42 protein-coding genes and 1 tRNA gene (2 of these 43 cut by a window edge) are annotated in these 57,671 nt (G+C 36.4%); 18 read left to right on the top strand and 25 right to left on the bottom strand.

Going from position 1 to position 57,671, the window contains the following annotated elements; all coding sequences use genetic code 11:
- A protein-coding gene (locus Q4597_RS15870) for a ribulokinase (RefSeq protein ID WP_303407090.1) crosses the window boundary here: on the bottom strand, positions 1-27 show its 5' portion. Its footprint begins 1,668 nt before the window's first position; the window shows 27 of its 1,695 coding nt (coding positions 1-27); it begins with the start codon at positions 25-27; the stop codon falls past the left edge of the window.
- A 100-nt stretch (positions 28-127) separates the two neighbouring features.
- On the bottom strand, positions 128-805 hold the full coding sequence (locus Q4597_RS15865; RefSeq protein WP_215436129.1) for an NrtR DNA-binding winged helix domain-containing protein: 678 nt from the start codon (positions 803-805) through the stop codon (positions 128-130).
- A gap of 390 nt (positions 806-1,195) precedes the next feature.
- Between Q4597_RS15865 and Q4597_RS15860 the strand changes: the two genes are divergently transcribed.
- The 5 genes from Q4597_RS15860 to Q4597_RS15840 all read left to right on the top strand — a co-directional run bounded on the left by Q4597_RS15860 (position 1,196) and on the right by Q4597_RS15840 (position 7,043).
- Complete coding sequence (locus tag Q4597_RS15860) at positions 1,196-2,194, top strand: NAD(P)-dependent oxidoreductase (protein ID WP_303407089.1); 999 nt, start codon at positions 1,196-1,198, stop codon at positions 2,192-2,194.
- A 5-nt stretch (positions 2,195-2,199) separates the two neighbouring features.
- Complete coding sequence (locus tag Q4597_RS15855; protein WP_303407088.1) at positions 2,200-3,534, top strand: NAD(P)/FAD-dependent oxidoreductase; 1,335 nt, start codon at positions 2,200-2,202, stop codon at positions 3,532-3,534.
- Position 3,535: 1 nt separating this feature from the next.
- Complete coding sequence (locus tag Q4597_RS15850) at positions 3,536-4,501, top strand: polysaccharide deacetylase family protein (RefSeq protein WP_303407087.1); 966 nt, start codon at positions 3,536-3,538, stop codon at positions 4,499-4,501.
- A gap of 195 nt (positions 4,502-4,696) precedes the next feature.
- The gene (locus Q4597_RS15845) at positions 4,697-5,761 is read left to right on the top strand and encodes a glycosyltransferase family 2 protein (protein WP_303407086.1); all 1,065 of its coding nucleotides are present in this window, start codon (positions 4,697-4,699) and stop codon (positions 5,759-5,761) included.
- A gap of 16 nt (positions 5,762-5,777) precedes the next feature.
- Positions 5,778-7,043 (top strand): glycosyltransferase family 39 protein, encoded by a 1,266-nt coding sequence (locus tag Q4597_RS15840; RefSeq protein WP_303407084.1) that lies wholly within the window; start codon positions 5,778-5,780, stop codon positions 7,041-7,043.
- A 14-nt stretch (positions 7,044-7,057) separates the two neighbouring features.
- Here Q4597_RS15840 and Q4597_RS15835 read toward each other — a convergent pair whose 3' ends face one another.
- The 6 genes from Q4597_RS15835 to Q4597_RS15810 form a co-directional block, all read right to left on the bottom strand.
- Positions 7,058-10,777, bottom strand: a complete 3,720-nt coding sequence (locus tag Q4597_RS15835; protein WP_303407083.1) for a PKD domain-containing protein — start codon at positions 10,775-10,777, stop codon at positions 7,058-7,060.
- Between the two features lie 127 nt (positions 10,778-10,904).
- Positions 10,905-11,681 carry a hypothetical protein gene (locus tag Q4597_RS15830; RefSeq protein WP_303407081.1) on the bottom strand — a complete coding sequence of 259 codons (777 nt, stop codon included), beginning with the start codon at positions 11,679-11,681 and terminating at the stop codon, positions 10,905-10,907.
- Positions 11,682-11,722: 41 nt separating this feature from the next.
- On the bottom strand, positions 11,723-13,042 hold the full coding sequence (locus Q4597_RS15825; RefSeq protein WP_368506687.1) for an MBOAT family protein: 1,320 nt from the start codon (positions 13,040-13,042) through the stop codon (positions 11,723-11,725).
- A gap of 310 nt (positions 13,043-13,352) precedes the next feature.
- Positions 13,353-14,357, bottom strand: coding sequence for a heparin lyase I family protein (locus Q4597_RS15820; protein ID WP_303407077.1), 1,005 nt, complete (start codon positions 14,355-14,357; stop codon positions 13,353-13,355).
- Between the two features lie 280 nt (positions 14,358-14,637).
- The gene (locus Q4597_RS15815; protein WP_303407074.1) at positions 14,638-15,666 is read right to left on the bottom strand and encodes a heparin lyase I family protein; all 1,029 of its coding nucleotides are present in this window, start codon (positions 15,664-15,666) and stop codon (positions 14,638-14,640) included.
- A gap of 135 nt (positions 15,667-15,801) precedes the next feature.
- The gene (locus Q4597_RS15810; protein ID WP_303407072.1) at positions 15,802-16,917 is read right to left on the bottom strand and encodes a glycosyltransferase; all 1,116 of its coding nucleotides are present in this window, start codon (positions 16,915-16,917) and stop codon (positions 15,802-15,804) included.
- 306 nt (positions 16,918-17,223) lie between these two features.
- On the opposite strand from Q4597_RS15810, the gene Q4597_RS15805 reads away from it, so the two are divergent.
- Entirely contained in the window at positions 17,224-18,330 is a 1,107-nt protein-coding gene (locus Q4597_RS15805; RefSeq protein WP_303407070.1) for a glycosyltransferase, read from the top strand.
- Between the two features lie 83 nt (positions 18,331-18,413).
- Here Q4597_RS15805 and Q4597_RS15800 read toward each other — a convergent pair whose 3' ends face one another.
- The 9 genes from Q4597_RS15800 to Q4597_RS15760 form a co-directional block, all read right to left on the bottom strand.
- Entirely contained in the window at positions 18,414-19,952 is a 1,539-nt protein-coding gene (locus Q4597_RS15800; RefSeq protein ID WP_303407068.1) for a hypothetical protein, read from the bottom strand.
- An 85-nt stretch (positions 19,953-20,037) separates the two neighbouring features.
- Entirely contained in the window at positions 20,038-21,138 is a 1,101-nt protein-coding gene (locus Q4597_RS15795; RefSeq protein ID WP_303407066.1) for a glycosyltransferase family 4 protein, read from the bottom strand.
- 9 nt (positions 21,139-21,147) lie between these two features.
- Positions 21,148-22,452, bottom strand: a complete 1,305-nt coding sequence (locus tag Q4597_RS15790; RefSeq protein ID WP_303407064.1) for a nucleotide sugar dehydrogenase — start codon at positions 22,450-22,452, stop codon at positions 21,148-21,150.
- 24 nt (positions 22,453-22,476) lie between these two features.
- Positions 22,477-23,484: a DUF354 domain-containing protein gene (locus tag Q4597_RS15785; protein WP_303407061.1), complete on the bottom strand. Its 1,008-nt coding sequence runs from the start codon at positions 23,482-23,484 to the stop codon at positions 22,477-22,479.
- A 99-nt stretch (positions 23,485-23,583) separates the two neighbouring features.
- Entirely contained in the window at positions 23,584-24,939 is a 1,356-nt protein-coding gene (locus Q4597_RS15780) for a lipopolysaccharide biosynthesis protein (RefSeq protein WP_303407059.1), read from the bottom strand.
- Complete coding sequence (locus Q4597_RS15775; RefSeq protein ID WP_303407057.1) at positions 24,939-26,213, bottom strand: O-antigen ligase; 1,275 nt, start codon at positions 26,211-26,213, stop codon at positions 24,939-24,941. The genes Q4597_RS15780 and Q4597_RS15775 overlap by 1 nt, the downstream gene beginning before the upstream one ends.
- 168 nt (positions 26,214-26,381) lie before the next feature.
- The gene (locus tag Q4597_RS15770) at positions 26,382-28,898 is read right to left on the bottom strand and encodes a polysaccharide biosynthesis tyrosine autokinase (protein ID WP_303407055.1); all 2,517 of its coding nucleotides are present in this window, start codon (positions 28,896-28,898) and stop codon (positions 26,382-26,384) included.
- A gap of 96 nt (positions 28,899-28,994) precedes the next feature.
- Entirely contained in the window at positions 28,995-29,816 is an 822-nt protein-coding gene (locus Q4597_RS15765; protein ID WP_303407053.1) for a polysaccharide biosynthesis/export family protein, read from the bottom strand.
- 87 nt (positions 29,817-29,903) lie between these two features.
- Positions 29,904-31,295 carry an exopolysaccharide biosynthesis polyprenyl glycosylphosphotransferase gene (locus tag Q4597_RS15760; protein ID WP_303407052.1) on the bottom strand — a complete coding sequence of 464 codons (1,392 nt, stop codon included), beginning with the start codon at positions 31,293-31,295 and terminating at the stop codon, positions 29,904-29,906.
- A gap of 1,155 nt (positions 31,296-32,450) precedes the next feature.
- Between Q4597_RS15760 and Q4597_RS15755 the strand changes: the two genes are divergently transcribed.
- Genes Q4597_RS15755 through Q4597_RS15745 form a run of 3 tightly spaced genes read left to right on the top strand, consistent with a single transcriptional unit; the run spans position 32,451 to position 38,843 of the window.
- Positions 32,451-35,495 (top strand): TonB-dependent receptor, encoded by a 3,045-nt coding sequence (locus Q4597_RS15755; protein ID WP_303407051.1) that lies wholly within the window; start codon positions 32,451-32,453, stop codon positions 35,493-35,495.
- 19 nt (positions 35,496-35,514) lie between these two features.
- The gene (locus Q4597_RS15750) at positions 35,515-37,233 is read left to right on the top strand and encodes a RagB/SusD family nutrient uptake outer membrane protein (RefSeq protein WP_289038223.1); all 1,719 of its coding nucleotides are present in this window, start codon (positions 35,515-35,517) and stop codon (positions 37,231-37,233) included.
- 11 nt (positions 37,234-37,244) lie between these two features.
- Positions 37,245-38,843, top strand: coding sequence for a hypothetical protein (locus Q4597_RS15745; RefSeq protein ID WP_215913247.1), 1,599 nt, complete (start codon positions 37,245-37,247; stop codon positions 38,841-38,843).
- A gap of 140 nt (positions 38,844-38,983) precedes the next feature.
- Here the strand turns inward: Q4597_RS15745 and Q4597_RS15740 are convergent, their stop codons facing one another.
- Entirely contained in the window at positions 38,984-40,567 is a 1,584-nt protein-coding gene (locus tag Q4597_RS15740) for a tetratricopeptide repeat protein (RefSeq protein WP_303407050.1), read from the bottom strand.
- A 489-nt stretch (positions 40,568-41,056) separates the two neighbouring features.
- Here Q4597_RS15740 and Q4597_RS15735 point away from each other — a divergent pair, with 489 nt between their 5' ends.
- Positions 41,057-42,274 (top strand): family 43 glycosylhydrolase, encoded by a 1,218-nt coding sequence (locus Q4597_RS15735; protein ID WP_303407049.1) that lies wholly within the window; start codon positions 41,057-41,059, stop codon positions 42,272-42,274.
- Positions 42,275-42,441: 167 nt separating this feature from the next.
- On the top strand, positions 42,442-43,686 hold the full coding sequence (locus tag Q4597_RS15730) for a family 43 glycosylhydrolase (RefSeq protein WP_303407048.1): 1,245 nt from the start codon (positions 42,442-42,444) through the stop codon (positions 43,684-43,686).
- A 293-nt stretch (positions 43,687-43,979) separates the two neighbouring features.
- Here Q4597_RS15730 and Q4597_RS15725 read toward each other — a convergent pair whose 3' ends face one another.
- Together Q4597_RS15725 and Q4597_RS15720 are read right to left on the bottom strand one after the other, a co-directional pair.
- Positions 43,980-44,978, bottom strand: coding sequence for a family 16 glycosylhydrolase (locus tag Q4597_RS15725; RefSeq protein WP_303407047.1), 999 nt, complete (start codon positions 44,976-44,978; stop codon positions 43,980-43,982).
- A gap of 29 nt (positions 44,979-45,007) precedes the next feature.
- Positions 45,008-45,907: a DUF1080 domain-containing protein gene (locus Q4597_RS15720; RefSeq protein ID WP_303407046.1), complete on the bottom strand. Its 900-nt coding sequence runs from the start codon at positions 45,905-45,907 to the stop codon at positions 45,008-45,010.
- Positions 45,908-46,214: 307 nt separating this feature from the next.
- Here Q4597_RS15720 and Q4597_RS15715 point away from each other — a divergent pair, with 307 nt between their 5' ends.
- Positions 46,215-46,781 carry a VOC family protein gene (locus Q4597_RS15715; RefSeq protein ID WP_303407045.1) on the top strand — a complete coding sequence of 189 codons (567 nt, stop codon included), beginning with the start codon at positions 46,215-46,217 and terminating at the stop codon, positions 46,779-46,781.
- Positions 46,782-46,992: 211 nt separating this feature from the next.
- On the opposite strand, the gene Q4597_RS15710 is transcribed toward Q4597_RS15715, so the two are convergent.
- Both Q4597_RS15710 and rseP read right to left on the bottom strand, forming a co-directional pair.
- Positions 46,993-47,066: transfer RNA gene (locus Q4597_RS15710), tRNA-Asn, on the bottom strand.
- Positions 47,067-47,142: 76 nt separating this feature from the next.
- Positions 47,143-48,501, bottom strand: coding sequence for an RIP metalloprotease RseP (rseP, locus tag Q4597_RS15705; RefSeq protein ID WP_303407044.1), 1,359 nt, complete (start codon positions 48,499-48,501; stop codon positions 47,143-47,145).
- A 178-nt stretch (positions 48,502-48,679) separates the two neighbouring features.
- Here rseP and Q4597_RS15700 point away from each other — a divergent pair, with 178 nt between their 5' ends.
- The 5 genes from Q4597_RS15700 to Q4597_RS15680 all read left to right on the top strand — a co-directional run bounded on the left by Q4597_RS15700 (position 48,680) and on the right by Q4597_RS15680 (position 53,854).
- Positions 48,680-49,357, top strand: a complete 678-nt coding sequence (locus tag Q4597_RS15700; protein ID WP_215913255.1) for an SCO family protein — start codon at positions 48,680-48,682, stop codon at positions 49,355-49,357.
- A 187-nt stretch (positions 49,358-49,544) separates the two neighbouring features.
- Positions 49,545-49,790: a FeoA family protein gene (locus tag Q4597_RS15695; protein WP_215436224.1), complete on the top strand. Its 246-nt coding sequence runs from the start codon at positions 49,545-49,547 to the stop codon at positions 49,788-49,790.
- Positions 49,787-52,024, top strand: coding sequence for a ferrous iron transport protein B (feoB, locus tag Q4597_RS15690; protein ID WP_303407043.1), 2,238 nt, complete (start codon positions 49,787-49,789; stop codon positions 52,022-52,024). Before Q4597_RS15695 ends, feoB begins: the two co-directional genes overlap by 4 nt.
- A 1-nt stretch (position 52,025) precedes the next feature.
- Complete coding sequence (locus tag Q4597_RS15685) at positions 52,026-52,175, top strand: hypothetical protein (RefSeq protein WP_215436227.1); 150 nt, start codon at positions 52,026-52,028, stop codon at positions 52,173-52,175.
- Positions 52,176-52,384: 209 nt separating this feature from the next.
- Positions 52,385-53,854 carry a carboxypeptidase-like regulatory domain-containing protein gene (locus Q4597_RS15680; RefSeq protein WP_303407042.1) on the top strand — a complete coding sequence of 490 codons (1,470 nt, stop codon included), beginning with the start codon at positions 52,385-52,387 and terminating at the stop codon, positions 53,852-53,854.
- Here the strand turns inward: Q4597_RS15680 and Q4597_RS15675 are convergent.
- The 3 genes from Q4597_RS15675 to Q4597_RS15665 form a co-directional block, all read right to left on the bottom strand.
- Entirely contained in the window at positions 53,851-54,237 is a 387-nt protein-coding gene (locus tag Q4597_RS15675) for a DUF423 domain-containing protein (RefSeq protein WP_215913260.1), read from the bottom strand. The two genes, Q4597_RS15680 and Q4597_RS15675, sit on opposite strands and share 4 nt — an antisense overlap.
- 97 nt (positions 54,238-54,334) lie before the next feature.
- Positions 54,335-54,703, bottom strand: a complete 369-nt coding sequence (locus Q4597_RS15670) for a nuclear transport factor 2 family protein (RefSeq protein ID WP_038237264.1) — start codon at positions 54,701-54,703, stop codon at positions 54,335-54,337.
- Between the two features lie 115 nt (positions 54,704-54,818).
- Complete coding sequence (locus Q4597_RS15665; RefSeq protein WP_289038194.1) at positions 54,819-55,250, bottom strand: hypothetical protein; 432 nt, start codon at positions 55,248-55,250, stop codon at positions 54,819-54,821.
- 229 nt (positions 55,251-55,479) lie between these two features.
- On the opposite strand from Q4597_RS15665, the gene Q4597_RS15660 reads away from it, so the two are divergent.
- On the top strand, positions 55,480-57,671 hold the 5' portion of the coding sequence (locus Q4597_RS15660) for an MGH1-like glycoside hydrolase domain-containing protein (protein WP_303407041.1). The gene runs 442 nt beyond the window's last position; the window shows 2,192 of its 2,634 coding nt (coding positions 1-2,192); it begins with the start codon at positions 55,480-55,482; its stop codon lies beyond the right edge, outside the window.

Here is a 57,671-nt window from a genome sequence, read left to right as displayed (position 1 = left end):
TAAGCTATAGGCGTATTGTGACCTCATGTGTATTAACTTTAAAATTTAGATAGCGTTTTAGAGTAGGCCACCTTGTAAAAGAGACTAATATAGAACTTTTTACAAGTGTTTCAAAAACACTTAATACCTAAATTGTAAAGTTTTTTGTTTTATTGTACTTTTTTTCGTCAAAACGATATAAAAAAGCCCCCTTTTTAGATTCCGACATGTCCTTTTCGTTCAATTTCACTAAAAAGTCCATTGTAGCAAGTTTCTTTCTAAAGTTGCGCTTATCCATTTCCACTTGAAAAATACCTTCATATAGCTTCTGCAGCTGTGGTAAGGTAAATTTCTCCGGGAGTAGATTAAACACTATCGGGAATGTACGTACCCTTCTTTGAAGACGCCTAATGGCCGATTCTACCATATCCTTATGGTCAAAAATCAAATCCGGCAACTCATCTATAGGAAACCATTCCGCACGGTACTCCTCTATCAACTCCTGGTTATATTTTTCTTTAAGGATCAATGCACTATAAGTAGTAGAAACCACACGCTCATAGGGGTCGCGGTTGGCTTTGCCAAAAGTACGCACTTGCTCCATGTACACATCCTCTAAACCGGACAGGTCTTTTAACACCCTATGTGCTGCATCATCCAAATCTTCATGGTTTCCAACAAAACCACCCATAAGAGACCACCTGTCCTTTTCAGGTTCAAAACCTCTGTGCACCAAAAGTACCTCCAGCCTATTGTCATTAAAACCGAATATGATACAATCTACGGCCAATGTAATTTGTTGTATATCTTTATATGTTCTATCCATCTTATTCTAAACTATTGTTAATGGTTCCTTCAAAAATACGCAAAGAATCCTTGTACAAGTGTATGTATGACATTTTCAAATATCCTCGGTGAGAAAATCTTCTTGAAAAACTTCAATATATCGTCAAATATGTACTAAAAAAGAAAAATTATCAAGTTCTGAAAATCAATATTTTAGCAATTTTCTGCAATTCCTTCAAAAATGACAAAATATCCTCTAATCCATCAATTTATTCCTAAAACAGCCTTTTAGAAATTAGCTATCTGTGAATTTTCGACATGGACCCAGTTTTTCTCTACCAAACACCTAGTTCCCATTTTATAAAACTGTTTTATTACGGTATCTTGCGCCCCCAAAACAACTATATAGTACAAAATCAAACCTAACCATATGATTACTGAGAGCAAAAAAATTCTTATTACCGGCGTTGCCGGCTTTTTGGGCTCAAATTTTTTAGTTAAGTCGTTAAACGAAGGACACCGTGTTGTAGGGATAGATAATCTCTCTATGGGTTCTCTAAAAAATATTGAAGCTAGCCTTGACCACAAAAATTTTGACTTTATCAAGGGCGATGTTTTAGACACCACACTAATAAACCGATTGGACGATGACTTTGACGTTATCGTTCACTTAGCGGCATTTAAAATACCTAGATACGGTAACGCTGTTGACACATTGAAAATCAACTCCAAGGGTAGTGAAAACATGTTGGAATTTGCCCGAAAACTGAAATGCAAATTTGTTCTTGCCTCCACTTCAGACGTGTACGGCATGAGTCCGGATATTCCGTTTAAAGAAGACGGTAACTGTCTTATAGGCGATTCAAAAGTGCCCCGTTGGGCCTATGCTGTTTCAAAGCTTTTTGATGAACACTTAGCCTTGGCTTATATGGAAGATTACGATTTTCCTGTAGTTATCCTTAGATTCTTTGGTTCATACGGACCAAATCAAAATCTATCATGGTGGGGAGGCCCACAATCTGTTTTTATAGATTGTATTTTGAACAATAAAGAAATCCCTATTCATGGGGATGGGCTGCAAACCCGGACATTCACTTTTGTAAACGATACCGTTGAAGGCATATACGCCGCAACCATTAAACCCGAAGCAAACGGTGAAATTTTCAACATTGGTGCAAACGAAGAAATTACCATTCTAGACCTTGCAAAATTGTTAAAAGAAATTTCTGATGAACCAACAACTTCTGAGGTAAAGTTGATTCCGTATAACGAAATATCTGCAGGCAGAAAATATCAAGACGTAATGAGACGTGTACCCGACAATTCCAAAGCAGAAAGGATTCTTGGCATAAAAGCGAAGACTTCGTTAGAAGAAGGGCTCCGAATTACGTTTAATTGGCAGAAAAATGTTTCTTTGCAAAAAGCTTAAGTTTTATGAAAATAGCAATAGTTGGAGGAGGGTTAATGGGACTAGTATTGGCCCAGAAAATATCTTCCTCAACCAAAGCAACCGTTAAAGTACTAGAACAGGATAATTTACCAGGTGGGCTCTCTACATATCACAATTATGGAGATTTTACTTGGGATAAGTTTTATCACGCCATTACACCAACGGACACAGATTTAATTGACTTTCTAAACGAGATAGGTTTAGAGGACCAAATACAATGGCGCCGTTCACTTACTGGATTTTACGAAAACAAAAAGTTTCATTCCGTAAGTAGTTCGTTTGAATTTCTACTGTTTCCCCTTCTTGGCCCTATTGATAAAATGAGGTTAGGGTATACGATTCTTAAAGGTTCCAGAACTGATGATTGGAAAGCACTTGAAAAAATTCACGTAACCGATTGGCTAATTAAATTGGGTGGCAAAAAGACTTATGACAAGTTTTGGGCGCCCATGTTGCACGCCAAATTAGGAGAAAACCACAAGAAAGTTTCAGCCGTTTTTATCTGGACTTACATTAAAAGATTGTTCAAAGCCAGAAGCTCTGCAGCCAAAAAAGAGCACATGGCCTATGTTAACGGTGGATACAAGACTATTTTTGACCGTCTTGAAGAAAATTTAAAGCAAAAAGGTTCTAACCTGCTTTTAGACAGCAAAGTTGAAAACATCTCTCCAGATCCAGACGGAGGAATGAATATAAGCTATAACGGCACTACTGAACATTTTGATAAAGTAGTTTTTACTTCCCCACTTAATGTGATGGAAAAGGTAACCGCTCCTGAGCTCTATAACATCTCAAAAAGCACGAAACCTATAGATTATCTTGGTGTAGTTTGTCTTATTTTAGTTACCAAAAAACCCATTACACCATTTTACGTGCTGAATATTGGAGATAATGACACTCCTTTTACGGGCGTAATCGGTATGAGTTCTTTGGTAGATTTAGAAGAGACCGCAAATCAACATATTACGTATTTTCCAAAATATGTGGGCCAAGATAACGCACTTTGGTCAAAATCAGATGAAGAAATTACAGCTGACTTCCTAGATGGGGTTAAATATCTTTATCCGGATTTTGATGAAGCTGATATGATTTCCTCCCATGTACACAGAGCTTTTAAGGTGCAGCCCATGCAGGTGCTTAATTACTCTGAAATTGTTCCCAAGGTGAATACACCTCATCCAGATTTTTATGTTCTAAACACCTCACAGTTTGTAAGTGAGTCCGTAAACAACAATTCGGTAGTTACACACGTGGATAAATTCATGAAGAATTTCAAAAGTGACATAGAATCGTATTCAGAAAAAAGTATAGTCCAATAAAATGAGTAAACCTTTTGCGAGTCTTTCTTTGGACATGGATAACCAATGGTCCTATATGAAGATACATGGTGAAGAGGGTTGGGAAAGCTATCCTTCATACTTGGATATCTTTGTACCACACGTTTTAAAAGTTTTAGATGAATTAAATCTGAAGATTACCTTTTTTATCGTGGGTCAAGATGCTGCTTTTGAAAAGAATCATAAGTACTTAAGAGATATTGCAGATGCGGGTCATGACATAGGCAACCATTCTTTTGTACACGAAACGTGGCTTCATCTCTACTCTAGAGAAGAAATGACCACCGAAATAGATACGGCCCATGATATTATTGAAAAAGTAACAGGAAAAGCCCCAACGGGTTTTAGAGGGCCTGGATTTAGTTGGAGCCCTACTTTGCTGGAAGTTCTCGCAGATAAAGGTTATGTATACGATGCATCCACATTACCAACAGTCATAGGCCCTTTGGCCAGACTGTACTATTTTAGCACATCTAATCTTTCTAAGGAGGAAAAAGAGGATAGGAAAGAAATTTTTGGTAAGTTTTCCGATGGATTCAAAAAGCTGAAGCCTTATTACTGGAAGACCAAAAAAAACCAACGGTTGTTGGAATTACCGGTAACGACCATGCCTATATTTAGAATTCCCTTTCACCTCAGCTATCTTATTTACATAAGCAATATCTCAATCCATTTGATGTCGCTTTACCTGAATATAGCTATTTTCCTTTGTAAGATAACCAAGACTCAACCTAGCTTTTTATTGCACCCGTTAGATTTAATAGGAGGTGATCAAATAACCAGTTTGGCTTTTTTCCCCGGAATGAATGTTTCTAGCGAAAGAAAGGTATTCTTATTTAAGAAAGTAATGAAAAAATTGGGCAAACACTTTACCCTGACAGATATGAACGGGCATGTAAATAGCATACTTGATAAAAAGGGGTTGAAAACAGAGCAAGTACCTGGTTAACAAGTAAAAAAAAAAACAAAATTATCATAACTCTTTCTAAGCAATAATGGGAATTTACCGTGTTGAGACCCCTCTTTGTCGGTGTCCGTACACTTTCCCTAGTAATTTTTCATAATTTTGAACTTGTTACCATTATCACATACGTAAAACCTATACTATTGTGTGCCTGTACCTACCTGAAAACAAGATACCAATATGCCTACCACCATCAATAAAATCGATTTAAAACAATCTCTTGTTTCTATCATATTACCTGCTTTTAACGAAGAAGCAATACTTGAAAATAACGTATCCCTCCTTTATGACTATTTAGAAACTCTAAAGGATTTATACGCATGGGAAATTATTATCGTAAACGATGGTAGTACGGACAACACGCGATTCATAGCAGATGCTTTAGCGGAAGCAAAATCCAATTTAAGCGCCTATCACCATATCGTAAATAGAAATTTAGGAACTGCGTTGAGAACCGGTTTCAAGCATAGCAACGGTGACTATGTTATTGTTCTGGATATTGACCTAAGTTATTCCCCAGACCATATAGAAAAATTATTATCTGAAATAAAGACCACTCAGGCTGATATGGTTATTGCCTCTCCTTATATGAAAGGGGGCAAGAACACCGCGGTTCCAAAACTGAGACTATTGTTAAGCAAGACGGTAAACTTTATGATGCGAAAAGCTTCAAGGCTTAACATCTACACTTTTACGGGTATGGTAAGAGCCTATAATGGCGATTTTATACGTTCGTTAAACACAAAATCTAGTACTTTTGATATAAATACTGAGATTTTATTGAAAGCATATATTTTAAGAGCCAGAGTTATAGAAATACCTGCACATCTAGATTGGTCCGAACAACAAAAGCTTGGTAAGATACGTACCTCAAGTTTACGTATTGTTATGGGCATATTTAATGGTTTGGCTAACAGTTTTATGTTCAGGCCCTATATGTTCTTTTGGATATTGGGGCTACTTATCTTTCTCCCTTCCTTTTACATGATTTTATGGATTGTTATTGATGCAATTCAACTTTATCCAATGACGGCCGAGCTAACCAAAGGTTTCGGTCATAGATTTGCCGCTGCTATTTCTGAAGTGTTTCGCCAAAGGCCATACTCATTTATTGTAGGTGGTACCGCAATGATAATTTCTATTCAACTATTTGGACTTGGGTTTATATCGCTCCAAAAGAAAAGGTATTTTGATGAATTGTTTCATCTAAACTCTGAAATCCTTAAAAAAACAAAAAAATTATAATCAAAATTAGTACTAAATGAAAAAAATAATTTTCTCAAGAGAACAGTTTTTCTTTTTTCCGCTTTTAGGAATTTATTTGATTATAATAACCGTTTTTTCATCAAACGAGTTGGTTGGTGACGAAATGCGACATATGCATTATGCCAACAATTTAGTTCAGGGTTACTATACAAGTGCAGAGAACCCAGAAATAGGTAACGGACCTGGTTATCCTATTTTTATAACTCCATTTGTCCTTCTAGATTTTCCTTTAATATTAATTAAACTATTAAATTCATTACTTCTGCTAGGTGCTGTCTTGTTTTTTTTTAAAACGCTTAGACTCTATATTTCTCTTCAAAAATCTCTTATTCTTGCATATATATTGGGACTGTACCCCCCATTCATAAAGTACTCTGTTTTACTTTTGTCAGAGCCTTTAGTTTTATTCTTAATATGTGGGTTCATCTACAATGTCATCAAATTGTACAAGTCAAAACACATAAACTATACTAATTTATTTTTGGCTATTATATTCCTAGGATTGGCAACATTAACCAAAGTTATTTTTGGGTATGTCCTTTTATTTTGCCTGATTGTTTATTTAATTCATTTCATTTGGACAAAATCAAAAGAATCAAAATTAGCAGTATTAACATTGACTGGAGCCCTAGTCATTTGTTCACCTTTCCTATTTTACACTTACTCCTTAACAGGTAAACTCTTCTATTGGGGAACACAAGGCGGAAGCATATTGTACCATAGATCTACACCATTTCCAAATGAGGTAGGAAACTGGATGGATAAAACATTAATTTATAATACTGAAGATACTGAACATTTTGGGTTAAATACATTTGGAAAGAACCACAAAGCTTTTCTTGACAGTATTTCCCTATTAACTCCAGTAAAACAAGATAGTCTTTACAAACAAAAAGCTATAGCGAATATTAAAAAACACCCTCTTAAATATTTAGAAAACACAATTTCAAGTGGAGCTAGACTTTTTTTTAATTACCCTTACTCCTATACGCCACAAAAAACTACATCTTTAGTATACATTATACCTAATACACTTTTATTGACTTTACTCTTACTTACCCTTTATTTGATATATCACAATTTAAAATCAGTTCCTTTTGAGATTTATTTCCTTGGACTTTTATCAATTATATTTATGGGTGGATTGACCTTATTAGATGGAAGAGTTCGCCATCTATCACCAGCAATTCCCATTTTACTGTTTATAATTATTGTTATAATTAATAAATTTATTTCGTTAAAAATAAAGAAATCGGACTAGCTCAATCTTACTGTTTAATTTGGAGCCACCAAGGAATATGCGTCTTTTTTATAATCCTTATCACCTGGTTTCCTTGTAACTATTCTTAAGGAGCCCATATAAGTTTCCATAGAATTAATTCCTTGTTGCTTAGATTTGGCCACAGCATTCGCTTTGGCCCAAGGCCATTTGTAAATGCCCCATTTGGCATTTCCTCCCCATGGATATCCCGCTATTAATGTAGAAACCTGTTTATCATAAACGAGATTTCCATCTATCCAGACTTGTAAAAGACCCTTTGAATTATCCTCCCAAATAGCGTGAACTACAACATCTATAGTTTGGCCCGCTCTTGGGACAACTCCTGTAGGAGTATAATTTAAAGATCCTCCTGCATTAGTAACATATATTTCACCAGCTTCATGATCCCTAAACTGATTCTCATGAGTAATTTCCAATCCTATCTGAGGTGGCAGTCCAGTAACTCCAGGATGAACCTGAAAAAACTTCCATTGGTTGTTTTTATCAATTTCATAGTTGTTTCCAAAAGTATAACTCCACCCGAACCATTCTTCAGTACCTTTTGGAAGCCTAATATCCCAAGGTGCAGTTCTTATTTCAGCTCTCATATTATAATCTCTTCTACACCAACTTCCTGTAGAAACATTATTTGTCGGGTCCAAGCGAAACCTTAATCTACTACCACTCTTGGTTATTTGATTTTCATTACATTCCGAATCTATGTACAGTTCCTCATTGGCCAATGGAATACCTTGACGACCAGAATAACTAGGTATATCAATATTTTGCCAACACCATACTTTTTCACCTGTTTCCCCAGCAGTTTTACCCCCAACGCTACAATCAATAGGGCCTTCTACTTTGGGCTGAGTTACATCTACACTTAATGATGTAATACTAGTAAGCCCTTCTTCATCAGTTACAGTTAGTGAAACATCATAAAACCCAGGAGCAGTAAAGACATGTGATGGGTTTACTTCATTAGAATAATTTCCTGAAATATTCCAATCATAACGAGTAACTCCTTTATCATCTGACGAGTCGCTACCTGTAAAACTTACAGCCAACGGTGCTTCACCTGAAAGGGTGTTTGCATGTGCTACAGCAACCGGAGGGTTATTGACTGGCGCCTGAACATTAACAGTTATTGTTTCCTTATTTTGAAGTCCGTCAACATCAGCAACTGTTAGTTCCACTTCGTATGTACCGGCTGAATCAAACGTATGTGACGGATTGGATTTATTAGATGTTGAACCATCCTTAAAATCCCACATATATGCTGTAACCCCTATATCATCGCTTGAGTTACTTCCAGTAAAATTAATTGTTAAAGGTGCCTGACCCGATTGCGTACTTGCTCCAACTTTTGCTATAGGCGGTTGATTTGCAGGAGCATCAACCCTAATAGAAACAGTTTTCGTGTCCTTAAGGCCTTCTGCATCCGTAACCGTTAGCTCTACTTCATATGAGCCAGCAGAGTCAAAAGTGTGCAAAGGGTCGGACTTATCCGAACTATTCCCATCCTTGAAATCCCAAGAATAAGCGGTAACGCCAGTATCATCGGTTGACCCGCTTCCCGTAAAGTTCACCGTCAAAGGAAGTGTTCCAGAGGTTTTACTTGCACTTAGCTTGGCTACTGGAGCTCCATTTTCCTTTGATTCTACAATAATGGAAACAGTTTCCTTATTCTTAAGGCCCTCTTCATCCGTAACCGTAAGCTCTACTTCATATGAGCCAGCAGATTCAAAAGTATGTGAAGGATCGGGCTTATCCGAACTATTCCCGTCCTTGAAATCCCAGGAATAAGCGGTAACGCCAGTATCATCGGTTGATCCGCTTCCCGTAAAGTTCACCGTCAAAGGAAGTGTTCCTGAGGTTTTACTTGCACTTAGCTTAGCTACAGGAGCTCCATTTTCCTTTGATTCTACAGTAATGGAAACAGTTTCCTTATTCTTAAGGCCTTCTGCATCCGTAACCGTAAGCTCTACTTCATATGAGCCAGCAGAGTCAAAAGTGTGCGAAGGATCGGGCTTATCCGAACTATTCCCATCCTTGAAATCCCAAGAATAAGCAGTGACGCCAGTATCATCGGTTGATCCACTTCCCGTAAAGTTCACCGTCAAAGGAAGTGTTCCAGAGGTTTTGCTTGCACTTGGCTTGGCTACAGGAGCTCCATTTTCCTTTGATTCTACAGTAATGGAAACAGTTTCCTTATTCTTAAGGCCTCCTGCATCCGTAACCGTTAGCTCTACTTCATAAGAGCCAGCAGATTCAAAAGTGTGTGAAGGATCGGACTTATCCGAACTATTCCCGTCCTTGAAATCCCAAGAATAAGCCGTGACGCCAGTATCATCGGTTGATCCGCTTCCCGTAAACTTCACCGCCAAGGGAAGAGTTCCAGAGGTTTTGCTTGCACTTAGCTTAGCTACAGGAGCTGTATTCCCCTTTGATTCTTCTACGGTTATCATTATTACATCTGAAGCAGAGATTCCCTCTTCATCCTTTGTTACCAAAGTAACCTCATAAGAGCCGGCTTTATCAAAAGTGTGTTCAATTTCCGCTGTATTACCTGTCTGGCCATCCTCAAAATTCCATTTGTAAGAAACAATAGCTTTATCATCTGAAGAATCAATACCTGAAAAAGAAACTTTTAAAGGAGCTTGCCCATTTACCGGAGAAGCGTTAGCTATTGCCACAGGAGGTTCATTTTTTGGAAATGGAGTGTTTGGAAGCGCATCAATATTAGAATCTGTATTGTCCTCTCCCTTATTGTCTGTCGTCGTATCTTGGTCCGGCTCGTTTTCAGAGGCATCGGTAGGAACCTCCTGTGGAGTTTCCTCGTCAACATCTACTTCCTCCTCCTCTTCTGTTGTAGGCTCATTTTGCTCTGAACTATCTTCCTCCTCTTCGGCAGGAACCTCTTTTGGGGCCTCTTCTACAGTAGTATTATCTTCTTCTATGTTATTCGGATTTTGAGTCTCATCGTCAACTTCCTTCGGAGACGTTACAAATAATGCAATATCATCTGCACCAATTGGCACTTCATATTCAACTACTAAACTACTTCCTGCTTGACTTTCATGTTCTTTTGAAGCAAATGCCAAATCATCACCGTCCTTATGATCTAATATAAAAGTAACAGGCTCCAACTGAAGTTCCCCAACTTCCAAATCAATTGAAACTTCCGTTCCTATTCTATATTCTTGCTTGGCAACCCCTAACAAACCTCCTGTCTCGGGAGCAGATTTTTCACTAAGATCAGTTTCCGACCAATTACTCGACTCACCCCTATAAACATCTACTTCGCCATTTCCATCATCCGTATTAATCGTGAACATCAAGGTTGCCGCATTAATAGTACCCCCAATAGAATCTATTGGGCTAAAATCAAACATTAGATAGCTTGTTCTTCGCTCCTCTTCGAGCCTAACAATTGGCTCATTATACCCCTTACCATTCTGTAGATATGCATCGTTTATTGGATAAAAAACAAATGTCCTAATTTCGGTTTCAACTATAACCGAGTCCTTAACCTGTGGTTCTTCAACTTCTACCTCAAGACTATCTTGCTGACTACCGGAAGGTGTTTCTTGATCTACAACAGGACTGATATCTTTGCTAATTACAGCTTCTCTTAAAGTTTCTACGTCTTTACTACAGGCAAGGTTTAACAAAAAAGTAAGGCCTGCACAAAAAGAAATATAAGCGAACGTTCGTTTGGGGCTAATGTTCATAAGTAATCTGGGGAAATTTATTTTTCATAGATAGGTTCGAGCCTATATACGAAACAAGTAGTCATTTTGGTCGACCAAACGTATGAAAAAATCGTTTAACCGCACAAAAACTATAGAATCTCCTAATTTACCTATGAAAGCTAACTAGTGTATCTAATTCCTCTTTATTATCGGCTATGTATTTCTCTGGTTCTTTATGATGCAAACCATCTTTACTCTCCTTATCATCATAGAATACTACTGAACTGAAATAATCGGTCAAAAGATTTTCAGGATTATTTTGTTTCATATTAGCCATAAAGCCTTCGTTTGAAGCGGGAAGTGGTGGAGAAACCATTTTGTATTTAATCTGCTCACTTTTACAGACCGAATCAATCTTTTTAAGATATTTTAAATTTACCTCTGATATTTTATAAGGTGTGCTCATTGTATCATTCATAATATCAAAGGCATCCTTTAGCTCAAAGTTGGAAAACTTATATTTCAAAACATCTTCCGATGGAAAGGTATTTTCAATATAGGTTAACTCATTAAATTCCAATCTATCAAGTTCTGACTCAAAAGGCTTGACAAAATAATTATATGTATATGGCTGATTAAGTGACGATACTAATGTTCTTGGATTTATCACTAAGATTAAATTCTTAAACGTGGATTTATTCTCTATCAGATTTAATAGAAGAAGGTAATTACCAACAACTTCATAGCTTTGATTTTCACATAAACAATAAACATCATCGCTTTTTTTACTACCAAAAAATTGACGGCAAACAGAATCTCCCAACAGAACCGTTGTTGAGTTAACCGTATTGTTTTTTACCTTCTCAACAAGATCATACACCTCTTTGGACTCATTTAATTGTAAAGCCAATTTTGTATTAAAAAAAGCAATTACCAGACCCATTGGCACAATAAAAAATATGACGATATGCTTGAAAAAATTCCTCAAAATTGAAAGTATATAAATGATTTTTGCCCTCCAAATTTGGCCGTTATGAAAATTAATAATACTACTGATAACCCAAACCAAAAAGCTTTGTTCACATGAGATAGGCGTTCATCCTTTCTAAAAACCCATTCCAATAGCACTAAAGGCAATATATAATAGAACAGATAATACTTATAGGACACGTGAACAGAAAATTCAGAAAAAATACGTTTAATGTAATCAAATGCCTGCAAAGCGTTTTCACTTCTAAAGAAAACCCATGCAATTACCACAAAGAAAAAGTTAACCCCCATCTGCCAAATTTCCTTAAATGACGGCAACAGACTATCTTCTGCCACTACTTCACTCAGATACTTTCTATTAGTTTTTAGTACAAACGATGGAACGTAGAGAAACGCATGAATAAAACCCCATATTACGAACGTCCAATTTGCACCGTGCCAAAAACCACTAACTAAAAATATGATAAAGATATTTCTAAGGGAGAACCATTTCCCAACTCTAGAGCCCCCTAGTGGTATATACAGATAGTCTCTAAACCATGTTGATAAAGAAATATGCCATCTACGCCAAAATTCGCCGATATTACGTGAGAAGTATGGAAATTTGAAATTGGACATTAGCTCAAAGCCAAACAACTTAGATATACCTATAGCAATATCTGAATAACCGCTAAAATCACAATAGATCTGGAACGCAAAATAAATGGCCCCCAATAAAAGTGTACCTCCGTCAAACGCTGTGTAATCCGAAAAAATATTGTCAACTACTGGTGCTAAAGAATCTGCTATTACTACCTTTTTGAACATGCCCCACACTATTAAACGCACACCCTGTTCAGCAATTTTAGAATTAAACACCCTTTTATTGAGTATTTGAGGCAGTAAATTAGTTGCGCGCTCTATTGGACCTGCAACCAGTTGAGGAAAAAAAGAAACAAAAGAAGCAAAAGAAATGAAATCTTTGGTAGGCTTTAAGTTTCCTCTGTAAACATCTATCGTATAAGACATTGTCTGAAACGTGTAAAACGATATCCCTACTGGAAGAATAATGTTCAGCGTCCAGCTATTCTTCATTTCATACCCAAACCAATGGAACATTTCAACCCATGATTGGACAAAAAAGTTATAATACTTGAACACTCCCAAGACCCCAAGATTAAACAACATACTCGCCCATAGGAGGTATTTTTTCTTACTTAAGTCCGATTGCCTTTGAACCTCTATACCTACAAAATAATCAACAATAGTAGAGAGGATAATAAGAAGAAGAAACCGATAATCCCACCAACCATAAAAAACATATGAACTAACCAAAATCAAAAGATTTTGATACTTCAATTTTTTACTGAAAATAAACCAATAGAGAAAAAAAACTATTGGTAAAAAAATAAGAAATTCAATTGAATTAAATAACACTTCTTAATTGTTAGGCCCTTTGTTTAAGCCATTTTAAACAGATAAAGTTTAAATTTAAACCTACAAATCGGGGAATTTGTTACAAGCGTCAAAACTAAGGTTAATTTTTCAGTTTTTCAGATAAGAAGAACCGTTTTCACTATTCAAATTTAGTAGGGCAACTTTGTTTGACTTTAAGAAGTCATAGTTTTATAATTTTTAACCAACATTAGTTAGGTCTGACTATTTCATATGCATCTTTTTTATAGTTGGAATCACCAGGTTTTCTAGTAACTATTCGCAAAGACCCCATATAAGTTTCTAAAGATTCAATACCCTGTTCCTTAGATTTAACAACAGCATCGGCCTTGGCCCATGGCCATTTATAAATACCCCATTTGGCATTACCACCCCAAGGGTAATCTGCCAAAACCGTTGACACCTGCTTATCATAAACCTTTTTATCGTCCATCCATACTTGCAACAAACCATTCGTATCATCTCCCCATACAACATGAACGACTATATTGACTGTCTGCCCCGCTTTAGGAACAACCCCTGTTGGCGAATAATTTAAGGATCCTCCTGCATTGGTTACATATATTTCGCCCCCTGGGTGATCCCAGAATTGGGTCTCGTGGGTAATTTCAAGGCCTATCTGAGGTGGCTGTCCGGTAATTCCAGGATGTACCTGAAAAAACTTCCATTGATTATTTTTGTCTATTTTATAATTTTCTCCAAAGGTATAGCTCCAACCAAACCATTCTTCAGTGCCTTTTGAGTGTCGAATATTCCAAGGAGCAGTTCTAATTTCCGCCCTCATATTAAAATCTCTACCACACCAACTTTGAGTAGCGGGATTCGTAGGGTCAAGTCTAAACTTCAACATATCTCCACTAGATAATATCTGCTTTTCATAACATTCGGAATCTATAAATAAATCACCACCGGCCAACTCCACACCTTTTTTATTGGAATAATTTGGTATATTTAAATCGTTCCAACACCATATTTTCGCCCCCGTTTTATTGGCTTTGCCTCCTCCTTGCCCACATTGAATTTTGTTAAAACCTGTTTTTGAAGAAATAGAATCATTTGATTTTTCTGTAAATCCATCTTGAATTTCTAAATTTCTTGCATCATTATTATTGTCTAACGTTTTATTGATTCCTAAATCATCCTTGCCACAAGAAAGGAATATTAACAAAAGGACTACAATTTGCAAGGACTTCATAAGGCAGCAGTTTTAAATTATAAAGTGAAAACCGTACTACCAATGCACTAACACAAGGGCAATAAGCTCAAAATTTCCCACAACCAATCCACAATTAAAATTGCTTAAAAGTATCCCTAATTAAAAACGGGATCATGGTTGAATAGGTGATATAAAACGAGTGCAAATATTATTTAGTGCTGCTGAGAAGTGCTATACATCGAAAAGTAGTGTGCCGTTAATCGAAAAATATCTTAATGTGAAGTAGATAATTAAATCTAATATGAAGTAGAGACTTCTTTTAATCTGGGACCACCAAGAAGTAAGAATTTGCCCCATAGCCTTTGTCATCTGGTTGTCTGGTAATGACACGAAGAGGCCCCATATAGGTTTCCAGTTTTTTAATTCCTTGACTCAGAGACTGTTTTACACGGGTTTTATGCTTCCACGGCCATTTGTAGATACCCCATTTGGCATTACCTCCAAAAGGATGAAATGAGAATACGGTTCTTCCCTTTTCTGAACAAACCTTCTTGTTATCTATCCACACCTCCAAAAGCCCCTTTTCACTATCTCCCCAAATAACATGCACCACAATATTTAAGCGCTGATTAGCCTTTGGAAAAAATCCAGTAGGAATGTAAATATTAGGTCCTGGATTATTTGCGGCATTTACAACATAAATTTCCCCAGGCAAGGCGCCTTTAAAATTCTGAGCATTTATCTGTAAAGAAATCAGTGGGTTTTCCCCAACTATACCACCGTGAACTTGAAAAAACATCCATTGATTGTACTTATCAATTTGATAATCCTTTCCAAACGTATAACTCCAGCCAAACCATTCTTCAGTACCTACTGGGTGCTGAACATTCCAAGGAGCAGTACGAACCTCTGCCCTAAAATTAAAATTATTGGAACACCAATTACCCACATATGGTTCCTTATGTCTAATACTAAACTTCAATTGACCGTTTTCTTCAGTCACTTGCTTTTCATAGCATTCAGAATCGATAAAAAGCTGTCCGTTGGCCAATTCAACACCAGTCTTTGAAGAATATTCAGGTATCTCAATGTTTGACCAACACCATACTTTTTCACCACTTTCCCAAGATTTTTTACCCCCTACCTCACAAGGGATATTTGCAGTAACAGTGTCATTTTGATTACTAACATGAATATTTCTTGCTTTCGTTATATCACTTTTCCTTCCCCTTTGAACCTTTATGGGAAACTGCACTTTATTTGAATAAAAAACTGAATTTAATCCACTTCTATCACCCTGTGTACTGTTAAAAGAAAACACCAAATAAAGTAAAATATATAGTTGCATTAAAAGTAATATTAATCAAACAGCTAAATCTCAGACAAAAAATGTGTTCCTCTGATTATTTTCTAGCCAAAATACTATAAAAAACCATCCCGCTCCTTAAACGGACAAAGAACAAAAATTGATTTGAATGACCTTTTATTTTAGATTATACTTACTATCAAAAAAATCCAACAATCTGCTGCCATGTATTTTATAATCAAAATTTCTCAACCCTAACTCTTTTCCATTATGACCAATACTCTTGGCTTTCTCAGGAAAATTCAGCACATATTCCATTTTTTCCGTAAAATCAGAGACCTTGTATTCACTTGCCACCAAAGCGGTTTCGTTATCCTTAAAGTATGTTTTTATCTCTCCCACATTTGTTGTTATCACCGGATTTCCTGAAGCCAGATATTCCCCTATTTTATGTGGAAAGCGAGAAGTATCTTGTAATGTGGGTCTCAATGGTATTAACAAAGCTATAGCATGTGTATATAAATGTACTAACTGACTGTAGGGTATACGGGTAAATAAAGTTACTGGTGCCCCCACAAATTCATTGTTTATTTTATCTTGAATTTCCTGAATTTTTTCTTTAGAATCTCCACTCACCACCATATACAATTTTGCCTTTCCCTCTTCTAAGTTCTTATAACATTTTAGTATAAAATTAATCACCTCCAAATAATTAATGCTACCACAATACAAGAAATATGGAGCTTTATTTTCCCTAGGTATCTCAAATTTTTCATAATCACACAGAATAGGCAATTTTAAACTAGGTTTGGATGGGATTATACTCCTATAATAATGATTGAGTTTATCACTTATGGGTAGTGCTCCACTAAATAGCTTCAAAGTCCATTTATCGAGGACATAATTATTTATTCGTTTTAGAAATGAAATTTTATTTTGAAATGATGAAGCCATCTCTACCAAGTTATTTACAATAGGAAAGCCAAAAATAAGAGAGTACATATAGTACCGTAAAATGTGAATATTATTTCTTTCACTTACAATCGCCAAACTAAGTTCCTTATTTTTTTTTAATTTTTTAATAAATTGATACTCGCCATAAATCCCCTTAAGTTTCGTTAAATTTCGCTTTAAAAAACCATTTGGTTTTACAGTTGTTTTTGAAGAATATAGATAGTTAATTCCTTCATAATTCCCTTTATAGTTTATATCCGGATGCTCGTTCTCCCTCCAAACACCTTTCCTACAAATAACCGTAACGTTCGCCCCTGCACTAATTAACGCCTTACTCATTAAAATTGTTCTTTGAACGGAAGCTAAACCATAAGGAAATCTAGTTTCTCCTAGAAAAATTATGTGCTTCTTACCTTCGGTCATATCTTAGATTAAAGTTAAACGCGAATTTAATCTAAATTAAACCGCAACCATAAAACTATACATAGATTTTTCTCCATAAAGTAATAATCTAATAAACGTATTTAACGCAGCACTCCTTCAAATAATCAATACCTCTTTCTCTTCATTTACAAATCTATAATTCGTAATTTTCACCCTTTTTTGCAAAGGATATTTTCCAAATCATTGGCTTAACACGATTTCATGACCAAAATGAAAGTTTTACTACTTAATGACAACCTTAAAAAAGGCGGGCGAGAGAGAAGAATGATAGAATTAATAAAAGGCTTATTAAAGTTTCCTTCTATTATTCTTGAAGTAGTACTATTTAAAGATGAAATTGAATACCCCGAAATACATAACTTAAATATTCATATTCACGTAATCAAGCGAAAAAATAAAATACTTGCACTGAACGACCTTTATAAGGTTACGAAAGAATTCCAACCCGACATTGTTCACGCATGGTCATTAATGACCAATATTTTGTCTCTCCCCACTATAATATTACAGGGGTGTAAACTCATAAATAGTAAAGTTGCAAGCGCACCCAACCATTTAAAATGGTATCATAAAGAATATTTACTCTCACAAATTTCGTTTTTATTATCAGATGTTATTATTAGCAATTCTATGGCAGGACTTGAATCTTTTAATGCTCCGAAACACAAAAGCATCACCATATATAATGGTTTTGATTTTAATACCCGCGTGAAGAACTTAACTTCTCCAGAAATCATCAAAAAAAAATACGGAATAGAATCTGAAAAAATTGTAGGTAAGGTAGCTGCTTTTGCAGACCGAAAAGACTATCTAACTTTCATTCAAGCTGCCATACAGGTGCTCGAAAAAAACAATGGTGTTATATTTTTTGCTATTGGAGAAGGTTCCAATCTAGAACAGATTAAAAATCTAGTACCAAAAAAATATATCAATAAGATTATCTTTACAGGTCGATTAGACCATGTTGAATCCGTAATTAATATTTTCGACATTGGGGTTTTGTGCACTAACAATGTAATACATGGTGAAGGCATTTCAAATACCATATTGGAATACATGGCCTTAGGCAAACCAGTCATCGCTACGGAAGGCGGCGGCACCAATGAAATTGTAGTTAATAAAGAAAATGGTTTTCTCGTTCCAGCAAGGTCACCTCAAATCGTTTCTAACAGAATACTTTATCTCCTAATGAATAAAGATCAAGCAGCTGACATGGGTAAGACCGGGCAAAAAAATATTCAAAATAAGTTTAGTCTTACTGGTATGACCAAAAAATACTTGGATGTTTACACAAAACTTTTAAACTAAGTATAACCATTTTTTTCACTATAGAGCCGATTTTTAAGAAGGACTAATAATACAAAACAATTATTTAGAGATAAAGACGTATACTAATCTTTCATTTCGCGCCATTCAACATCTTTAAGTTCGTCATCATAGCTTTGTGACCCCTTTATAATCCCTAACTTACTTAAAGTTTTATTCCCTAACATCACTGGTCTATTTACAAATGCGGGCCATAATGGGGAATACCCTGAATAGGTCTTTATTGACAAAGACTTAGGGAGACATTTGAAAACCGCTTTAACTTTAGCCCAGTTCAACATTTCTTTAGCGGACTGTTGAAACAAGTAATCGAACATACCTTTGTTCTGAAAGAAAGGCTGAACAACAGTATAAAATTGCGAAGCCATAATCGTACCTCCATTTACTATATAGCGAGCACCCCTACCATAGAGCATTTCAAACAATAAAAATTTATGAGTATCTGGAATTGCTAGGTTCTGAATAACATCAAGTGAATTATACTGATGTAATAACAAAGAGAACTCTTCTGAACTTAGTTGAGCGTATCTTTGTTTCAACACCTTTTCCGGGGTGAAATTTTTATATATACTGGACACAAAAATCTTTTGAAAGTTACCCTTGAATGAGGTGTGATTGAAATAGGTACCCCGTAAAAGCACATCACCAAGATAACCATCATAGAAAAAATCCGCCTCAGGAAAACAATTCTTAAGCTTTCTATATACAACCAATAGTTCTGCGAATGGCTTTTGACTTATACCATCAAATATAATACTAGAATAATCCTTTACTTTTTGCTCATAAGTCAACTCCTTAAAGGAAAATTCGTCATAATAATCAAAGTATTCCCTGAAATTCCTGGCTACAGGTCTATCTCCCGTATCTCTGGGGCCAAAGGTATAGCCGTAGCTAAATTCATGAACACCCAAAATAAACCTTGAATCAAGACCTCCGCTAATGGGTAAAATGGACCTCTCCTTATTATTCCCAAAACCGTAATTGGCAGAAAATGCATCCATAGCATCTTCTAAAGAGTTCTTCGTATTATTAGCATAGTTAAAATAACAACTTTTTTTTTCTTTGTCAATTTCATAAACAAATCCAGGACTTAAACGAAGGATTTCGTTGTATAAGGTCAAGTCCCCAAACAAATGATTTTTTTTATTTAAAATACTTTCGCACAACTTATTTACAGATGCCCCTTCTTTTATAAAAGCTGGAGATGGCGCAATTTGATCAATTTTTTTGTTGTCAAACCTAGCGTAGTGTGCGGCAAAACCCCAAGGATCTGTCACTATATATTCCGTTTCTTTTATTAAAAGGTATATTATAAAGTTACCTGAGTCAAATTTAAGTTTACCAAAAGGTTCTTCATTCTTTAAGATTTCCCTAAAATCATTTAATATTTCCTCTAAGGGGTTCATTTTATTATTATACGTAACCCAACCATAAACGACTAGAGTATCACCATTTTCATCAACTAATTGACTAGACTGTCTATTGGCCGATACAATTAAGTTTACTTTTCCTTCAGATACGATTTCGGCATCTCTATTTACGCAAAACTTAAACTCATCACATATATCAGTAATTTTAGCAACGTTATAGTAAAGACCTTTCATGTACAGTTAATATTTTAAACGATAATAGAACCTTTAAAAATTCAGCAACTCCAAATTGCCTTATTCTTTTATGGAAATTAGTTTTTTAAGTAGATTTCATGCTTTCTGTATAAATACTCTCCAATCTTTTACGGACTTGCTCTGGAGCAAAATGTTCCTTTGCATATTTCATATTATATTCTCCCATAATTTCTCTCAAGTTTGGCTCTAAGAACAATTTCTCAACCTTTTTCTCTATATCCTTAGCATCTTTCACCTTAACTTTAAGCCCCATTGCTCCATCCTCAAAAAAGTCTTTAATAGCCCCTACATCTGTTGTAATAACAGGCTTCCCCACTGCCATTGCTTCAAGAACACAAATAGGCATTCCTTCCGTGTAGGATGCTAGAACAAAAATATCTGATTGAACTAAAGCTTTAAGTTTTTCTTCTCCAGAGATCCACCCCAGGAATTCAACATTTTCTAGTTTGTTATCTTTAACATACTCTTTTACGTTTTCGAGCTCACTTCCTGTTCCAGCAATTGTTAATGATATTTTTGGGTATCTTGCCTGAAGGTTTCTAATACTATCAATAGTTTCAAATATACCTTTAGGTCTTTCCACGCGTGACAAAAACAGAACATTGACAGCTTCTTTACCCTCACCTACAGTATGCCGTCTTGGCTGAGGTTGACTGTTGATTATGTAATCTTCCACCACTGTAGACTCTGTATAGATAGGCTTTCTATACCTATAATCTATAAGCTTATTAGAAAACTCCTTTGCCAAACATATCATTGCATCAGCTTTTCCAAAGGTTAAACGGAAGAAGGGTACAATTTTGTCTGCATACTTTTTTTGAAACTCTACATTCCAACCATGCCAATACACAATAGTTTTTGTTTTGGACAACGCACTGATTAAAGTAAAAATACTATCGCGAAAATAGGACTTCAGATTAAACGAAGTATTGATATGAACAACATCATATCTTTCCTTTCTCAGCTGCCGATAAAATCTGAAGTAATCTCCAAAATAGCGTTTTAGAAAATCAAATTTAGACTCTTTAACAGGTTCTAAGGTCCCGTAATAAAAGTAAGATATCTCGTTAGTAAAATACTTGTCAAGCCCTAAAAGATAGGATTGTTTGCCACCCGGTATGTTTAAACTACGTGTATGTATTAAAACTTTGATTTTCCTATTCATGTTATGTGTTTACCAACAAATACCTTCATAATTCGCACTCGGTACAATATCTTTTACCTTAACAAGATCTATAAAGTGCTTATTGGAAAACCTCAAATTAACGTCTTTAAACTCAGGAACGTTATGAGAAATAATAATTGTTTCCGAATCTTCAATTACTTTTTTCAAATCATCTGAGATAAGTTCTGACAAATGAGGAATATGCTTATCTATATAAGCTTTATTGGTTCCAGAAATTTTTGAAATATTTACATTTCTGTCATAAATTGATACTGAAAACCCTTTTCCAAGTAAAGACTCCGCCAATTCTACCACTGGACTATAGCGCAAATCATCCGTGCCCTTTTTAAAACTTAAACCTAAGATACCCACCTTCTTAGATTTTTTGTTTAAAATTAAATTAAGTGCTTGATTTTTTTGACTTTCATTGGAATCCAATATTGAGTTTAAAACTGGGCTTTCTAAATAAAAATCATGAGCCATAGTCTTAAACGCTTTAAGGTCTTTTGGCAAGCAAGAACCTCCAAACGCAAAACCTGGTTTTAAGTAGTAAGGAGATAAGTTTAATTGCGTATCCATACAAAAAAGATCCATAAGCTCATGGGAGTCGATATTCATTTTTTTACAAATATTACCCACCTCATTAGCAAAAGATACTTTTAGCGCATGAAACGAATTATTCACGTACTTGATCAATTCTGCTATTTCTATATTAGTCTTTTTTATTGGCGCATTGATTCCTTCGTACATTTCGGATATCTTTTGAGACGCAAAATCACTATCAGTACCAATGACTGTAACTGGCGGATTGTAATAATCTTTTACCGCAGACCCTTCTCTCAAAAATTCCGGATTAGAAACTACCGCAAACCCTTCATTCCTTTTTTTACCGCTATGCTCCGCTATAATATTTCCTATTTTTTCATTTGTTCCCGGCAGAACAGTACTACGAATAATGGCGATGTGAAATCCATCTTTTTCTTTTAAAGCCGCACCTATCTGCTCTGCTGTTTGATATATTGCATTAAGGTTCAAATGTCCGTTTACGTCAGAGGGAGTTCCTACGCAAATAATTGATATTTCAGTATTAAGTACAGCTTCCTTATAGTTTGAAGTAGCAGAAATGTTCCCTTTTTCCCAATTGGCCAAAAGTATCTCATCTATATCCTTTTCGATTATAGTTGCCTTTCCCTTATTGATCAGGTCAATCTTATGGGGCACTACATCAACCCCGGTCACATTATGACCATTTTCCGCTAAACAGGCCAAACTAACACAACCTACATATCCTAATCCAAATATTGATATCTTCATTTTCAAATTAATTTTCAATAATTACTATTTTTTTAATTTATTCAATAAAAGCGTGGTAACATCATCCCACTCTTTTAGAAGCTTCTGCCTAAAAACATCTTGCAACGGAAAACAAATTTCCCCATTACGGATTTTTGAAACCGTCTCAACAATCTCAGATGGATTTAATTTAAAAAGCATATCTTTTTTTATCATTATAACATTTGCCGGCATATCACGAATACCGGCATAAATTGCTGGCACACCTAACATAGCCCCTTCCCTAGCCACACTATCTCCAGAAGAAATGACAACCTCACTGAAATACATTAACGAATGAATATCTTCTACGGGCTCTTTTAAAATAATCCAACTTTTGGGAAACTGATTTACCAATTCCTTATTTTCCAAAGAAAGTACCACCTTTAAATTTTCGGGAAACTTATCCGCTACGGATAAAATGGCCCCTAGATTTTGAGATAGATAATTAGAGGTCTCCGTAGACACTTCTCTTATAAAAATGTAATTTTTAGCTTTCAGACCATACTCATCCAAAACAGAAACCGTTGGTTTGAAATATTTAGGGGATAAATAAGACCATTCTTTTAATGCGTTAAAATACTTAACCCCTTCAAATTTTTGATCAAAAGGAGGTAAGTACACATCATCTGCTGAAAACTTTAAAAGAGGAAAAACAAACCTTCTAGGGTCATCTATAAAGGCAACATTGGGAATCCCGCGAAGTTTGGCCACAAAGTTTGCTTGATAATGGGCCGTGATTACATATCTATACTTCGAAGCTTTGATTAATTTAAACAAAGTAAAAATCCTAGGAATAATAATCTTAAAGATCATTGTAAACATTCCTTTGTTATGTTTATAATCTCCTATGCTGATAATATTGTATTCAGGCAATTCATATTTCATTATAGGCAACAGCTTACCCCTGTTAACACAACATATATCCACTTCAGAAGGGTCAAAACTTCTAATGGTATTTCTGAATAAATTGTATTGCGGCAAGTGATAAATATCAATTAAAATTTTTTTCATTTTTTACTTTTCTTTTTCAATAACCTAATCATAGTGTTTCTCTAAAACCTACTTGATCTCAATCAATAATTCATTAAAAAAAATACCAGCTATAAGGTGTTATTTGGCCCATATACCAGTATCTTTTTTTGATAATATTCTACTTACTTGAATTGGTGAAATTATAACTAACGGAACAAGACTTGCCACAGTCCCTAAAACAATTCCCACCACACCCAAATCAAGAACTTTTACAAAAAAAACAGAGGCTGGAATATTAATCAACGCCGCAAAGAGCCAAGCGTACATCTGCAACGCAATTTTACCGGTTCCGTTCAATACAATGTTAAACATATTGACCCATGTAGTAAGACATATTGAAACAGCTACCACAATTGAAATTTCCATAGGCACCTCCAGTCCTTGCTGCAACCAAAAACTATATACAAAGGGCGAAACCAAGACCATGACCGTAGCCAAAGCCACGGTACCCAACCATACCTTCATTACAGTCCTAATTGACTTTTTCATCCAATCAAACTCTCCTTTCGCATAAGCTTCTATATTTGAGGGCCAAAGTTGATTGTTCATTATAACGAACAAGAGCATAAAAATAGACAGGTATTTATAAGCCGCTTCATATTGGGGAACTCCCTCAAGAGAAACCAAACCAGCAATAAGCATATTATTGGTTTGATGAATAATGAGCATAGCTATTTTTATAAGAAAAAACTTAGATCCCAAAGAAAAGAGATCTTTAAAATAATCCCTGCGAACTTCCTTTAAATGTGGTTTAAATTTTTGGAACTTTCTGTTAAAGTAGAAAAGCCCAACACCAAGAGGAACTAAAGCAAATGTTAAGGCCTTAGCAGTACCAAACAACAAAAGTGAATCTTTGACAACATAAGGTATAACCAAGATTAAAACAAGAAAGGAAATTTTAGTTATAAAAGTAAAAAACTCTACGTAAGCCATTTGCTGTGTAGCAAAGAAAATTTCATAAACGTTACGGGCCACAAACCTGATCCCAAAAGCCACAATTATTATGGCTCCTAGTATTACTACCTCTTCTTTAAGGTTTGGGGAAATATTGATCCAATCCGTCCAGGGTAATGCAAAATTCAACACAAGAAGTACCAAGGTTACGATTGAAATAATAATTCCTAAAACAAAATAGGCGGTACTTACGTAGCGCACAGCTTTAATATCATCTCCCACCGCTACGGACTCTCCAAATTTATTCCTAAGCCCCGCCCCAATACCAACATCAAAATTCAGAAACCAATCAACAATTGAAAGAAGAGTAAGGTAAATCCCAAACTTCTCAGTCCCAAGGTAATCTAAGGACAAAGGGAAATAAAGAAAACCTATTAAAACCCCAAGACCCTTGACTATAATAGTTTGAAGAATATTTTTCTTAGCTCGAGCAGATCTAGCACCACCGCCTTTTATGAGCGTTTTTACTTTTTCTAACATTATAAGGATTCGTTGGGTCTAGCTGACAACACTTCGGTTTTACTTTTTGTATAAATGAGAGACTGTTCGTCAATTTCTTTGGTACCCATTCCTATACCTATATGAATCGCGTATAAAACGGAAAGGTAGGAGATAAAAAGAAAGCTATTTGTCATATTTCCAATCATGAAAATAACACTTACAGCAAAAGGAATCATATAGTATAAGTTTTTACCAAAGAATGTGGAATAATATTTAACGGATAGAGTTGTAAACAATGTAAAGCATAGCAAAGCCGGTATACCATATCTAAACAAACTCGAAAAATATCCACTATGAAGACTACCACTTGCTGCTGTTGCCCTATCCCTATCCTTGGTAATTAGAAGCAAATTCTCATAATACACCTCGTTCTTTAAATCTCCAAAACCTAAAAAAGGCCGTTTATGTATATTGTCCAACACCATAGTATAGTACCCTTTTCTATAGTCTACAGAATCATTCAACCGATCCTGAACAAGTGAACTTTTCATAATATCATTAGAGTAAATAGTAAAAATGACAAGAATTACTGCAATACACGTTCCTGCTGCAAACAAAAGTTTTTCAATTGCCGTTCTATTGACTACTATAAAGTATACTAACAATATTAAGATAAGGAGTAACCAACTCATACGCATAAAGGACGTGGCAACTCCAACGGAGAACAAAACAACCAACCCTATTCTTAACATTTTATTCTTTATTGTTGTCAACACCCATACAATTGCAATTATAAGGTAATAAGAGTTTAAATATTCTGCGCTAAAAATACCATTGGACCTAATTAAACTACCAAATGCTCTGCGATTATCCCCTATTCGCATAAAATATGGGTTATTCACTAACTGGATCAGGCTGATAATGCTCGTGAACACCCCCGTTATTATCATAGATTTCCCGATAATATTGTACGAAGGCTGATCTTCTATTTTTCGTAATCCAAACATTATAATTATGAAAGCAACTGCATCAAGTATTGTCTTTAGGGCCTCATTAACTGCAATATTTACCAAAGCTGATAATGAAAGAAAGAATACATAACCAAAAAGTGCAATTTCAAACCAAGCTACTTTACGGTCAAAAGATGCTTTTGACTTACCGATAGAATACCAAGTTTTCCTAATTATCAAAAACAGAAGCATCAAATAAATAAAACGGACCGGCTGTATCTCAAAAAAACTTACACCTGGTATTTTAAAAATCAGCAGTGTATTCAAATTACCGGACAAAAGGTAGAACGATAAAAAAAACATTTCAACCTTATATTTTGACTGACTTTTAAGCACCAAAAAACCAGCTACTAGCGCAGAAATTATTAAATACAAATAAAAATGCTGGAAATTTACCCGGCTTAACTCAAAATTAAAATAAGATTCGTACTTACTCATATTTTAAGAACCAAAATGTTACAGTATTCATTTTTAAACTTTTAAGGAGTCGCTAACCAGTTGCTCTTCTTCATTTACACCATACTTTGACCTATAACCATATTTATGGTTGTCTGTTAACGCATCATTAAAAATTATATAACTTTTCTTTCTTTTTTCTCTTGGAATCAAATTTTCTAAATCTCTCAAAAAGCTAATCTTAGAAACGTTACGACGCACAACAAACAAATTAATGTCCATCACATCCAAAAGCAGTAAAAAGTCCGAAACTAAACCAACCGCCGGAGTGTCAAGAATTACATAATCATATTGTTCTTTAAGATTTTCTATTAACGTAATTATTCTATCTCCCGAAAGTAGTTCGTGTACATTACCTTCTATTACCGAAGTAGGAATAAATTTTAAATTATCAATGGTCTTATGAGAATAGATAATCTTTTTAACCTCATCTATTTCTCCTTTTAAATAATTTGATAAGCCCTGACCTTTTACCTCACTAATTTCACCTACCAAACTAGGGTTTCTTAAATCCGCATCTACTATGATGGTTTTTTTACCCGTTTCAGCAAGTGTTATACCCAAATTGATAGCGCTGTAAGTCTTACCTTCTTCAGGCATAATTGAGGTTATTCCAATGACTCCTTTATTACTAGGGTTCACCAGCTTAAGATTTGTACTTAAATCACGAAAAGATTCTTTAAGTTTCCAAAGCGATACCTCAAAATAAGAATCAGTAGGTTTAAACCTTTCATTAACATAGTCTAATAACGTATTCGCCCCCTTAAATTTCCTTATCCATTTCTCCGCATTAAAATTAACATAAGGTACGGTATATGATTTTTTAGAAGGCCCATTATCATAATGTACTATGCTCGCAATAATGGGCATCTCACTATTAGCGACAATTTGATGTGCATTTTCAATAACTTCTTCCTCAGGAAAAAACACTAATTTTCCCAAGGGTACCAAAGCCCCCATAGTGACTGCCAATGCCATTAGCAATGATTTTTGAGGCGCAATGGGACCATTACCTTCCATTCTAGCCTCATCAAGAACTCTAGTATCAGATGTGCTTTCTGCCCTTGCAATACCCGTTTTAGCCAATTCCTGACTCAAATACTTGTATAGATTTTCGTAAAGTGTGTTCTGACGTTGAATATTTAATAGTTGTATCTCTCTTGTAGGCAGAGAACTTATTTCTTCATCTATACTCGATAGTTGGGAAGTTATCCCCCCTAAAGCCGCCTGTGAAGACCTTACCGCACTCTTTAAATTGCTAAGTAAAATTTCGGTAGATTCTTGAATTTGACCGTTCAGAATGGTCATTTCTTGATTATTACTCGTAACAAAAAACTTTTTTCTTGATCTTTCTGCATAAAGCTCTTTTAACTCAAGAATATTTTGATTGATAGATGCGTCTTCAATACCAATACCCGATGGCATAATAAATTCATCCCTATTTTTATTGTTCCTAACACTACGGATAATGGAGTTATAATAATTGATATTCATTTTAATCTTGGCCGCCTCAACTTGTAAATTATTGGTTTGGTCCAAAGCATTGGAAGCTGTTGCCCCTAGGTCTACCGCCTTTTTATCAATTTTAAAAGCTTCTAACTTTACTTCAAACTTTGTTAAAGAGTCAGAAATAACCATTAATTGATTTCTAATAAATGCTTCTTTACCCGCCGCTATCTCATTTCTGGAAAAAAGTTCGTTCTGCACATAGTTTTCGGTCAATTTTTTCAAAAAATCAACTTCTTTACTAACAATTGGACCTACAGATACTATTTTAAATATACTAGCTTCTAAATCTATATTATTTGCTTCAATTTTACCCATGTAGCTTTTGGCTACATCTTCAACGTCACCAATTACAAAACTTAGGTCATCTCCATCAAAATCCTCCAAATTTACTGAATACTCGGGCTTGCTTAAGCTAAAGGAAAAAAACTCATGCTCTACAGACTCTCCAAACTTAAACTCCCCTGAAAACTTGAACCTCCTTTTCACATCTCTTGTCGTACCATTATTAGGGTTCGACACAGAAAAATCATCGGCATCAATTTTAAGTTCATAAGTAGAATCAGTAAGCAACTCTATTTCAAAAGGCACTCCAAAAAGCTGAGGTTTAGCCCTATTTAGTTCTACTTCAAACGGAAAATATCCGTACTCTTCACTTTCGGAAAAAAAACTTTTCTTGTGATAGGTAACGTCGAAATTTAAATCCTCAATAGTCTGCTTAATCAAACTAAAAGATTTTAAAATCCCAATTTCATTATATAGATTTTTTTCAATCTCAATTAAACTAACCCCCCCCTCAACATATTTACTATTCCCTAAGGCTCTATTCCTGCCCTTGGAGTCTACCAACACAGATGTAGAAACCTCGTAAACAGGCGTGGACAGTACAATATAAATTAATGCCAAGATTACAAAAAAACCAATACTTGCCATGAAGAACATTCTGTTCTTATATATTTTTCGGAAAAATAATTTTAGGTTAATCTCTTGTTGAGTATTAACCATATTATTCTTTTGCTCTTTCATTTTTATAAAATTATTTTTTCCTGAGGTTCAATTACCGTAATGAGCTACCGCCTTCTTACGCAAAATTATAACCTCAAGCAATAAGACTTTTAAAAATTAATTTGAATTAAAACTAAGAACCAATATAGTAGTTGATATTGCAGATAAAACAAGACTGAACACACCTAAATTTTTCTGGAATAGATTCTCCTTAGAAGTTTCTACGTACAGTACGTCATTAGGATGCAAGAAGTAGTAGGGTGATCGTATAATTTCAGGGCTTGTTAAATCCAAATCAACCACAATTGATTTATCTCCTTTCTGACGGATTAATTTTACGTTCTTTCTCTTAGCTGAAATGTTTAAATCTCCCGCAGCACTTAACGCTTCAAATATGGTAGCCTGATTATTATAAATATAGTTGGTGCCGGGATTCTTAACATCACCTAAGACCGAAACTTTAAAACTAGTTAGTTTAACCGAGACAATAGCATTTAGCAGATATTTGTCTATTTCCTTCTGTACGATATCCCTAATTTCCTCTACTCTTAAATTACGAACTTCAAGCTCCCCTACTATTGCTAAATTAATTTTACCTTCTTTGTCAACAGTATATCCATTTAAAAATAGTGACGCTGGGTTTGCCTGTAAATTTCTATTTTCAACTGTACTAATATTAAAAAATGCCGCCTGATCCGGATCTCTACTTTGAACCTTTATATCTAACACATCATTTGGCTGAACACCATATTCGGTTGGGCGCAATTTTATGGTCATTTCACTATCCGGGCTTTGAAGGTAATTTACACCTTTAGTTGTATAGCAAGATGTCATTACCAACGCCACTAGAACTACACTAATTCGCTTGAAGGATAAAGCCCCATATACACTTTTCAAAAAGAAATGCCCTGAGTTTTTTATACTTGATTTAATTACCATATTGCAAAGTTTACTTTTGTCTATTTTTTTAATTGGAACTAACATGTTTGTCAATCTTGGTTCAACATCACATGGAAAAGACTATAACTAAAAAGCTTTTTTATGATGACTTCCAAAAAGTGTTAAGAAGATAATTTTCACATCTAACCAAGGGCTCCAGTTTTCTATATACCATAAATCATGGTTTACCCGTTGATTTTTCTGCTCGTCGGTTACAGTAGGCCCTCGCCAACCATTAACTTGTGCCCAGCCTGTAATACCTGGCTTAATATAACTCCGCACCATATAATAGTTTACACTTTTCCTAAAGTCGTTTTGTAAATTAATTCTATGGGGCCGTGGACCAATCACACTCATTTCACCTATCAGCACATTGTAAAACTGTGGCAATTCGTCCAAATCTCCCTTTCTTAAATATTTACCTATACGCGTAATTCTTGGGTCGTTCACAACTGTGGACTTCGCTCCATGTAAGGGGTCCTCGGTCACGGACATAGTCCTGAACTTGTAACATTTAAAAGTCTTACCTGCCTCACCCTTCCTATACGGAGTATAAAAGATTGGGCCCTTTGAATCAATTTTAATTAAAGCTGCTATAATCAAGAAAATTGGAGACAACAACACCAACACTATGAAAGCAAAACAAAAATCAAATAAACGTTTTAGAATTGTTGTGCTAAAATGATCTAAAGGCGACTCCCTTAGCTTAAAAACAGCAAGGTCACCCATGGTAACTGCTTTATAATTCTTTGATTTAAGCAATGGATTTTTAGGGATCAATTTTACCCGAACCCCAAAACTGTCCGCTATTTGAATTGTTTCCATGATTTTCTCATGTTTCATTCCGGCCATCGCTATGAAAATATCGTCCACACGGTTGTTTGTTAATACTTCAGATAAATCATCAACATTGCCAAAAACACTAAAATCAAGAATATTATTTGCTTTCTTCTGTTTATTCTCCAAGTACCCCATGATGTTATAACCAAACTGGGTCATAGCATTGGTAAAGCTCTGAATATTGTTTTCATCATAACCTGAACCTATAAGCAAAGTGTCCGAGAACAGATGAGAAGCTCTTTTTTTCAAATATTTCAGTAAGTATTTATGGCTAACCAGATTAAGGTATGAAAAAATAAAAATTGGAATAATAAACGTAGACCTAGCAAAGTATCTGATTTTCAATAATATAACCACACTCATAACAAAACCTACGAAGAAAAATAAGGAAGTTACAATGCTCTTAAAGTACCCAAAATCCGGATTAAAATAGAACTCACTATTACGTATGTACATAATGATTACCAACCATGTAACGTTGTAAATAACCATTAAACGAACCATATTCCAAAGAATAGCTGTATCGCTAAATGAAAAATCTGGTAGTTTGAACATAAAGCATATGGTCAAAACCACATTGAGCAGAACAAACTCAAAGGCAAGTAAATTTATTAGAATAAATCTATTTTTTGAATTCATGGGGGGATTATGTCGGTTTTAATAGTTTATAAAATCAATCCTATAACTAGCATCTTGTCCAACAGCGGCCAAATATATGAATCAAATAATTAACATTTCACGAATATCACATCTTCTGCGGCAATTGACCTAAATATTAGTCAATCGACATTTTATTAGACAAAACTTTAATGGATATTTAGTGTATTGAATTCGAACATGACAAATATCTCGCTACAGTTTCCTTAAATTCCAGAACGGGTACTACGCAAAATTCCAACCGAAACAAGATAGCATATTTAACACACTTATTTAACTATTAGTCAAACTATTAGACCAAAAATAAATTCACTAATGAAAAATCAGGATGTTCCTACAGTATTATTCTACAGTATTATTCTACAGTATGCTATTTATAAGACGCAAATATTCAAGGTTCACTTTCTTTCTTGAATCTTATTTTCATCTTTAGAAATGTCCAGAATCACAAGAACCCGCTAGTTCTATCTAATACTATAAGCCTCTTAAAAATGACTATAACTTTCCAATAAAGATAACTGGCTACTACTCCACTGTTTGTAATAGACCGAGCATTATGGAAAGGACAATCCAAAAGTTTTAGCCATTATTTACTTTAATTGTCATGATTAACATTTCCCCAATAGATATCTACATACTTTTTCTATGAATTATGCTATAATCATTCATTACCTGTACAGCAATATCTGAACGGTAAAAATATCTTGTTCATTTAAGTTTAAGAGCTGAACAAAACCTGAACAAACTGGTTATCTCAGCAAATACCCTTAAGCTCCTTTGGTTCTTAACACCCCTTGAAATCAACCTAGAATACAGGAATAAGGTAATTTACCCTAGAACTTTTCCATAATGAAAATGTAGACTTCATAAAAATTGCTCACCCCTACAAAACACGTTCTGAAACTCTCCCAATATCCTCAGAGTTCAGTTAAAACCAATAAATAATTTGAAAATAGAAAAGCTATGTCCAGTTTTTATTGAGGACGTATTTTATCACCCAAATTCATAATCTGATAAATTTATACCTGAATTTTTTTCAATAATTAAATACTTAATCCATTTCAATGACATATTACTATTGTCGTTAAAATGCCAACTACCTAATTCATTATTATGAAAGGACAAAAACCAAGATTTATGAAAATGAGCGCCCTTCTGCTCTACTTCCTGTTAGGAATAAGCTGGGCGTACGCACAAGAAACCATTTCAGGTGTTGTAACAGACCAACAAAAAACTCCGCTTCCAGGTGTTTCTATTGTTGTAGAAGGCACTAGCAAGGGTGCAGTAACAGATTTTGACGGTAAATATTCAATTACCGCCTCAGCGGGTGAAACATTGGTGTTCTCTTACCTAGGTTTCAAAACCGAAAAACGTTCGGTTTCTGCCAACAACAAAACTATAAGCCTATCTATGGAAGAGGATTCTCAACTTCTAGAGGAGGTGGTTGTTGTAGGGTATGGAACTCAAAAGAAAAAAGAGGTAACCGGGGCCGTTGCGCAAGTCGCGTCCGAAGAATTGGTTAAAATTCCTGTATCCGATATTGGAGCCGCCATTCAAGGAAAAGTTTCCGGGGTAAACATTCAAGCTGTTAGTGGACGTCCGGGAGAAGCTGCCAACGTTCAAATTAGAGGTTTGGTGTCTATAAATGGCGGAGAGCCCCTTTATGTGGTAGATAATATTCCTCAAGAAGAAAATCCTAACCTTGCACCAGAACAAATAGAATCCATAGATATCCTGAAAGATGGTGCTTCGGCTTCTGTTTATGGGGTTCGTGCAGCTGGTGGAGTAATCCTAATTACAACCAAGAGAGGTAAGAAAGGTAAAATGAAAATAGACCTGAATACCTTTACCGGGATTCAAAACATTACTTCAGGAACACCCTTATCCAATACGGTAGATTTTCTCTATAACAGAGAAACTACTGCAGAAGTAGGAGGAGATGAGCCACAGACATTTTTATTGGATGCAAACGCACTGGACTGGGATACGAATTTTGTTGATGAAGTTCAAAATGACAATGCTATAATTCAAAACGTTTCTTTCAACTTATCTGGCGGTGCAGAAAATTTGACTTATAATTTCAACACCACTTACTACAAACAAGAAGGGGTTTTAATAAGTTCTGATTTTGACCGGTTAACAAACAGAATTACGGGACAATTTACCAAGGGTAAATTTAAAGCTTTTGGTTCTGCTAGTTTAACTACTGAAAACAGAAAACAAGAACCATGGAATTTATTCGGTTTTGCCATACAAAATGTACCGCATAGTGCTCCTTTTGATCAAATAAATAGAACTGGTGAAAATACCGTACTCATATCTGCTGCCAATGAAATCTTCTATGGCTTTCTTTCAAGGCAATTAGATAATATTGATGAAAGAGAAAATAAGAGCAATAGTATATCTCTTAATTTAGAATATGAGGTTTTAGATGGCTTAAGTTATAAATTAAATTTAGGTCGTAATGAGGGACAGTATTTTAGAAAGTTCTTTCAGCCACAATACCTTGCTTTAGATAGAAATGGAAATTTAAGTCCTGCAGCCTCTACCCTTAACGCAGAATTAGACTATAACTATTGGTTCTCCAAAAGAGAAACCATTGAGCATATTTTAAATTATAAAAAATCTTTTGGGCTACACAACTTTGATCTTTTAGGAGCCGCTTCTTATGAAAAATATAGGTGGCGAAGTCTTAACGTAGGAACTGTATTTGCCGATGACGCATCAAACGATGTTCAAGTATTAAATGCAGGTGCGGACCCTAAATCCCCTAATGAATTCCAAAACGGTTATACGCTTGCCGGTAAATTGGCCAGATTACAGTACAACTATGATGGAAAATATTTATTAACGGCAAGTTTTAGACGTGACGGTTCTTCCAAGTTCTCCCCAGAAACAAGATATGGTAACTTCTATGGATTTTCTGCCGGGTGGAATGTTACTGATGAAAAATGGTTTAATGTAGATGCCATTAACAATCTAAAAATTAGAGGAAGCTGGGCCCAAACAGGCTTTAATGGAATACCGGATTATGCCTTTATTCCATCCATAGAAGCAGGGGTTAATTACCCTTTTGGAACGGACGAAAATCTTGTAAACGGTCAAGTTCAACGTAGATATGCCAATCCAAATGTGGCATGGGAAACAACTGTTTCTAAAAACATTGGTTTTGAGCTGGGTCTCTTTCAAAACAAATTAAATATAACTGCGGATGTCTATAAAAATGATAAACAAGACATGCTAATTAACGAGCAGACCGCTCCTTCTTCCGGTTTGTGGCAACCACGTGCTCAAAGTACTTACGGTAGTGTAGCCCTTAATGCTGGTAACATGGTAAATAAAGGTGTGGAGTTTGCAGCTAACTACAAAGGAAAAATAGGAGACAAATTAAACTTTGGCATATCAGGAACATGGACTCTTAATGATAATAAAATCACCAATTTAAATGGTAAAACACTTGGGCAGTCCGGAGGAACTATTAATAGAGATAACACAACCTTCTTAGCCTTAAATAATCCGGCCGGTTCTTTCTTCCTGTTACAAAACGATGGTGTAATTAAAACCGAAGAAGAATTGACGGAATACCAACAGTTAGATTTAAGTGCTATTAGCTCTCCACAATTAGGTGATTTACGTTTTAAAGATGTAAATGGAGATGGAGCTATTAATGACAATGACCGTGTATTCTCTGGTTCTGGTATTCCACAATGGGAAGCCGGTCTAAATCTAAATCTAGATTATAACAATTGGGATTTATCCGTACAAAGCTATATGGCTTATGGTACTGAAGTATACAATGGTAATAAAAACCTAGCCTATATAGGTGGGCGCCATCAAGATCAAGTTTTCCAATGGACACCACAAAACCCGGACTCGGACATTCCAACATTTAGACAAAATGAAGGCCATTCTAATGTAAGAGGGTTTTCTGATTGGTTCTTAGAAGACGGAACTTACCTACGTATCCGGTCCATATCCTTAGGGTATACGATTCCAAACACTCAAGACTACGGAGTAGACAAAATAAGACTCTATTTAAACTCTGTAAACCCTTTTACTTTTACGAATTATACGGGGTATGATCCTGAAGTAGGTGGTGATAGTCTATTTCAAAGAGGTGTGGACAATGGCAACTACCCTATTGCTCGCCAGTTTATGCTAGGAGTTCAATTAAGTTTTTAAAAAAATAACTATGAAATCAATGAACAAAATAATAACAAAAAGTCTTGTACTTCTTGCACTAATTATTGCTAGCTGTAATGAAAGTACATTTTTAGACGAAGAAAATCCAAATGCTCTTACAGAGACAAATTTTTGGAAAAACGAAGGACATTTTAACGCTGCTCTCGCGGCGGTTTATGGCGCTCTACAATATCGTTCCGTTAGTGGTGCCGAGTTAGTGCAGGAATTTGTGCTAGGAGATATTGCTGGTACTGAATCTTGGTATAGGCCTTATCCGTTTAGAAATCTAACCTATACAAACGGGCAAATTCACTTAACCAACAAATGGGAAGAACTGTATGTTGGCATCTTTAGGGCAAACACTATTATTTCTCAACTAGAAGAAGTAGACGAAGAGACTCTTGATGATGAAGCCAAAGCGCAAATAGAGGGCCAAGCTCGTTTTTTAAGGGCTTTCTTTTACTTCCAAGTTGTTCATACCTATGGAGGAGCTATGATACATGATGGAGTAGCAGAATCTATTCAAGAATTGAGTAAGTCCATATCTACTATGGAAGAAGTAAATACGCAAATAATTATTCCAGATTTAGAGTTTGCCATGAATAATTTACCAGAATCTTGGGAAGCTAACGATGTAGGTAGAGCCACTTGGGGTGCTGCAGCTTCGTTATTAGGTAAAACATACCTCTATGATGAACAGTGGGGGCAAGCAGCCACTTTGTTTAAAGAAGTAATAGATTCTGGAATATATAGCTTAACAAGAAATATTGAAGATAATTTCTGGCACGAAAATGAATTTAATGAAGAATCTATTTTTGAAGTAAATTATTCTTTTGATATAAAACCTGGTAATAGCGGTTTTGCAGAAGATGATACTACCAATGGTGGAGCGGGTGCTGAATCTACTACCCTTAGTACCGAAGTTGGGCACCTACAATACGGAGCTTTTAATACCGTAATCGCTTCTTACAACTTGCACGAAATGTTGGTTTACGATGAAGTAGACCCCAACAATTCTATAAACGACACCAACTTAGAGTCCAGAAGAATGAATGCTACCATTGCACCTAGAAATGGTGAAGGCGACTGGTACCTTGCTCCTTTTGCAGAAGCAAAGGCAAGTTGGGGAGGCGGACAAAGTGCCTATCTAAAAAAACACTCTAACTGGTACCATCTAGATGCAGAACCACCAAGAGGACGTAGTGGTATTAATTTCAGACATATCCGTTATGCAGATGTTTTATTAATGTATGCCGAAGCCGTACTTAATGATAGCGGAGACTTTATGACTGCCATAGAATATATAGACATGGTAAGAAGTAGAGCCGGTGTCTATACTTTACAACAGTATATGGATATGAACGGTGGCATGTTTCCACAGCTGCACGTAAGCAAACAAGTTCATGGAGACCATCCTTTGGTAGTTGCAAATGCACAAACTGTATTAACGCATATTCAACGTGTGGAACGAGCAATAGAATTATGCTTTGAAGGACATCGTTATAAAGACTTGGTACGTTGGGGTATTGTTAAAGAGGTTTTTGATGATTTACGTGCCGATGAAGTTTGGCGTGAAGCTAATTTAGATGTGACCGGACAAGGTGAGGCCCCTCTATTTATATCAGGAAGAGTTAGACCGGACTTTATTCAATCCTCACAAAATTATCGCTCGGCGCAACATGACTATTTTCCTATTCCTACTGGAGAAGTATTAAACAATCCTAATTTAAACAACTAAAACCGCTAGACATGAAAAAATATAATATCTTAAGTGTACTCTTCATCCTAGCTCTGCTTGTCTTCAGTTGCGAAAAAGAAGAGGAGCTGAACATAAGCGATGTGAACCATAGAATTATCGTAACATCCGAAATGGATTTCCAAAACAAAGTAATTGTTGGAGGTCATATAGATTTTGGCGATATCTCTAGAGGAGTTGAAACCAGAACATGGACATTCCCCGAAAACTCTCGTATTTCAGGAGAGAAAGCTAATACCTCATCCAAAGAGGTAGTAAAAGGTGTTTTTAACAAGGCCGGAGTATATGACGTTAAACTAAGCCAAACTTTTAAGGGTAATGTTTTTCGAAATGATGATAGTACGGTTCCAAGCGACACCAAGCAGTTGGACACCACCATCGTGATCACTGTAATTGATTCTATCAAATCTGTACTAAGGGCCTATCATGTAAACCCTGATGGGAGCGTAGGAGCTGAATTGGATTTGTCCAACGGAGCAGAAAATGAAATAGAAGCCAGTAACTCCGTTCGTTTAACCTACACCGCAATAGGCGAACCGGAAGCAATTGCATGGTCTTCGGATGGAGGAAAACCTGCCACTATAAACTCCGGTGCAGAAGAAGAGGTAGACATGCGGTTCAATAGATTAGGGTCTTGGGATCTTGAATTTATTGCCTCAAGGTTTAGACCAACGGATGCGGACACCCTTTCTTTTGAGAAAGTGATAAAAGTAATACCATCTTCCGCTCCGGTAACTTTGGATAGAGTGGCCGAACGTGAAGACAAGATTGCTTTAGAATTCAGCCGAGAAATAGATGGAAGCACGGTAGATCCAGCCGATTTTACCGTTAGAATAGAAAATAACAGAGATGAAATGAATCCTATTCTGATCAATCCTGTTATATCTACGGCGACCATAGACAAGAACGAAGCCAATATTGTTATTCTTGATTTAAGTGGAGAACAACTTTATAATGATGACCAAGTTTACGTAAGCTATACGCCTGGGAAACTTACAACCGTTGATGAAGTGGAGTCAGAAGCATTTACCGATGTTCTTTTGACAGATTTTGACCAATTGGCCAATCTTTACCCTTCTACCCCATATGATTATGGATTAGAAACATCAACTCCTGATAATTGGGCTTACCTAGGTTGGGGAGGTCATTGGGGCGAATATGATTTGGATATTGGTGTGGTTAACACACGCACCGGAACCAAGAGCCTCGATATCAACTTTAGACCCAACGGTGGTATGATCGTTGAACATAGAGATGCCGGTGGAAATCCTGTGGTAATAACCCTTGAAGAAGGTAAAAGATATGAGTTTGGCTACTGGATATATATAGAAAGTGACTTATCAGGAGTTCCTTCAGGTACTGAATCCTCAGATATTAGAATATATCCTTCAAACTGGGCTTTTGAACTGATACCTACCGTATTCACTCCTGACCTACCTACCGGAGAATGGGTATATCAAAAACAAGAATTTGATGCAGGTTTTACAGGTGAAGTAAGTTGGTTCATTAGAGGGTATAACGAGTTCAACCCACAAGCTATTAAATTTCATATAGATGATATGTTCTTAGCAGAAGTTCCTGTTAGACCATAAAGGTATAACCCCCGAATCTTAACCGCTATTTTAAATAGTAAAATGGGCAGTCTTTAAATAGGCTGCCCATTTTTAATTGCAAGTTATGTATTGACTCTTTTAGGTATTATTTATACCACATATTAGAAGATATAGCGCTTTTAAATTGTGGACATAAAATCTATAAGATTTTCTCCTTTTTCTAATCCAAGTTTCTTTCTTAACCTATATCTCGAAGTATGTACACTTTCTATTGTAATGCCCAATAAAGAAGACATCTCCTTACTTGAAAACCCTAACTTTACTAGAGCGCAAAGCTTTAAATCTGTTTGTCCCAAGTCTGGATATTTTGTCCTTATTTTTTCATAGAAGCTTTGGTTTATAGAAGTAAACCGTGCTTCAAACTCCTTCCAATTTCCACCTGGGGAATTTTGAAAACCTTTGAGCATATTATGAATGGCCTTCGCGTCTATGGCATCACTTTTGGAAATATTCTGCTTTAGTTTAGCAATAAATTCTTCCTTTTCAATCAGTTGAAGGGCAGACGCAGTTAATTCCCTGTTTTTTAACATCATAACCTCATTGGTCTTTTGCTTTTCTAGTTTGTGTTTTCTTCTTAGGTTTCTAAACAAAAGAACCCCGTATAAAAACATAAAGACCACTATTACGCCCATTAAGATATTTTGTAAGAAACCTATTCTTTTTTGGTCTTCCAGCTTTTCAATTCGTACTTCTTTAAGTAGTGCCTTTTCTTTTTCTTTTTGAAGTCTGTAACGATCTTTTATTTCAAATAAATGTTTATGATTTTTACTTTTTCTGCCGAATATATTTTCATTTAATTCTTGTGCCTTATCATTGTAGTAAAAGGCTTCTTTAAAACTGTTTTGATTATAATACAGCTCGGACAAAACCTCATAGTTGAATAGCTTGTAACCCAAATGCTTATTATACATTTCCGAGAACTTAAGAGATTCCTTATAGTACTTTATTCCCTCCTCAAAATCTCCTTTTAGTTTATACACCTCTCCTAATAAAAAATAGACAATAGTAAGGTATGAAGGACTCTTCTTTTCAAAAAAGAGTTTAGATTCGTTTAGCGTGTTCAATGCATTTTCATAATCTCCTGCAATGGCATCCAAATAGCCCTTTTCCGTTTCTACGTAATATGATTTTTTATTGGGGTCTATCTTTTTTAAGGACAGTTCACAACTATCTAGATACGTCTTTGCCATTATATAATTATGGTTTACCCTATAACAATTTACAATAGCAAAGTAGTTACTGACCAAATAATCCTGACTTATCTTTTTCTCTTTAAAAAGCTGTTTTTTAAGCTTAAGGGACATATTAAAATAACGCAATGATTCTTCTTCCCTTCTATAGGCGGTATACAACCAACCCAATTCTTGATAAATACGGGATTTTGAAATATCATCATTGGATAGATCGGCTAAAATTAACGCTTCCCAATATCCATCATAAGATTTTCCATAATCCAACACGTTATCATATACTTCAGATAAGTGGCAAAGATTGTTAATTAAATTTATGGTATCCTTTTGTTCCGAATAATAGTCAATACCTTCTTTCAGGTAATAAATAGCACTGTCTAAATTTTTGGCTGTTAGTTGGTTTGCCTTGTCTATATACTTATTTGTACCATAAGGCTCTTGGGCCTTTACAAACAAACAGCTCAAAATAAAAACAGTACTAAGCATTTTTAGCAATCTCCTACGCTTCATCATATCTAAAAATTATTGCCCCACAATTAAAAATCAACTAAACATTAGAAAATACAAGACTGAACACGGGTCTTTTTTTCCTAGTCAAAGTCAATATAATATTTGCTTAGTTGAAATTCATGAAAATTGAACCAGTTTTTAAGAATGTTCAGTTTTTATTCATAAGAAAACCAAAGATTTTACCCACGATTAACCAATATTTGTCAAAATAACAATGGAAAAATTACTGATACATCAATTTTTCGTTCAGATTTCTCAAATAGAAAAAATAGAACCAAAACACATGATTTTAAGTGTGAGTATAAAAATAAACCCAACAAAAACCTAGAAAAGGTAAATATGCAAGTATAAACGTACTAGTCTATTTCCAAACATTTCATAAAAAGTACCATTACGAAACAAAACATGGGCAAAATTTAAATACAACTATTTTACCGGCCCCACTTTAAACGAAACATCAAAATTCATATAAATTAAATAACGCTTATTACAATGATTTCTAGAACCAAAACAATCCTATATTCGTTTCTCTTTTTCGCTATGCTTTCATATCATAGCTATGCCCAGGTTACGACATATGACCAGAAAAAACTAGACTCTTTAGGGGTAACTCAGGCCCAAATAGACCATTTGGGTATTACAGATATAGATCATTTAAGTGCCGCTTCTAAAAGAGCCTTAAAATGGCCCGTAGATTTAGGAAACGAATGGTTTATTCAGTTTTCTAACTTAAAACCGTTGAAAGGAGATTTAGCCTATGAAGAAGGTGTTGTACGTAGAGACCCCAGTGCTGTCATAAAAGAAAATGGTAAGTTCTATGTATGGTATTCCAAAAATACCGGACCAACACAAGGTTTTGGAGGCGATGTTGAAAACGACAAGGTATTTCCTTGGGACCGTTGTGACATTTGGTATGCAACTTCGGAAGACGGCGAAACTTGGAAAGAAGAAGGCTTAGCGGTACCTAGAGGTAAAGCTGGGGAATATGATGACAGATCGGTATTTACCGTAGAAATCATGAAACATGAAGACAAATATTATTTGAGCTACCAAACCGTAAAATCTCCCTATACGGTACGTGTAAAAAACCAAATTGGCCTAGCTTGGTCCAATTCTCCTGACGGTCCTTGGACGAAAAGTAAAGAACCTATATTAAGTCCTGCCGACAATGGTATTTGGAAAGGTGAAGAACAAGATAGATTTGCTGTTGAAAGAAAAGGCGACTTTGATAGCCATAAGGTTCATGACCCTTGTATTATTCCTTTTGATGGCAAGTTTTATCTATACTACAAAGGTGAACAGATGGGAGAAGAAATTACATTTGGCGGAAGACAAATCCGTCATGGTCTTGCCATTGCAGACAAACCTGAAGGACCATACATAAAATCACCATACAACCCAATTAGCAATAGCGGCCATGAAATTTGTGTTTGGCCATACAATGGTGGTGTTGCGGCCTTAATTACTACAGATGGTCCAGAAAAAAACACCATTCAATGGGCACCTGACGGTATTAATTTTGAAATAATGTCCGTCATTCCCGGAGTTACTGCACATGCCATTGGCTTAAATAGAACTGCAGACAATGAAAAAGAACCTACAGAAATATTAAGTTGGGGACTTTCTCATATGTACAATAGCTGGGATTATCAAAGTATTATGAGCTTTACATCAGAAAGAAAGACCCAACATAGGGCCAAAGGAGAATAAAATACGAGTTGAGTTGAGTTGAGTTTGATTAAGCAAGGACAGTATGTTACATGTAGCTACTGTCCTTTTTAATAAGTTGAATATTACTTAAACCTCATTTTTCGTAAAAATGTAACACCATTTGAACATAAAGATATCGCTAAGAAAATAATAAAACCCACTGTTTTATGACAGCAAAGGCTATAATTATAACTGGAACAAACATTGTTTTAGCACTGATACTAGTAAGTTTATCTTCGTGCCAGCACAAAGAACCAGAAACGTACGAAAGCGCCTCTTACAAGCGTTTTCGCGAAAATCAGATTTCTTACGAAAAGTACAATGAATATAATACCCAATTTTCATTTAAAAAACTACAGGGGTTTGAAGACGGCGCAGAACGTTATTATCCCTCTAGTGTAATAGAGATTGATAGTAAATATTACATGTGGTATTCAAAACCTCTATCTAACAGCGAAGTGGTAGGCCCCAATGACGCTACCGATTCACTAAGAGCTTTTCACTGGGATTTGTGCGATGTTTGGTACGCAACCTCTACCGATGGCTTAAATTGGGAGGAACAGGGAGTGGCAATTTCGCGTGGCACAGCTGGGCGTTATGACCACCGTAGCGTATTTAATCCTGATATTTTGTTTGCAAATGGCAAGTATTATCTAGTTTATCAAGCAGCAAGAAGCATTGAAGATGCACGCTGGTCAAAACAATTCAAAACATCCGGAGATTTTACACCCAATGTAATTGGCATGTCCGTAGCCAGCACTCCGGCGGGACCTTGGAAAGCTTTGGATGAACCCATATTAAAACCCGGTTCTGAAGAAAGTTGGGATGCCGAGGTTATACACGAACCCACCTTTTTTGTTAAGGGAGGACAATATTTTCTATACTACAAAAGTCATGGCCGCTTACCATGGACCCCTAACGTATCACCGGGTAAATTTAATAAAGAACATGCCGATATACCCTTAGCCACAGGGGTTGCAATAGCCAATAACCCTGAAGGCCCATATATTAAATCTAAGTACAACCCTGTTTTAATGGGCGGACATGGCAGCATGGTATGGCCATATCGTAACGGTGTATGCGCTACATTACCTGAAGGACCTGAAAGAAACAGCATCCTATTTTCTGAAGACGGAGTAAATTTTTACCCTAAAATTCAAGGTTTAACCATTCCCAAGGGTGGCGGTGCTTACCGACCAGGGAATTTTACCGATGTAAACACAAGCCCAGGACAAGGCATAACATGGGGAATTAGTCATGAATTGTATCCCAATTATCATTTTGTTCGTTTTGAATGCGACTTGTCCTTAGAAAAAGGCAACAGGGTAAACGAAGAATACCAAATGGTCAAAGACTACATGAAAAATGACACCTATGACTATAACCTCAAATTGAATACCGGCACCAGATAAAGGGCACCAACCTACTTATTGCGTCTCCAACACTACACCTGATTTTTAATACCACCTGAAATGGAAATTGAATTTCCCTTAGGTCGGTGAATAGGGTAAACTCTTTTTTACCTTTGATATCAAACAACAATAAATCTGCAAAATATAACTGCAAAAGGCAGCTAAAAAAAGGAAGGGGCCTGGTTTTAACCACGCCCCTAACCCATACTAAACTAACTGAAAACTAACTCAATTTAAACAAACTCTGCACATTATATTTAAAACATAATCCTATGCCAATAGGTTAAGTATTACTATTTCTCTTCAAGTTTCCAAGTGCGTACCCAATCTACACGCATGGTATTCTTAGAATCGTCATTTAGCTCTTCCTTTTGTGGTAAACCTCCCAAATAACACTCTTCAGATGTCCATAGATCAAATATTAACTCTAGCTCTCTTGTAAAGTCTTGGTTAGTGGTAACAACACCAGCTGGCTCTCCATTTAAATAAAACTGAACCGTTCTAGCATCTTTCCACCAAGCACCAACAATATGGTAGGTTTCATCCCACGTTTTTCCTTTGTTAGGATTTGCATCCGATAACATTCTCGTATCAAAATTATCCTCATGCCTTTCCGTAACACCACTTTTAGCAATAAAATACTGTGAGTTCATCTGCGTTGGGAAATCCCACGGAGCCCACGGGTAGTTACTTGGTTTCGTAGTTTGATCACTACACTCAGGAGTTGGGTTTGCATTGCTCTCAACAATATCTATCTCATCCCTATCATCAATATCGCCATTGTTCAGCCAAAACGTATTGAACGCAGAAATACTTGAGGTTTTCATACTACACTCCGTGTACATAGGGTAACTTATTTTAGTTTTGGAGTGCACTCTTGCCGTTTGAAACCATTGGGAACTACCCTCATCCAACGTGGCCTGAATATTTAGTTTGCCATCTACCACGCTAGAGTTTTCACTTCGCATAGAAACCGGGGTGTTACCGTAGTTCCAAAAAGAATTAAACCACTTATCATCGTCCCATGAATCAAATTCATCGGACATGGCTTCCACCTTTACCCACTCCATTCCCTCCGGGGTATCATCAACTACAGAAACAAACGAAGGTAAATCAGGGTCCAAATCAGAAAGTTGAAAAGGTGCTATCTCATCTTCCTTGTCTTCCTCCTTATCATCTACTTGCATGGGGTCTTCAGGACCTTTATCCATTTCTTCATCATCGTCAGAATTTGACGAACACGCAATAAATGCACTTATAATACTACATACCAGAAACACGTTAATCTTCATATGATACTGTCTTTATAATTTGTCTTAATTTAGAAAAGTGCTTTTTGCTGCTGTGTAAGCGAATCAATCTGTCTTATCTTGATATCTTTAAAAAACACCTCTGCAGCTTCACTTTGCAATTGAATTTTCCCTTGGATCAACGGCACTTCCTTACCGTTTTCATCTATATATCTTGAGTTCTTCAAAATCATAACAACCTCTCCGTTTACGATATGAAGACTTTTGCCCTCATAACAGATCAACTCAAGCGTATTCCACTCGTCATGTGGTTTTTCATAATTTCCGCTTCGTAAACAATAATTGTTATACGGACTACCCATACCAATTGGTAAATACTCCTGTGACTCATGCGCCAATGGATCCAAAACAGATTCCGGTTTGTACGCCCTAATATCTATGGCAGAATTAGCCTGGCTCCAAAAATCTCCCGTATGCCCCTCCATTATCTGAAATTCTTGAGAAAGCATCCATGAACGCCAGTACTCAACAGCCATTGGCCCCACGGAATGGTACAATATTCCAGAGTCTTTCAATAAATCTTTTCGGTAGGCCCATTTTTTATCCCCCCATTTGTACTTTAACTGAAAATGATAATTCTTATACTCCTTTTTAGTAATCAGGCAACCATAGTATTCTCCCGTATTCTTGATAATGGTTTCCTCGCCCTCTTTCACCGTTGAAAAAACGGTATAGTCGCTATTGTTTAAACCTATCGGAGCTATTTCTTCCCCATTTTCATCTAGTGGTACGGAACCGTCATAACCGGGTTGGTGCTGATAGCTCAAATAATTGTCCCACTGGGTTAAATCCTTATCTATTAATTCTTCCCACTCGTATGTTTCTTCAAGATTTTTTTTCTCCTCATTTTTTATCTCAGAACAGGAAATCACAAGAAAGAAAAGTGGTAAATAAAGTGTAAAATGTTTCATATTATTTATTGTTGGTTATTGCCGTTTACCCTATTGATTTTTTAGCTGATTTCAAACGATTAAAACCATTCTGACAAGCAGGTTTTAGGGCTACACAAAGCATGCATGTATTGTAATTTTACAAAGAAATATTTACCATAACCTGCGAATTTCCGACCAATAATTAATTGTTCAGTTTTTATTGAAGCGCAGTGCAAAATGTCTATGGTTGCAGGTCTTGAACATTGCAAATGTTCAGTTTTTGTTAAGCTATATTGAGCTTAAGATTATCATATAATATCATAGTTTTAACAAAACGATATTTATTATGAAAGTTATTATGAAGGCTACTACTAGTCACAGAACAAAAAAAAACCACAGTTCACTAAATTCACTTTATAAAATCTGCTTCTTAGTAGCTTTTGTATTAGCAGGCATTAATTATGGTTTTGCACAAACATCAGATTCTTCTCCTAAAGCTATTGAGGCAGCTAGCACGGAAGAAGCAAGGGTTACAGGTTTAAAGTACATTAGTGTGCACGTATTGGAACTTGAAAAGACCCTAAAGTTATACCGTGAAATATTGGGATTTAAAATGGCCGATGCCGAAGTACTTCACGGACCTGGACTTGAAGGAATGCTTGTAATGAAACTAAAGGCCGATGATTTGACTATTGGGCTATCACTAACGGCTCCCGAATTTATAGATACAATAGGTCCTATAGGAAACACCAACCACAACCATTTTATGCTAAAAGTAAACAACATTGTCCCAATTGGCGATAAGCTAAAAGAAGAAGGTTACGAACTGGAAAATGAAAACTACGCTCGTGACAAATACACATTTTTTGTAGGACCCAATGGCGAAATTATTGGCCTTTCCGGTTGGGATTGATTTAAACAAAATTACCTATCACAAATGAAGGTTCTGATGATATAAAAACATCAGGACCTTTTTTTATAAGTCTTGCCTAGACTTCAAGCATTAAATAATTACATACAAGTTAGCTTTTCAGAAGAGAAGTAACCAACGGTCTAATTGGCCTGAAACCCAACGAACATGGCCTAAAACAAAAAAAGCCAGTCTTTCGACTAGCTTTTTGTTGCTCCCCCTCTTGGGCTCGAACCAAGGACCCTCTGATTAACAGTCAGATGCTCTAACCAACTGAGCTAAGGAGGAAAATATTTTCGCTTTGTTTATCTAAGCGGGTGCAAATATAATTGTTTTTTTTATTGTCCCAAATAAATTTTGCAATCTATTTTCCCATTAAGTATCTATATAGGTCATTTCCGTTGGCAAACAGTATCAAAGCCAGCAACATAAAGAAACCTATCATTTGTGCATATTCCAAAAATTTATCGCTTGGCTTACGCCCGGAAACCATTTCGTACAACAAAAACATAACATGCCCCCCATCTAAAGCCGGAATTGGCAACAGGTTTAGAACGGCCAACATAATGGACAAGAAAGCCGTTGTGCCCCAGAACACTTCCCAGTTCCATGTTTCAGGAAAAAGTCCGCCAATGGCCGCAAAACCACCTACACCTTTGTACGCTCCTGTATCTGGGTTAAAAATCTTTTTCAATTGCTTCAAATATCCGGTAAGGGTATTTACCCCTTTGTTGATTCCTGCAGGAATAGATTCGGCAAACGTATATTTTTCAGTCTCTAAACGCAAAAGACCTCTTTTTTCCATTTCGTCCATAGAAACCATACCGGGGCGCACTCCTATTTGGGCAGAGTCATTTATTACTACCGGTACAACTTTACGAACGCTATTGTCACGAACAACGGTCAGGTTAATTTTTTCGCCTTTATACTGCTCTAAAATAGGCTTTACCTCATCAAAATAGGATATTTTCTTACCGGCAATCTCAACTATTTCATCTTTTGGTTCAAGTCCGGCATCCTTATTCAAGGACTCGGGAGAAACTTCGGCTATAACAAAAGGGATACGTGGTCCCAAAAACCTAGCACGGTCCTTATCCTCTATTAAAGTGGCTATGAAATCAACAGGAATTTCCTTCTCTATGGTTTGCCCGTCTCGTTCAATAGTAATGCTACTCCCATTAATAATGTCCATAAAGACCGTATTAAAGTCCTTTATCTTCTGGCCGTCTACCGCAACAATTTTATCTCCGGTCTCAATACCAAGTTCATCACCAATGGTCTTTTCCGTTACATGAACACCGTCTTTTAAACTATCTCCCGGAATATATTGATCTCCGTAAGCGTAGGCCATACCAATATAGATAACCAATGCCAAAACAAAGTTAACGGTAACACCGCCCAACATAATAATAAGTCTTTGCCAAGCGGGCTTACTTCTAAATTCCCATTCCTTTGGCTCTTCTTGCATAGCCTCGGCATCCATACTTTCGTCTATCATACCGGAAATCTTTACATAACCTCCTAAAGGAAGCCACCCAATACCATAAACGGTTTCGCCTATCTTCTTTTTGAAAAGCGAGAACTTTACATCAAAGAATAGGTAGAACTTTTCTACACGGGTCTTAAATAATTTTGCCGGGATAAAATGCCCCATTTCGTGAAGCACTATTAATAGTGAAAGGCTTAAAAAAAATTGTATGGCCTTAATAAGGAACGGACTCATCTATGTTTTCTATAATTAATGAACTCTTATTGAATTCAGCCGACAAAAGTACACTTTTACGGCCGCTTAAAAAAAATTACTGATAACCGCCATTTATTTTTAAGAAACATTTAGCAGCGCTCTTAGCAGTTAGGACTTGAATGCTTGTACTGACTAACGTATCTTTACCAAAAAGATTATGCGCACATTCTTTGCCAAATATAAATTTTTTGGCCTCGTGTTATTGGGGCTCTCGGCGGTAATCATGTATTTGTTCTATAACGCCCTGCAACCCCCCAAAATCTTAACAATTTACCAACCTACCATGGTTAATCCGGAACTGGTGGACAGTACGCTTCAATACAAAAGAAAATACCATACCATTGCAGATTTCTCGTTGATCAACCAAAATGGAAAAACCATAACCCAAGCCGATTACAACGACAAAATCTATATTGCCGATTTCTTTTTTACCACCTGCCCAACTATATGCCCCATAATGACCAAGAATATGGCCAGTATACAGGAAAGAATTAAGGGTTTTGACGATGTAATGTTGCTATCACATTCAGTTACACCGGAGATAGATTCTGTGGCACAACTAAAAAAATATGCAATAGAAAAAGGTGTAGATGATTCTAAATGGAACCTTGTTACAGGCGATAAAAAACAGATATACGAGTTGGCCCGTAAATCATACCTAGCCGTAAAAGACGATGGCGATGGCGGACCTTTTGATATGATCCATACCGAAAATTTTATTCTAGTGGACAAGAAAAAGCGCATTCGCGGCTTTTACGATGGTACCAATGAAGAAGAGGTTGAAAAACTGATGGCCGATTTAAAAATTCTAATGACCCCTAACCAAGAAGAATAAACTACAGGGCAATACCAAATTCCCAAAAGTATGTTCTTGTATTCAACTTACGGGCCTCTCCATTTTCCGCATCGGCTACTACAGCACGCAAACATCCTAAAGTTTTATGATTTTTTGGGATTCAACACACGGCTTTTAGGATAAATTATGCTACTTTTGCCTTACTTATAATCAATCTAAATAAACGTTGGTAATAACGGTCGCACAGCTAAAAAAAGGACAAAAAGGAATCATCAAAGAATTCTCTGACGATTCCCTACCCATTAAATTGTTAGAATTGGGCTGTTTGCCCGGCAACGAGATAGAATTGGTCCAAATAGCTCCTTTTAAAGACCCTATTTATGTAAATGTAAACGGCTCCCATATTGCCATTAGGCGTGAGACCGCACAGCTCATTGAGCTGGAAATTTTAGAAGACACTTCCGTTCTATGAGCAAACAAATTAACGTTGCCCTTATAGGAAACCCTAATACTGGTAAAACTTCCGTTTTCAATCAACTTACCGGTTTAAAACAAAAAGTTGGTAATTACCCAGGTATCACCGTTGAAAAAAAGGAGGGTGTATGCAAGCTTCCCAGAGGCGTAAAAGCACATATACTGGATTTACCGGGAACATATAGTTTGAACACTACTTCTTTGGACGAAAGTGTTGCCGTAGAACTCCTACTGAACAAAAATGACAAGAACCACCCAGATGTGGCCATAGTCGTATCCGATGTAGAAAACCTGAAGAGAAACCTTCTTCTATTCACGCAAATAAAAGACCTTAAAATACCGGCCATTCTTGTCATTAACATGGCAGATCGTATGTCCCGCAAAGGCATATCCGTAGATATTCCGCTTTTGGAAGAAAAGTTGAATACCAAAATTGCCTTGGTGAGTACCAGAAAGGGCATTGGCATTGACAAGCTGAAAGAACTCATTTCCGATTATAAAAACCTTTCTACCGAACAAAATGTAGATATTACGGTTATTGACCCTGGATATTTTAAAAAATTAAAGGACGCTTTTCCTAATGAGGACCTGTATAAGTTGTGGCTTGTGATTACGCAAGACGTAAATTTTATGCCCATTGAGAAAAAACTGTTCAAAGATGCCTCTTCTTTTGCTACCAAATCAAAATCGGAACTGAAGCGCTTGCAGCAGAAGGAAACCATTTTAAGGTACCAGTTTATAAACGGCATTCTAAAAGAGACCTACAAAGTAGATTTGGCCATAGCCAAAGGCTTTAGGGCTTCGCTGGATAAGATTCTAACCCACAAGGTTTTTGGATATATAATTTTCTTTGCCATCCTTCTGATTATATTTCAAGGTATTTATGACTGGAGTGGCTACCCTCAAGACCTCATCGAAACATTTTTTGCCTCCGCCAGCTCGTGGGTAAAGGACACTTTGCCTCCCGGTGTATTTACCAACCTCATTGCAGAAGGAATACTAACGGGTATTGGTGGTATAGCCATGTTCATTCCGCAAATCGCATTTCTTTTCATGTTCATTTCTTTGCTGGAAGAAACGGGCTATATGAGCCGTGTGGTGTTCTTAATGGACCGTCTTATGCGCCCCTTTGGCTTAAGCGGTAAAAGTGTTGTGCCCCTAATGTCCGGTACGGCATGCGCCATACCCGCGGTAATGGCCACTCGAACCATTGAAAATTGGAAAGAGCGATTAATAACTATTCTTGTTACGCCATTTACAACCTGTTCGGCAAGGCTTCCCATTTACATTATTATTATTGCCCTAGTAATACCCGAAGGTAGTTTCCTGGGCTTTGGTTATAAAGCCTTGACCCTTATGTTGCTCTATCTGCTAGGTTTTGGGGCGGCTATTATATCCGCTTTAATACTCAATAAAATTTTAAAGATTAAGGGTAGGTCCTTTTTTGTGGTAGAAATGCCCAACTATAAGCTGCCATTACCAAAAAACGTTGCCTATACGGTTTGGGAAAAGACCAAAAGTTTTGTTTTGGGTGCCGGTAAAATAATTTTGGCGATATCCGTAGTACTTTGGTTCTTAGGCTCCAATGGCTATGGCGATGATTTTAACAATGCAGACGAAATTGTAACCACCCGAGTTAAGACCGAAGGATTTTCTGATTTTAATCAAGTTAGTATTGCCAATGACCTATCCGTTTACAAAACAGCTTTAAAGGACAGTATAAGGAACAATGTCTACCGTATAGATAATACCGCCCTGACCGATTCACTTGCCCAAAAACAGACCCTACTTGAGCAGAGGGCACTTAGCCAAGAAATATCCAGCTACAAGCTAGAGAATTCTTATATGGGCTATATGGGGAAGGCTATTGAACCTATTGTAAACCCACTGGGTTACGACTGGAAAATTGGTATTGCGGTACTTACATCCTTTGCCGCACGCGAAGTATTTGTGGGTACCTTGGCCACCATTTACAGCGTTGGAAACGATCAGGAAGAAACCATCCAAAACCGAATGGCAGCAGAAATAAACCCAAAAACCAAGAAACCATTGTTCAATTTGGCATCTGGTATTTCATTATTGCTGTTCTATGCCTTCGCCATGCAATGTATGAGTACCTTGGCGGTGGTAAAACGCGAAACCAATACTTGGAAATGGCCCGCGGCACAATTGGTATTTATGAGCAGTTTTGCTTATATTGTAGCTCTAGTTGCCTATCAAATATTAAAATAAGATGAGTGTACTTCAACCCATATTGGTTTATATTGTTTTAGCAATCTCCGTAGGTTATTTGGTCAAGAAATTCCTTTTGCCAAAAGCATTGTTTTCAAGTAAAAAAAGCAGCAACAAAGCTTGCGGACAAGATGGTTGTGGCTGCCATTAATTTTTAGAAAAATTTCCTGTACCTTACCCTTGTTGTAAGTCTATTCGTTAATAAAAGAATAAATTGGTATTAAATAAATCAAAAAAACCGTGCTTACTTCAAATGCTATTGCTTTTTTTGAATAGCCATTAGCCGTGAATATGCAAAAGCCATTTTTTTACCTCTTCGCTTTTTTTCTTTTTTCATCTACCGTGCAACATGCACAAAGCTTGACCTCAGTAATTGTCGATTCCGTTTCAAAAAAGCCTGTTCCGTATGCAACGGTCCAATTGAACAAAAAAGGAATGATTACCAATGAAGAGGGCAGGTTCAAGTTTCTACTAAAGGATGATATTAAGGCTACGGATTCGCTTTTTATTTCGTGCATTGGTTACGAATCTATGGGCAAACCCATTTCCGAATTTACGGACAGCCTCATTTACTTAAGGCCAAAGGCTATAGAATTAAGGGAAGTTATCGTTTCCAATAAAAATTATACCCCAAGGGAAATTATTGAATTGGTAGAGGAAAACATACAGAAAAATTACATCACCCAATTTTCTAAAAAAAGACTTTTTCTAAGGGAAACCTACCAGAATAATATCATCAAGACCCAATATGAAATTAAGAAATCTTCCATTGAAGCTTTCAACAAGAATTTCTTGGATAGTGTTATTCAGACCATTCCCAAGAACAATATTTATTATACCGAGATGTTGGGCGATCTCTATGGTGCAGATGATGCCGATGAACAAAAACTAGACCTCATAAAAGCTTCTGAGCTTTATGATAAAAGTAAGGAGCTAGATGTTGAACTCTTGGAGGAAAAATTTAATAAAATTGTAAAAGAAAATATTAAAACCGATTCTTATTTTAAAGTGAAATCAGGGTTGTTCGGAACCAAGGTAGATGCCGAAGACATGGGCGATATTTTTAAGGAAGAGATAGATTCTACGGATATTGCCGCCCTGAACAAACAGCTTGAGGAAGAAAAGAAAAAGAAAGAGGAGCGCCGTGAATTTTTCTTGGAATACAAGCGCAAAACACTGGGCAACCTTTTTGAGAATCTTCCCATTTTTGATGATACGGATTACAATGTTATTTTCAAGCCTAGACGCTATGAACTTACGCTCGAAAACCACACGTACCTAGGTGACCAAGCCGTTTATGTTATCCGGTTTGTACCCGATGGTTCTCCGGAATTTGGTGGAATGCTCTATATCAATTCGGATGATTTTGCATTGATTCGGATGGATTTTGAAAATACGGAATCGCTTCGGGATTTTAAACTGCTTGGGGTTTCCGTGAACGAATATTTGGCAAAAGGAAGTATTCTGTTCGATAAAGGAGCTGACCAAAAGTACCATTTACGATACTACAACATTATAAAGGGTATAAGGGCCGGTTTTAAAAGACCGTTGACCATTATTGAGAAAAATAAGAACGTAAAAGGCAGACGTAAACAGAATGAATTGGCCCTAAAAGTTGATGCTGCCTTTGGGAACATAAATCAATATGAACTTATAGTCTTTGACGAGGAACCAATCAATTCCGGGCAATTTGAAGCCTTTGAGGAAAAAACCGGTGTTTTACCAACCTATATGCCAGACTATGACCCTAACTTTTGGAAAGGCTATGACATTATAGAACCCAATCAGGCCATAAAAGAATTTACTTCGGAAGTACAACTAGAAAATTAGACAAGGTTTCCAATAAAGCTAAATAGTAACAGTGCCCAACCACACACCAGTAATAACCCGCCCAACGGAGTTATTGGGCCCAAAAACCGCATTTTCTTTCCTTTTGCAGAACTAATCACCAAAGTATAAATACTGAAAGAAAACAGAAAAGTTCCAATAGCAAAACAGTACACCATATACTGCTGAGAGACAACATCCATATTAAAATTGAAACCGATTAAAAGCAGTACCAAGGCATGGTACATTTGGTATTTAACCCCAGTTTCAAAACTTTTAAGCTGGTCCTCAGAAAGCAATTTCTTTAAAGCGTGAGCACCAAATGCACCAAATATTACTGCTAAAAGACCATATAACGCACCAATAACCTGAGCTAATAGAACCATACATATATTTTAAAACAAAGATAGGCCTTGGTCTTTCTAAAACAAAGAGCCGCCCAATAGTTGAGCGGCCCTATAGCTTGTAAACTACTATATTGACTTATCCTTTATCATCATAAAAGAACTGCTCTTTTACAATTTTGCCATCCTGAACTTCATATACGGCTATTTCGGACATGGTAGAACGTTGTCCAGATGGTTTATGGGTCGTATCCATGGTAAACTTTACGGAAAACCAATTGTCCGCTACCACTGGATCTGAAGCTTTACTACTGTGTACCTCAAAATTTTCTTGCCACCACTCCCCTTTTTTCTTAATGCCTTCAAAGCCTTCAACATAAGCGCCCTCGGCCTTTCCATCGTTTTCAATACTAACGATTTTATCGCTGTACAATTCTTGATACGGCTTTTCAAAATCACCCGCATTGCACCATGCTACTAATTTTGAAGCTATTTCATTTGTTTCCATAACTGTTTGTTTTATTGATTATGTCAACAAAATACAACACAGACCTCTGAATAGCAAAACACTAGAAATAATTTAAACTGATGTTAATCTTAAAAAAGAACCGAATTGCGTTAATTTAGTTGGGTTCTACCGCTAATTTGCTGGAAAGTAAATTGAACAACTGCTGGGTTTCTATAGAGTCCTTAAGATTAATGAAGAGCTTTAAAGAATCATGATGCACAATCTTGATTTTTTGATTTTCTAAATTATCTACATAGACATACACCTTTTTGTCCGTAAGCGAATCCTTGAACTCCTGAAAAATCCCTTTCTCCTTTTCCAACGCAGAAAAACCATTAAGACGAACCATGGGCGGAATTTTAGGTACAAGGTCTACACTGTCTAAAGCGGAAAACGGAACTTCTTGCCAATAAAACCCCGACACGACCCTTAAACCGGTAGCATCTGTTTTGGTCCAATTTTTGAAATGAAGAACAAAGGCGAACAGACAAATGATCACCGTTAGTACGCCCAAAATATTCCAGAATACATGTCCTTTTTTCTGCATGTCAGTAGTAATTTTTCATTTTGTAGCTTGGTAAGTGTTCTATACCAGTACCAATTACTCTATGAACGCACAAAAGTGGTGAAAATTTCGGATAGCGCTTAATATTTTATTCCCAAGAGCGTTTATCACTTGTTAAGACTTCTTTATATACCTAATTTAGTTTATCGTTTCAAAGCAGTTTAAGAGAATTGCTAACCAAAACTATTAATTTGTTTCATATTATTTGTTTATGACCCAAAATACCAAAGAAAACCAAAGACTGGAAGACCATTATAGCAAGAAAAAAGATTGGCTTAAATGGGGGCCATACTTAAGTGAACGTCAATGGGGAACGGTACGTGAAGACTACAGTGCTAACGGAGATGCTTGGAACTACTTACCACATGACCATGCCAGGAGTAGAACCTACCGCTGGGGAGAAGATGGTATTGCCGGTATTTCTGACCGTTATTGCAACATTTGTTTTTCGGTGGGGCTTTGGAACGGTAAGGACCCCATCTTAAAGGAACGTCTCTTTGGGCTTACCGGTCCGCAGGGAAACCATGGCGAAGATGTTAAGGAACTCTACTATTATTTAGAGAACACACCATCTCATTCGTACATGAAACATCTTTATAAATACCCTCAAAATGAATTTCCCTACAATCAATTGGTAGCGGAAAACCAAAAAAGGGGGAAGCATGATACCGAATTTGAGCTTCTGGATACGGGAATTTTTGACAATAATGAATATTTTGATGTTCATACCGAATATGCCAAGGCGGAAGGAGAGGATATTTTAGTAAAGATTTCCGTTAGTAACCGTGGGCCTAAAGAAGCATTAGCAGTGGTTCTACCAACTATTTGGATACGGAATTTTTGGAGTTTTACCGGCATGGAAGAAAAACCGGTCATCAAGAAAAAAGGAAACAAAAAAGCTCCCCACCTAAGTATAGACCACAGTTACGTGGGCAAGTACAATCTCTATTTTGATGCTCCGGACCGACTGCTCTTTACAGAGAACGAAACCAATATGGAACGCGTCTTTAACGGCACCAACGAGCATCCTTTTAAAAAAGACCTATTTCATGATGCCGTGATAAATAGTGATTTCTCGCTGGCGGAAAAAAATACCAAAGGCACCAAGTGTGCCCCCATGTACGAGTTAAATATAGCTGCCGGTGAAACCAAAACGATTAGATTAAGGCTTTCAACACAGGATATCAACTCACCTATTGACGATTCCTTTGAATCGGTTTTTGAGGAAAGGATAAAGGAGTCCAATGAGTTTTTGAATTCTATAACCGAAAAATCTTCCGAGGAAGAAAGAGAAATTCAAAAACAAGCTTTTGCAGGCTTACTCTGGACAAAACAATATTACAACTACGAAGTAGAACAATGGCTGAACGGCGACCCGGGCACCACGCCCCCTCAAGAAAGGAAACATGGTCGTAACAGTACTTGGACAACTTTTAGAAACCATGATATTCTTTCCATGCCAGATGCTTGGGAATACCCTTGGTTTGCAGCATGGGATTCAGCATTCCACTGCGTTACGTTCTCCATGGTTGACCATGAATTTGCAAAAAAACAACTCTTGCTTTTCACTAAGGAATGGTACATGGCCGCAAACGGTCAGATACCTGCCTACGAATGGAATTTTAGCGATGTTAACCCACCTGTTCAAGCGTGGGCGGCCATTCAGATATACCAGATGGAACAGCGCAAGACAGGAACGGGAGACCTGAGTTTCTTAAAACGGATGTTCAACAAATTAGCCCTAAACTTTACATGGTGGGTAAATAGGGAAGATAGCCTGAACAATAATGTTTTTGAAGGCGGATTTCTAGGTTTAGACAATATTGGGGTGTTTGACCGTAGTAACGGTGTTCCCGGTGGCGGTATCTTGGAGCAGGTAGATGGCACCTCTTGGATGGCGCTTTACTGTTTGAATATGCTGGAAATGGCCCTTGAAATTGCCATTCATGATGATACTTTTGAAGATATGGCCCTTAAATACTTTGGGCACTTTGTTTTTATAGCCGAAGCCTTGAACAAAATTACCGAGGGCTCCATGAGTTCTTGGGATGAAAAAGAAGGCTTTTTCTATGACACTCTTATTCTACCAGATGGTAAAAAAATTCCAATTAAGGTGCGTTCTATATCGGGTCTTTTGTCGTTAGCGGCAGTTCTAAATATTAGAAAAGAATGTCTGGATAAGTTACCAAGGTTCAAAGCCAGTATGGACTGGTACCGTACTTACCGTATGGAAACTCAAAAATATCAAGTTATTGAGGAGTTTAGCCCAGATAAGGACGTGCTGCTATCCTTAGTTCCCCAAGAACGGTTAAGTATTCTTATTCACAGTATACTGGATGAATCTGAATTTTTAAGTGACTATGGCATTAGGTCCTTATCCAAAATTCATGAAACCAAATATGA

It is taken from the genome of Zobellia sp. 1_MG-2023, assembly GCF_030549125.1.
GTDB lineage: Bacteria > Bacteroidota > Bacteroidia > Flavobacteriales > Flavobacteriaceae > Zobellia > Zobellia russellii.
Note: the sequence above shows the minus strand (reverse complement) of the source record. Positions and strands in the feature narration are given on the sequence as shown.

Bases quoted from the DNA above. Each gene is read 5' to 3' on its own strand.
- Q4597_RS15865 (WP_215436129.1), bottom strand. From the start codon at position 805: ATGGATAGAACATATAAAGATATACAACAAATTACATTGGCCGTAGAT.
- Q4597_RS15860 (WP_303407089.1), top strand. From the start codon at position 1,196: ATGATTACTGAGAGCAAAAAAATTCTTATTACCGGCGTTGCCGGCTTT.
- Q4597_RS15855 (WP_303407088.1), top strand. From the start codon at position 2,200: ATGAAAATAGCAATAGTTGGAGGAGGGTTAATGGGACTAGTATTGGCC.
- Q4597_RS15850 (WP_303407087.1), top strand. From the start codon at position 3,536: ATGAGTAAACCTTTTGCGAGTCTTTCTTTGGACATGGATAACCAATGG.
- Q4597_RS15845 (WP_303407086.1), top strand. From the start codon at position 4,697: ATGCCTACCACCATCAATAAAATCGATTTAAAACAATCTCTTGTTTCT.
- Q4597_RS15840 (WP_303407084.1), top strand. From the start codon at position 5,778: ATGAAAAAAATAATTTTCTCAAGAGAACAGTTTTTCTTTTTTCCGCTT.
- Q4597_RS15835 (WP_303407083.1), bottom strand. From the start codon at position 10,777: ATGAACATTAGCCCCAAACGAACGTTCGCTTATATTTCTTTTTGTGCA.
- Q4597_RS15830 (WP_303407081.1), bottom strand. From the start codon at position 11,681: ATGGGTCTGGTAATTGCTTTTTTTAATACAAAATTGGCTTTACAATTA.
- Q4597_RS15820 (WP_303407077.1), bottom strand. From the start codon at position 14,357: ATGAAGTCCTTGCAAATTGTAGTCCTTTTGTTAATATTCCTTTCTTGT.
- Q4597_RS15815 (WP_303407074.1), bottom strand. From the start codon at position 15,666: ATGCAACTATATATTTTACTTTATTTGGTGTTTTCTTTTAACAGTACA.
- Q4597_RS15810 (WP_303407072.1), bottom strand. From the start codon at position 16,917: ATGAGTAAGGCGTTAATTAGTGCAGGGGCGAACGTTACGGTTATTTGT.
- Q4597_RS15805 (WP_303407070.1), top strand. From the start codon at position 17,224: ATGACCAAAATGAAAGTTTTACTACTTAATGACAACCTTAAAAAAGGC.
- Q4597_RS15800 (WP_303407068.1), bottom strand. From the start codon at position 19,952: ATGAAAGGTCTTTACTATAACGTTGCTAAAATTACTGATATATGTGAT.
- Q4597_RS15795 (WP_303407066.1), bottom strand. From the start codon at position 21,138: ATGAATAGGAAAATCAAAGTTTTAATACATACACGTAGTTTAAACATA.
- Q4597_RS15790 (WP_303407064.1), bottom strand. From the start codon at position 22,452: ATGAAGATATCAATATTTGGATTAGGATATGTAGGTTGTGTTAGTTTG.
- Q4597_RS15785 (WP_303407061.1), bottom strand. From the start codon at position 23,484: ATGAAAAAAATTTTAATTGATATTTATCACTTGCCGCAATACAATTTA.
- Q4597_RS15780 (WP_303407059.1), bottom strand. From the start codon at position 24,939: ATGTTAGAAAAAGTAAAAACGCTCATAAAAGGCGGTGGTGCTAGATCT.
- Q4597_RS15775 (WP_303407057.1), bottom strand. From the start codon at position 26,213: ATGTTTTTTTTATCGTTCTACCTTTTGTCCGGTAATTTGAATACACTG.
- Q4597_RS15770 (WP_303407055.1), bottom strand. From the start codon at position 28,898: ATGAAAGAGCAAAAGAATAATATGGTTAATACTCAACAAGAGATTAAC.
- Q4597_RS15765 (WP_303407053.1), bottom strand. From the start codon at position 29,816: ATGGTAATTAAATCAAGTATAAAAAACTCAGGGCATTTCTTTTTGAAA.
- Q4597_RS15760 (WP_303407052.1), bottom strand. From the start codon at position 31,295: ATGAATTCAAAAAATAGATTTATTCTAATAAATTTACTTGCCTTTGAG.
- Q4597_RS15755 (WP_303407051.1), top strand. From the start codon at position 32,451: ATGAAAATGAGCGCCCTTCTGCTCTACTTCCTGTTAGGAATAAGCTGG.
- Q4597_RS15750 (WP_289038223.1), top strand. From the start codon at position 35,515: ATGAACAAAATAATAACAAAAAGTCTTGTACTTCTTGCACTAATTATT.
- Q4597_RS15745 (WP_215913247.1), top strand. From the start codon at position 37,245: ATGAAAAAATATAATATCTTAAGTGTACTCTTCATCCTAGCTCTGCTT.
- Q4597_RS15740 (WP_303407050.1), bottom strand. From the start codon at position 40,567: ATGATGAAGCGTAGGAGATTGCTAAAAATGCTTAGTACTGTTTTTATT.
- Q4597_RS15735 (WP_303407049.1), top strand. From the start codon at position 41,057: ATGATTTCTAGAACCAAAACAATCCTATATTCGTTTCTCTTTTTCGCT.
- Q4597_RS15730 (WP_303407048.1), top strand. From the start codon at position 42,442: ATGACAGCAAAGGCTATAATTATAACTGGAACAAACATTGTTTTAGCA.
- Q4597_RS15725 (WP_303407047.1), bottom strand. From the start codon at position 44,978: ATGAAGATTAACGTGTTTCTGGTATGTAGTATTATAAGTGCATTTATT.
- Q4597_RS15720 (WP_303407046.1), bottom strand. From the start codon at position 45,907: ATGAAACATTTTACACTTTATTTACCACTTTTCTTTCTTGTGATTTCC.
- Q4597_RS15715 (WP_303407045.1), top strand. From the start codon at position 46,215: ATGAAAGTTATTATGAAGGCTACTACTAGTCACAGAACAAAAAAAAAC.
- rseP (WP_303407044.1), bottom strand. From the start codon at position 48,501: ATGAGTCCGTTCCTTATTAAGGCCATACAATTTTTTTTAAGCCTTTCA.
- Q4597_RS15700 (WP_215913255.1), top strand. From the start codon at position 48,680: ATGCGCACATTCTTTGCCAAATATAAATTTTTTGGCCTCGTGTTATTG.
- feoB (WP_303407043.1), top strand. From the start codon at position 49,787: ATGAGCAAACAAATTAACGTTGCCCTTATAGGAAACCCTAATACTGGT.
- Q4597_RS15685 (WP_215436227.1), top strand. From the start codon at position 52,026: ATGAGTGTACTTCAACCCATATTGGTTTATATTGTTTTAGCAATCTCC.
- Q4597_RS15675 (WP_215913260.1), bottom strand. From the start codon at position 54,237: ATGGTTCTATTAGCTCAGGTTATTGGTGCGTTATATGGTCTTTTAGCA.
- Q4597_RS15670 (WP_038237264.1), bottom strand. From the start codon at position 54,703: ATGGAAACAAATGAAATAGCTTCAAAATTAGTAGCATGGTGCAATGCG.
- Q4597_RS15665 (WP_289038194.1), bottom strand. From the start codon at position 55,250: ATGCAGAAAAAAGGACATGTATTCTGGAATATTTTGGGCGTACTAACG.